The 55397-nt window shown below is 72.2% G+C and carries 57 protein-coding genes, 1 pseudogene and 1 riboswitch (2 of these 59 only partly in view); of the genes and pseudogenes, 28 read left to right on the forward strand and 30 right to left on the reverse strand.

The window, feature by feature from the left end; all coding sequences use genetic code 11:
- The 4 genes from AB0A69_RS14630 to AB0A69_RS14645 all read right to left on the reverse strand — a co-directional run.
- Nucleotides 1–657, reverse strand: partial view of an ABC transporter ATP-binding protein gene (locus tag AB0A69_RS14630; RefSeq protein ID WP_361420375.1) — the 5' end (the start) only. It extends 1149 nt beyond the left edge of the window; only the first 657 of its 1806 coding nucleotides appear in the window; it begins with the start codon at nt 655–657; its stop codon lies off the left edge, out of view.
- A gap of 187 nt (nt 658–844) precedes the next feature.
- Entirely contained in the window at nt 845–973 is a 129-nt protein-coding gene (locus tag AB0A69_RS14635; RefSeq protein WP_058940762.1) for a SapB/AmfS family lanthipeptide, read from the reverse strand.
- Complete coding sequence (gene lanKC / locus AB0A69_RS14640; protein ID WP_361420378.1) at nt 970–3528, reverse strand: class III lanthionine synthetase LanKC; 2559 nt, start codon at nt 3526–3528, stop codon at nt 970–972. Before lanKC ends, AB0A69_RS14635 begins: the two co-directional genes overlap by 4 nt.
- Nucleotides 3529–3635: 107 nt before the next feature.
- Nucleotides 3636–4034, reverse strand: a complete 399-nt coding sequence (locus AB0A69_RS14645; protein ID WP_361420381.1) for a VOC family protein — start codon at nt 4032–4034, stop codon at nt 3636–3638.
- A gap of 128 nt (nt 4035–4162) precedes the next feature.
- Here AB0A69_RS14645 and AB0A69_RS14650 point away from each other — a divergent pair, with 128 nt between their 5' ends.
- Nucleotides 4163–5233, forward strand: coding sequence for a lactonase family protein (locus AB0A69_RS14650; RefSeq protein WP_361420384.1), 1071 nt, complete (start codon nt 4163–4165; stop codon nt 5231–5233).
- Nucleotides 5234–5253: 20 nt separating this feature from the next.
- Here the strand turns inward: AB0A69_RS14650 and AB0A69_RS14655 are convergent, their stop codons facing one another.
- Entirely contained in the window at nt 5254–6432 is a 1179-nt protein-coding gene (locus AB0A69_RS14655; RefSeq protein ID WP_361420387.1) for a PP2C family protein-serine/threonine phosphatase, read from the reverse strand.
- Nucleotides 6433–6615: 183 nt separating this feature from the next.
- Here AB0A69_RS14655 and AB0A69_RS14660 point away from each other — a divergent pair, with 183 nt between their 5' ends.
- Complete coding sequence (locus AB0A69_RS14660) at nt 6616–7017, forward strand: ATP-binding protein (protein WP_361420390.1); 402 nt, start codon at nt 6616–6618, stop codon at nt 7015–7017.
- Nucleotides 7018–7039: 22 nt separating this feature from the next.
- Here the strand turns inward: AB0A69_RS14660 and AB0A69_RS14665 are convergent, their stop codons facing one another.
- Nucleotides 7040–8206 (reverse strand): PP2C family protein-serine/threonine phosphatase, encoded by a 1167-nt coding sequence (locus AB0A69_RS14665; RefSeq protein WP_361420393.1) that lies wholly within the window; start codon nt 8204–8206, stop codon nt 7040–7042.
- Nucleotides 8207–8308: 102 nt separating this feature from the next.
- On the opposite strand from AB0A69_RS14665, the gene AB0A69_RS14670 reads away from it, so the two are divergent.
- The gene (locus AB0A69_RS14670; protein ID WP_361420396.1) at nt 8309–8812 is read left to right on the forward strand and encodes a MarR family transcriptional regulator; all 504 of its coding nucleotides are present in this window, start codon (nt 8309–8311) and stop codon (nt 8810–8812) included.
- Between the two features lie 178 nt (nt 8813–8990).
- Here AB0A69_RS14670 and AB0A69_RS14675 read toward each other — a convergent pair whose 3' ends face one another.
- On the reverse strand, nt 8991–9485 hold the full coding sequence (locus AB0A69_RS14675; protein WP_361420399.1) for a MarR family transcriptional regulator: 495 nt from the start codon (nt 9483–9485) through the stop codon (nt 8991–8993).
- Between the two features lie 218 nt (nt 9486–9703).
- On the opposite strand from AB0A69_RS14675, the gene AB0A69_RS14680 reads away from it, so the two are divergent.
- Complete coding sequence (locus tag AB0A69_RS14680; protein ID WP_361420801.1) at nt 9704–10192, forward strand: anti-sigma regulatory factor; 489 nt, start codon at nt 9704–9706, stop codon at nt 10190–10192.
- A gap of 59 nt (nt 10193–10251) precedes the next feature.
- Here the strand turns inward: AB0A69_RS14680 and AB0A69_RS14685 are convergent, their stop codons facing one another.
- Nucleotides 10252–10683: a DUF4190 domain-containing protein gene (locus AB0A69_RS14685; protein ID WP_361420402.1), complete on the reverse strand. Its 432-nt coding sequence runs from the start codon at nt 10681–10683 to the stop codon at nt 10252–10254.
- A 291-nt stretch (nt 10684–10974) separates the two neighbouring features.
- On the opposite strand from AB0A69_RS14685, the gene AB0A69_RS14690 reads away from it, so the two are divergent.
- The 3 genes from AB0A69_RS14690 to AB0A69_RS14700 all read left to right on the forward strand — a co-directional run bounded on the left by AB0A69_RS14690 (nt 10975) and on the right by AB0A69_RS14700 (nt 18683).
- Nucleotides 10975–15549: a HAMP domain-containing protein gene (locus AB0A69_RS14690; RefSeq protein WP_361420405.1), complete on the forward strand. Its 4575-nt coding sequence runs from the start codon at nt 10975–10977 to the stop codon at nt 15547–15549.
- 130 nt (nt 15550–15679) lie between these two features.
- Nucleotides 15680–18052 carry a SpoIIE family protein phosphatase gene (locus tag AB0A69_RS14695; RefSeq protein ID WP_361420804.1) on the forward strand — a complete coding sequence of 791 codons (2373 nt, stop codon included), beginning with the start codon at nt 15680–15682 and terminating at the stop codon, nt 18050–18052.
- Between the two features lie 121 nt (nt 18053–18173).
- The gene (locus tag AB0A69_RS14700) at nt 18174–18683 is read left to right on the forward strand and encodes a MarR family transcriptional regulator (protein ID WP_361420408.1); all 510 of its coding nucleotides are present in this window, start codon (nt 18174–18176) and stop codon (nt 18681–18683) included.
- Nucleotides 18684–18721: 38 nt separating this feature from the next.
- On the opposite strand, the gene AB0A69_RS14705 is transcribed toward AB0A69_RS14700, so the two are convergent.
- From AB0A69_RS14705 to AB0A69_RS14720, 4 genes are all read right to left on the reverse strand, one after another.
- Nucleotides 18722–19570 (reverse strand): RNA polymerase sigma factor SigF, encoded by an 849-nt coding sequence (locus tag AB0A69_RS14705; RefSeq protein WP_361420411.1) that lies wholly within the window; start codon nt 19568–19570, stop codon nt 18722–18724.
- 118 nt (nt 19571–19688) lie between these two features.
- Nucleotides 19689–20021 (reverse strand): STAS domain-containing protein, encoded by a 333-nt coding sequence (locus tag AB0A69_RS14710; RefSeq protein ID WP_361420414.1) that lies wholly within the window; start codon nt 20019–20021, stop codon nt 19689–19691.
- Nucleotides 20022–20068: 47 nt separating this feature from the next.
- Nucleotides 20069–20464, reverse strand: a complete 396-nt coding sequence (locus tag AB0A69_RS14715) for an ATP-binding protein (protein WP_361420417.1) — start codon at nt 20462–20464, stop codon at nt 20069–20071.
- Between the two features lie 195 nt (nt 20465–20659).
- A complete protein-coding gene (locus tag AB0A69_RS14720) occupies nt 20660–21220 on the reverse strand; it encodes an HdeD family acid-resistance protein (protein WP_361420420.1) in 561 nt (186 codons plus the stop codon).
- A gap of 215 nt (nt 21221–21435) precedes the next feature.
- Here AB0A69_RS14720 and AB0A69_RS14725 point away from each other — a divergent pair, with 215 nt between their 5' ends.
- Nucleotides 21436–22149, forward strand: a complete 714-nt coding sequence (locus tag AB0A69_RS14725; RefSeq protein ID WP_361420423.1) for a lysophospholipid acyltransferase family protein — start codon at nt 21436–21438, stop codon at nt 22147–22149.
- 6 nt (nt 22150–22155) lie between these two features.
- On the opposite strand, the gene AB0A69_RS14730 is transcribed toward AB0A69_RS14725, so the two are convergent.
- The 8 genes from AB0A69_RS14730 to AB0A69_RS14765 all read right to left on the reverse strand — a co-directional run bounded on the left by AB0A69_RS14730 (nt 22156) and on the right by AB0A69_RS14765 (nt 27635).
- Nucleotides 22156–22551, reverse strand: a complete 396-nt coding sequence (locus AB0A69_RS14730; protein ID WP_361420426.1) for a cupin domain-containing protein — start codon at nt 22549–22551, stop codon at nt 22156–22158.
- A gap of 68 nt (nt 22552–22619) precedes the next feature.
- The gene (locus AB0A69_RS14735) at nt 22620–23441 is read right to left on the reverse strand and encodes an urease accessory protein UreD (protein ID WP_361420428.1); all 822 of its coding nucleotides are present in this window, start codon (nt 23439–23441) and stop codon (nt 22620–22622) included.
- Nucleotides 23438–24115, reverse strand: coding sequence for an urease accessory protein UreG (ureG, locus tag AB0A69_RS14740; RefSeq protein ID WP_361420431.1), 678 nt, complete (start codon nt 24113–24115; stop codon nt 23438–23440). The genes AB0A69_RS14735 and ureG overlap by 4 nt, the downstream gene beginning before the upstream one ends.
- 25 nt (nt 24116–24140) lie before the next feature.
- The gene (locus tag AB0A69_RS14745; protein WP_361420434.1) at nt 24141–24803 is read right to left on the reverse strand and encodes an urease accessory UreF family protein; all 663 of its coding nucleotides are present in this window, start codon (nt 24801–24803) and stop codon (nt 24141–24143) included.
- A gap of 11 nt (nt 24804–24814) precedes the next feature.
- Nucleotides 24815–26536 carry an urease subunit alpha gene (locus tag AB0A69_RS14750; RefSeq protein ID WP_361420437.1) on the reverse strand — a complete coding sequence of 574 codons (1722 nt, stop codon included), beginning with the start codon at nt 26534–26536 and terminating at the stop codon, nt 24815–24817.
- Nucleotides 26529–26840: an urease subunit beta gene (locus AB0A69_RS14755; RefSeq protein WP_361420440.1), complete on the reverse strand. Its 312-nt coding sequence runs from the start codon at nt 26838–26840 to the stop codon at nt 26529–26531. Before AB0A69_RS14755 ends, AB0A69_RS14750 begins: the two co-directional genes overlap by 8 nt.
- A gap of 15 nt (nt 26841–26855) precedes the next feature.
- Nucleotides 26856–27158, reverse strand: coding sequence for an urease subunit gamma (locus AB0A69_RS14760; protein ID WP_355368514.1), 303 nt, complete (start codon nt 27156–27158; stop codon nt 26856–26858).
- Nucleotides 27159–27431: 273 nt separating this feature from the next.
- Nucleotides 27432–27635: a hypothetical protein gene (locus tag AB0A69_RS14765; RefSeq protein ID WP_361420443.1), complete on the reverse strand. Its 204-nt coding sequence runs from the start codon at nt 27633–27635 to the stop codon at nt 27432–27434.
- Nucleotides 27636–28275: 640 nt separating this feature from the next.
- Nucleotides 28276–28457: riboswitch (cyclic di-AMP (ydaO/yuaA leader) on the forward strand.
- A 4-nt stretch (nt 28458–28461) separates the two neighbouring features.
- Here AB0A69_RS14765 and AB0A69_RS14770 point away from each other — a divergent pair.
- Nucleotides 28462–28941 carry a C40 family peptidase gene (locus AB0A69_RS14770; protein WP_361420446.1) on the forward strand — a complete coding sequence of 160 codons (480 nt, stop codon included), beginning with the start codon at nt 28462–28464 and terminating at the stop codon, nt 28939–28941.
- 69 nt (nt 28942–29010) lie between these two features.
- On the opposite strand, the gene AB0A69_RS14775 is transcribed toward AB0A69_RS14770, so the two are convergent.
- Nucleotides 29011–29442 (reverse strand): ATP-binding protein, encoded by a 432-nt coding sequence (locus AB0A69_RS14775; protein ID WP_361420449.1) that lies wholly within the window; start codon nt 29440–29442, stop codon nt 29011–29013.
- Between the two features lie 240 nt (nt 29443–29682).
- On the opposite strand from AB0A69_RS14775, the gene AB0A69_RS14780 reads away from it, so the two are divergent.
- Nucleotides 29683–30552: a helix-turn-helix transcriptional regulator gene (locus AB0A69_RS14780; protein ID WP_361420452.1), complete on the forward strand. Its 870-nt coding sequence runs from the start codon at nt 29683–29685 to the stop codon at nt 30550–30552.
- Nucleotides 30553–30611: 59 nt separating this feature from the next.
- Nucleotides 30612–30815: a DUF397 domain-containing protein gene (locus AB0A69_RS14785; RefSeq protein WP_361420455.1), complete on the forward strand. Its 204-nt coding sequence runs from the start codon at nt 30612–30614 to the stop codon at nt 30813–30815.
- On the opposite strand, the gene AB0A69_RS14790 is transcribed toward AB0A69_RS14785, so the two are convergent.
- The gene (locus AB0A69_RS14790) at nt 30790–31968 is read right to left on the reverse strand and encodes an 8-amino-7-oxononanoate synthase (RefSeq protein WP_361420458.1); all 1179 of its coding nucleotides are present in this window, start codon (nt 31966–31968) and stop codon (nt 30790–30792) included. The genes AB0A69_RS14785 and AB0A69_RS14790 overlap by 26 nt on opposite strands.
- Before the next feature lie 144 nt (nt 31969–32112).
- Between AB0A69_RS14790 and bioB the strand changes: the two genes are divergently transcribed.
- The 7 genes from bioB to AB0A69_RS14825 all read left to right on the forward strand — a co-directional run bounded on the left by bioB (nt 32113) and on the right by AB0A69_RS14825 (nt 39304).
- Entirely contained in the window at nt 32113–33303 is a 1191-nt protein-coding gene (gene bioB, locus AB0A69_RS14795; protein ID WP_361420461.1) for a biotin synthase BioB, read from the forward strand.
- Nucleotides 33296–34588 carry an adenosylmethionine--8-amino-7-oxononanoate transaminase gene (locus AB0A69_RS14800; RefSeq protein ID WP_361420464.1) on the forward strand — a complete coding sequence of 431 codons (1293 nt, stop codon included), beginning with the start codon at nt 33296–33298 and terminating at the stop codon, nt 34586–34588. Before bioB ends, AB0A69_RS14800 begins: the two co-directional genes overlap by 8 nt.
- Before the next feature lies 1 nt (nt 34589).
- Nucleotides 34590–35309, forward strand: coding sequence for a dethiobiotin synthase (gene bioD, locus AB0A69_RS14805; RefSeq protein WP_361420467.1), 720 nt, complete (start codon nt 34590–34592; stop codon nt 35307–35309).
- A 74-nt stretch (nt 35310–35383) separates the two neighbouring features.
- Nucleotides 35384–35728, forward strand: a complete 345-nt coding sequence (locus tag AB0A69_RS14810; protein ID WP_361420470.1) for a VOC family protein — start codon at nt 35384–35386, stop codon at nt 35726–35728.
- Between the two features lie 51 nt (nt 35729–35779).
- The gene (locus tag AB0A69_RS14815) at nt 35780–36427 is read left to right on the forward strand and encodes a class I SAM-dependent methyltransferase (RefSeq protein WP_361420473.1); all 648 of its coding nucleotides are present in this window, start codon (nt 35780–35782) and stop codon (nt 36425–36427) included.
- Between the two features lie 15 nt (nt 36428–36442).
- Nucleotides 36443–38737, forward strand: coding sequence for a helix-turn-helix transcriptional regulator (locus AB0A69_RS14820; RefSeq protein ID WP_361420476.1), 2295 nt, complete (start codon nt 36443–36445; stop codon nt 38735–38737).
- Between the two features lie 9 nt (nt 38738–38746).
- The gene (locus tag AB0A69_RS14825) at nt 38747–39304 is read left to right on the forward strand and encodes an XRE family transcriptional regulator (RefSeq protein ID WP_361420479.1); all 558 of its coding nucleotides are present in this window, start codon (nt 38747–38749) and stop codon (nt 39302–39304) included.
- Here the strand turns inward: AB0A69_RS14825 and AB0A69_RS14830 are convergent.
- Nucleotides 39270–39827, reverse strand: a complete 558-nt coding sequence (locus AB0A69_RS14830) for an AAA family ATPase (protein ID WP_361420481.1) — start codon at nt 39825–39827, stop codon at nt 39270–39272. The two genes, AB0A69_RS14825 and AB0A69_RS14830, sit on opposite strands and share 35 nt — an antisense overlap.
- A 237-nt stretch (nt 39828–40064) precedes the next feature.
- Here AB0A69_RS14830 and AB0A69_RS14835 point away from each other — a divergent pair, with 237 nt between their 5' ends.
- Entirely contained in the window at nt 40065–40778 is a 714-nt protein-coding gene (locus AB0A69_RS14835) for an AAA family ATPase (RefSeq protein ID WP_361420484.1), read from the forward strand.
- A gap of 213 nt (nt 40779–40991) precedes the next feature.
- On the forward strand, nt 40992–42461 hold the full coding sequence (rox, locus tag AB0A69_RS14840; protein WP_361420487.1) for a rifampin monooxygenase: 1470 nt from the start codon (nt 40992–40994) through the stop codon (nt 42459–42461).
- A 55-nt stretch (nt 42462–42516) separates the two neighbouring features.
- Here the strand turns inward: rox and AB0A69_RS14845 are convergent, their stop codons facing one another.
- A complete protein-coding gene (locus tag AB0A69_RS14845) occupies nt 42517–42936 on the reverse strand; it encodes a hypothetical protein (RefSeq protein ID WP_361420490.1) in 420 nt (139 codons plus the stop codon).
- A gap of 307 nt (nt 42937–43243) precedes the next feature.
- Between AB0A69_RS14845 and AB0A69_RS14850 the strand changes: the two genes are divergently transcribed.
- Complete coding sequence (locus AB0A69_RS14850) at nt 43244–44221, forward strand: GlxA family transcriptional regulator (protein WP_361420493.1); 978 nt, start codon at nt 43244–43246, stop codon at nt 44219–44221.
- Nucleotides 44222–44226: 5 nt separating this feature from the next.
- Here AB0A69_RS14850 and AB0A69_RS14855 read toward each other — a convergent pair whose 3' ends face one another.
- Both AB0A69_RS14855 and AB0A69_RS14860 read right to left on the reverse strand, forming a co-directional pair.
- Nucleotides 44227–44598, reverse strand: a complete 372-nt coding sequence (locus tag AB0A69_RS14855; RefSeq protein ID WP_361420496.1) for a fic family toxin-antitoxin system, toxin component — start codon at nt 44596–44598, stop codon at nt 44227–44229.
- Nucleotides 44599–44665: 67 nt separating this feature from the next.
- Nucleotides 44666–44941, reverse strand: coding sequence for a toxin-antitoxin system HicB family antitoxin (locus tag AB0A69_RS14860; RefSeq protein ID WP_361420499.1), 276 nt, complete (start codon nt 44939–44941; stop codon nt 44666–44668).
- Nucleotides 44942–45018: 77 nt separating this feature from the next.
- Between AB0A69_RS14860 and AB0A69_RS14865 the strand changes: the two genes are divergently transcribed.
- The 6 genes and pseudogenes from AB0A69_RS14865 (at nt 45019) to mug (ending at nt 51174) form a co-directional block, all read left to right on the forward strand.
- Nucleotides 45019–45474, forward strand: a complete 456-nt coding sequence (locus AB0A69_RS14865; protein ID WP_361420502.1) for a GNAT family N-acetyltransferase — start codon at nt 45019–45021, stop codon at nt 45472–45474.
- 223 nt (nt 45475–45697) lie between these two features.
- A complete protein-coding gene (locus AB0A69_RS14870; protein ID WP_361420504.1) occupies nt 45698–47092 on the forward strand; it encodes a hemolysin family protein in 1395 nt (464 codons plus the stop codon).
- Nucleotides 47089–48108 (forward strand): hemolysin family protein, encoded by a 1020-nt coding sequence (locus AB0A69_RS14875; protein WP_361420507.1) that lies wholly within the window; start codon nt 47089–47091, stop codon nt 48106–48108. Before AB0A69_RS14870 ends, AB0A69_RS14875 begins: the two co-directional genes overlap by 4 nt.
- Before the next feature lie 25 nt (nt 48109–48133).
- A pseudogene (locus AB0A69_RS14880) lies at nt 48134–48898 on the forward strand (SGNH/GDSL hydrolase family protein); the annotation flags it as partial.
- Between the two features lie 258 nt (nt 48899–49156).
- A complete protein-coding gene (gene purB / locus AB0A69_RS14885; RefSeq protein ID WP_361420510.1) occupies nt 49157–50599 on the forward strand; it encodes an adenylosuccinate lyase in 1443 nt (480 codons plus the stop codon).
- Nucleotides 50600–50619: 20 nt separating this feature from the next.
- Complete coding sequence (gene mug, locus AB0A69_RS14890) at nt 50620–51174, forward strand: G/U mismatch-specific DNA glycosylase (RefSeq protein ID WP_361420513.1); 555 nt, start codon at nt 50620–50622, stop codon at nt 51172–51174.
- A 79-nt stretch (nt 51175–51253) separates the two neighbouring features.
- On the opposite strand, the gene AB0A69_RS14895 is transcribed toward mug, so the two are convergent.
- The 3 genes from AB0A69_RS14895 to AB0A69_RS14905 all read right to left on the reverse strand — a co-directional run bounded on the left by AB0A69_RS14895 (nt 51254) and on the right by AB0A69_RS14905 (nt 54137).
- On the reverse strand, nt 51254–51691 hold the full coding sequence (locus tag AB0A69_RS14895) for a hypothetical protein (protein WP_361420516.1): 438 nt from the start codon (nt 51689–51691) through the stop codon (nt 51254–51256).
- Nucleotides 51692–51841: 150 nt separating this feature from the next.
- Nucleotides 51842–53029: an MFS transporter gene (locus AB0A69_RS14900; protein WP_361420519.1), complete on the reverse strand. Its 1188-nt coding sequence runs from the start codon at nt 53027–53029 to the stop codon at nt 51842–51844.
- Complete coding sequence (locus AB0A69_RS14905) at nt 53007–54137, reverse strand: alcohol dehydrogenase catalytic domain-containing protein (protein ID WP_361420522.1); 1131 nt, start codon at nt 54135–54137, stop codon at nt 53007–53009. The genes AB0A69_RS14900 and AB0A69_RS14905 overlap by 23 nt, the downstream gene beginning before the upstream one ends.
- A gap of 223 nt (nt 54138–54360) precedes the next feature.
- On the opposite strand from AB0A69_RS14905, the gene AB0A69_RS14910 reads away from it, so the two are divergent.
- Entirely contained in the window at nt 54361–54603 is a 243-nt protein-coding gene (locus AB0A69_RS14910; protein ID WP_361420525.1) for an XRE family transcriptional regulator, read from the forward strand.
- A gap of 88 nt (nt 54604–54691) precedes the next feature.
- Here AB0A69_RS14910 and AB0A69_RS14915 read toward each other — a convergent pair whose 3' ends face one another.
- Nucleotides 54692–55397, reverse strand: the 3' portion of a protein-coding gene (locus tag AB0A69_RS14915) for a hypothetical protein (protein ID WP_361420528.1). It continues 500 nt past the right edge of the window; 706 of the gene's 1206 nt are visible here — the last part of the coding sequence; its start codon lies off the right edge, out of view; the stop codon is at nt 54692–54694.

Consider the following 55397-nt stretch of genomic DNA (forward strand, 5'->3'; position numbering starts at 1 on the left):
CTCGTACGCGGCGGTCCCGGCGGCGGCGACGGTACGCGCCCCGGCGAGGGCCTCGACGAGGCGGTCCGCGATGCCCGACTGCACGCGCTGGTAACGGGCGACGCTGTCCGAGGAGTGGCGGGCGAACGCGCGCAGCAGCAGCAGGAGCAGGGGTACGCCGGCGAGGAAGGCGGCCGCCGTACGCCAGTCGATGAGGAACAGCGCCACCAGCGCGCCCAGCGGCGGGAGCACCGACGCGGCGGCGCTCGCGGCGGTGGCGGGGACCGTGCCGGCCTCGGTGGCGTTGGCGGTGAGCCGTGTCGCCAGGTCTCCGGGCGGGAAGCGCGCGGTCGCGTGGTGCGGCGCGGTACGCAGCAGCCGGGCGAGGACGTGCGTGCGCAGCCGGGCCGTCGTCCGGGCGTTGGTCACGCCGGTCAGCCACGCCACGGCGGCGTCGAGCACCAGGTCGGCGCCGATGAGCAGGGCGCACAGCGCGACCCAGCGGGGCGCGGCGGGCGCGCCGGCGAGCAGCAGGTCGAGGGTGTGCCCGAGGGCGGCGGGTTCGGCGAGGGTGGCGGCGGCGGAGGCGAGGGAACAGAGGAGGAGCGCCGCGGCGTGGACGGCGCTGGGGCGGGCGGCGCGGAGGAGCGCGGCGTCTGCGGGGGCCGGCCTGGGCATCCGGGACGTGTCCTTCCTCGTCGGTTCCCGGCCCCGGGGCCGTGCCCGGCGGGGCGTGCGGGCGTCGGCATGGGGCCGGGGCACACGGCGCCGCGCGCGACGGAGCCGGCCCCGGCCCGGGCGGGGATTGCCCGCCCGGGCCGGGGCCGGTGGCCGCACGATGTCGGCACCGGGCGGCCGACCCGCGTCAGTTGCAGGTGGTGACGCTCAGGCTGCTGTCACCGCAGAGCAGCAGGCTCGCGCGGCTGCCCGTGGCGACGTCGCCCGTGGCCTCTTCCTTGGGGGTCTCCATCGACTGCAGGTCGAGAAGCGTCATGATCGTTTCCCTTCTGTGGGGACGGTGTGCTTCTTCACGGTCCCGGGTGGGACCGGTCCTTGGGGCCGCCGCAGCGGCGGGAGGAACGGCAGCTGCGCCACGCCGTCGGTGGCGGCGCTGCCGAGGGCGAGCAGGCAGCCGGCGGTCCCCGTGGAGAGGTCCATCGACAGCCGCATCATCTGCTCGCCGGGGAAGGCCAGATGCCCCTGGTACGGCACGGCGTGCCGGGTGAGGGCGTCGATCTGGCGGCGTACGTCGGCGGGCCGGACCCCGGGCGCGGTGGTGCGGCTGAGGTACAGCACCATGCCGGCCGCGCCGCGGAACAGCCCGGGCTGGGCGTAGAAGGTGGCCTGCGCGGCCCGTGCGATCTCGGTCCGGGCCTGTGCGAAGCGCTCGTCGTCGCGGTGGGCGGCGAAGTCGTCGAGCACCATGCCGATGCCGACGCTCCCGGCACCGAGGTACGGCATCGTCCGCCAGCCCTCGTCGACCTGGAGGGTGCCGCCCGCGCCGTGCACGCAGCGGTCGAGGTCGCGGCGGAGGGCGTCGGCGGCGAGGTCGAGGAGCCCGGTGTCGCCGGTGCGTTCGTACAGGCGCAGGTAGAGCAGGGCGGGCCCGGAGGAGCCGTGGAGGAGCCCGGCCCGGGTGGGCAGGGCGCGGGTGGTGAGGTCCGCGCAGCGCAGGGCGGCGTCGTGGAGGCCGAGCGCGTCGAGGGCGAGGCCGAGGCCCGCGAGACCGCTGTGCAGGTCGGGCGCGATGTCGTCCCAGGGGCGGGCGAGGGCGAGTTCGACGAGTTCCAGGGCGCGTTCGGGGTGCCCGAGCCGGTGCAGGGACCAGGCGATGCCGGAGAGGCCGTCGTAGAGGCCGAGCGGACTGCCGGAGGGGGGCTGCTTGGTGTGTTCGAGGAGCCATTCCTCGGCGGCCGTGTGGCGGGGGGCGCCGGTCTCGGCGAGTGCGTACAGGACTCCGGCCGTGCCGTAGCCGAGGCTCATCCCGCCCGCCGCGGTGGCGAACTGGGCGATGTCGCCGGGGAAGAACCGGTCGTCGCGATGGGGCGTGGCGGAGGCGGTGACGGCGCGGACCAGGGAGTCGCGGCTGCGGGGCCAGTCGGCCGGTTCGACGGGTAAGTACGGCGTGGGACCGGGGCCGGGGGCTATCTCGGCGACCGCCTCGTCGAGGAAGGCGCGCGGTACGGGGAAGTGGGCGGCGGCGATGTCGGCCAGGTGCCGTGCCTTGTGCGGGTCGAGCGGGAGGAGGCTGGTGAGCGGGACGAAGAGCGCCAGGCGCAGGCAGGCGAGGGCGTAGCGGTCGACGTCGAATCCGCGCCGGTCGGCGGGGGCGACGAAGGCGGGGTTGGCGACGGTCTGCCGGCGGCCCTCGTCGATGTGCGCGGCGGCCTCGAAGTCGAGGAGGACGACGGACTCCTCGTCCTCGGAGACCATGATGTTGAACAGGTGCAGGTCGTTGAAGACGACACCGCGCGCGTGGACCGCCTCGACGGCCTCCTCCACGAGCCGGTGGATGCGCAGAGCCCACTCGGTGTAGTCGGCGAGGCTCTCGGGGGTGGGGTCGGCCTCGATGAGCGGGTGACGGCGGGCGAAGAAGGTGTTGAGCGGCTTGCCCTCGACGTACTGCAACGCGAGGAAGTGGTGGTCGCCGAGGGTGAAGTGGTCCCGCACCTCGGGAGTGCAGCCCAGGCCGGTGAGCCGCTGGAGCGCCTCGCGTTCGCGGTGGAGGCGGGTGACGGCGTCGGCGCCGTCGGCGGCGAGCCCGGCGTGCGGGCGGGCCTCCTTGAGGACGACCTTCTCGCCGGTGCGGGTGTCATGGGCGACGTACACGCCTCCGCCGTTGGAGAAGTGCAGGGCGCGTTCGACGGTGTACGGCATGGAGGCGACGGTGACGTTCTGCCGGGCGTCCAGGTGCGGCCGGAGGAAGTCGGGCAGCGTGACCCAGGCGGGCGTCTGGAAGGCGGGGCCGCGCAGGTCGGGGACGAGCCGTCCGTCGGGGTCCTCGACGGCGGGACGCAGCTCGCCCTTGTCGTCGTAGCAGTGGCGCTGGGTGAAGCTGCCGTAGCGCAGGTACACCGGGCCCCGGCCCCAGCGCAGGTCGCTGAGGATGTACGGGCCGGCCTCGCCGGCGAGCAGGGCGTCGAGGTCGCTCGCGACGCGGTGGCACTGCTCGTCGTCGGCGGGGTAGACGGTGAGGAACTTCCCGCTGGCGGCGCGGTCGGCGTACTTGGCGTTGCGGTTGTGGAGCAGGTAGCGGCTCGGGATGAACTTGAAGGCGATGCCGTGGGTGAGGCAGTAGTCGGCGGTGCGGGAGAGGATCGTTTCCGCGTTGTCGAGGCACGCCGACACGTGGATCTTCCACCCTTGCGCGGGCAGGGTGTGCCGTACCGGCCGCAGGGCCAGCCAGTCGCCGCTGCGGTGCCGCTGCCAGCCCTCCGGTACGGGCGAGAGCGCCAGTGCGTACGGCCCCTGGCCCTCGAGCGACAGCCGATGCGGCGCGTCGTAGAAGTGGCGGTCCGCGTCGCAGAAGGTGGCGTACCCCTTGTTCACTCCTGCTCCCTCGGTCGGCGACGAGGAAGACAGTGCCACTGGATCGGGGGCGGCCAACAGTCACAACTGTCAGCAAAGAGCCGTGCGGAACGCACGAGTAACGTGCGTCACGCGACGGACGAGCGGCCCTCCCGGGCGGCGAGGACGAAGGAGTGCCCGGCCGGGTCGGAGTACGTCCGCACGTCGCGCGGCCCGGAGTTGTCCCTGGTCTCGACGGGACGGGCGCCCAGGCTGACGGCCTCGCGCTCGGCCTCGTCCATGTCCTCCTGGGCGACCAGGATGTGCAGGTGCGCCTGCTGGGCGTCGTCGGGGCGCGGCCAGCTCGGGGGCGCGTACCCGTGGTCGCGGCGTACGGCCAGGCGTACGCCGTCGTGGTCGAGGACCTCGATGAAGTCGGGGTCGGTCCCCCGCTGGGCGTGGCCGCCCAGTAAGGACGCGTAGAACTCCGCCAGGGCCTCGGGTTCGGCACTGTCCAGAACCAGGACACTTGTCTTCGAAACGGTCATGGAGCCCTTGTGCCCCGCTCCCCCGGACCGACACCCCGGGGAGGCCCCCGGACGGCCCAGTGGGCGGGGCGGGGACGGCCGCGTGCCGCACATCATGGAGGACCGGAGGACGGCGAGAGGAGCACCCGGTGGGCGAGGGCACGGAGCACGCGGACGGGAGCGGTGGACCGCGGGCGTACATCGGCTCGTACACCTCGGGCGGCGGGCGCGGCATCACGGTCGCGGCCGTGGACCCGGCGACGGGGGCGCTGACCCCGGTCGCGGCCGTCGACACCGTCGTGAACCCCTCGTGGCTGGCGCTCGCGCCGGACACCGGGGTGCTGTATGCCGTGAGCGAGACGGAACCGGGCCGGGCCGCGGCCTTCCGGCCGGCCACCGGGGGCCTCACCCCGCTCGGGGCCGCGGCCGAGGTGGGGGGCGCGGGCCCCACGCATCTCAGCGTGGCCGGGCGGCGGCTGCTGACCGCCAACTACGTCTCCGGGAGCGTGAGCAGCCTGCCGCTGGCGGCCGACGGCGGCCTGGGCGGGCCTCCGGCCGTGCTCGCGCACCGGGGCTCGGGCCCGGACCCCGACCGGCAGGAAGGGCCGCACGCCCACCAGGTGCTGCCCGATCCGAGCGGCCGGTGGGTGCTCACCGTGGACCTGGGGACGGACACGGTACGCGTCTGCGCGCTCGACGCGGACACCGGGGAGCCGCGCGTGCGGGCCGAGACGGTGCTGCGCGCCGGGTCGGGGCCGCGGCACCTCGCCTTCCACCCGGACGGCGAGGTCGTCTACGTACTGCACGAGCTGGAGCCGCTGCTCACCGTCTGCCAGTGGGACCCGGCGTCCGGGCGCCTGGAGCCGCTCACGGAGGTCGACGTCGACCCCGATCCCGGTCCGGACGGCGTACGGGCCCACCCGTCGGTCGTCGCGGTCTCCTCCGACGGCCGGTTCGTACGGGCGGCGGTGCGCGGGCGGAACACGATCGTCACCTTCTCGCTCGCCGACGGGGCGGAGAAACCGCGGTTCACGGAGGCCGTGGAGTGCGGTGGCGTCTGGCCGCGCGACCTCGTGCCGGACCCGTCCGGGCGCAGGCTCTACGTGGCCAACGAGTGGTCCGGCGACGTCACCTGGTTCGACGTCGACCCGCAGAGTGGACGGCTGTCCCGCGCGGGCGCCCTGGAGGTACCGGCCGCCGCGTGCGTGGTCTTCGCCTGACGGGCGGTGACGGTCGCGGGTCAGGCAAGAGCGGGAGACGGGCCGTACCAGTCGAGGCACACCACGAGGGCGTCGTCGTCCAGCGGGCTTTCCCCGTGGTGCGCCACGAGGTCACGGAGAACGGCGGCCGGCACCTGGCTCGGGGGCAGCAGCCGGGTGGCGCCGAGCGAACGGGCCAGGGCCCGCTCCCCGTAGGTCTCGCTCGTGGAGGACGGGGCGGTGTAGACCCCGTCGCTGGCGAAGAGCAGTCGGTCACCGGGCTCCACGGTGAAGGACTGCGTGTGGTACGGGGTGTCCTCGAACATGCCCAGCGGCAGCTGAGCCTCGAACCTCAGCGGCTCCACGACGCCCGCGCGCATCCGCCAGGCCCGCGGTGACCCCGCGTCGACCACTTCGACCTTCCCGGTGGCCAGCGTGAAGCGCAGCAGGAGCACGGACACGTAGGTACGTCCGCGGTACTGCGCGTACACCGCTTGATCGGCCAGGGCCGCCTGTCCGGCCAGATCCAGGCCGGCCCGCCGGGCGTTGCGCAGGGCGTTGACCGCCAGATTGGTCAGGAGGGCGGCGTCGATGCCCTGCCCCATGCCGTTGGTGACGGTGAGGGTCAGATCGTCCGCGGAGATGGACCAGTCGTAGTTGTCGCCGAGGATGGCGTATGCGGGCTCCAGGTGCGCCCCCAGCGAGAACTCCGTGCGGGAGCAGGCCCGCCCGGGCAGGAGCTGCCACTGCATCTCCGCCGCCAGGGTGAGGCGCGCCGCGCGGCGGGCGAGGACGTAGAGGTCGGTGTCCCGTTCGGCGACGAGGATCTCGTGGCCGAGCGCCTCGCAGATGTGCCGCATCTCCGGGAGGACGGTGTCGAGGGGGCAGTCGCCGGGAAGCCGGACGGAGAGCACCCCCATCCGGTCGCCACGGATGGTGACGGGGAGGTGCACGTCGGACGCGCCGGTGGCGGTGTCCGCGACCACCACCGGTTCCTGCGATCCGAAGGCCCGCCCCTGGGGGCTGTCGTGGATGCCCACCGGTTCGGTCGTTCGGGGGCCGCGCTCGACCGCCTGGAGCGAGCGGACCGCGTAGTCGGCGAGCCGGAGCTCCACCCGCTCCGCGCCGTATTCCGTCATCAGGGCGGTCGTCACGATCTCCAGGAGCGTGTGGGGCGCGCCGGCCCTCAGGGCCCTGTCGACGGCAATGAGTCTGTCCACGTCGCGCCGTCTTTTCCCTCAGCTCGAAAGGATTCGGTGTTCATTCAGTGTAGATCGACGGGGTGCGGGTGCCCATGGGAGTGAGTAGATCACCCCCATCCGGGCATGCGGACAATTCGCATCAGACGGACAGATGGGAGGCCGAGAATGGTATCGGGGCCGCTCAAGGACGACTGGGATGGAATGCGCGACGAAGTCGGCGAGAGCATCAGCACGCGATTCGAAGGACATCTCGGAGACGTCACGGACGCGCGGGTCGCGGCCGGCCTGTTCCTCGACACGCTCGCGTACGCCGATCCCCCCGCGCAGCCCGACAGCCGGGACGACGTCCTGCTCGTGGTCACGGAGCTGGCGGCGAACGCCGTGCAGTACGCCCCCGGGCCGTTCACGCTGCGGCTCCGGCGCACCTTCGACGGGGTCCACGTCATGGTGGGCGACACCAATCCGCGACCTCCGAAGCCCGTGCCCCGTCGGTCCGCTCGGGTCCCCGGGGGCCTGGGCTGGCACATCGTGCGGGCGCTCGGGGAGGTCGAGGTGGTACGGGACGGGCCGGGGAAGGAGATCCACGTCTTCCTGCCGTGGTAGGCGGAGGCCCGGGCCCGGCGGGTTACGGCCGCCCGTGCCAGTCCAGGCAGACGACCATGGCGTCGTCCTCCGCGTCGATGGGGCCGCGGTGACCGGCGAGTTCCTGCAGCACCGCGCGGGGCACCTGGGAGGGCGGAAGCAGGCGGGTCGCGGTCATCGCGCGGGCGAGCGCCTTGTCGCTGTAGCGCTCCCCGGCCGGTGAGGCGACGTCGTAGACGCCGTCGCTGACGAAGAAGAGACGGTCGCCGCGGAGGACCCGGAAGGGCTGGGCCGTGTAGAGCGTGTCCTCGAACATGCCGAGCGGCAGCTGCGCCTCCAGTTCGATCGGTTCCGGTTTACCGTTCCTCAGCCGCCACATCTTCGGCGATCCGGCGTCCACGATCTCCGCTTCCCCGGTCGCGACGTCGAAGCGCAGGAGGAGAACGGAGAGGTGCGCGGCTCCGTGGTAGTGGCCGTAGATGGCCTGGTCGGCGAGGCAGGCCTGGTCGGAGAGGGAGAGTCCGGCCCGGCGGGCGTTGCGGAGCGCGTTGATGGCCAGGTTCGTCAGGAGCGCGGCCTCGATGCCCTCCCCCATGCCGTTGGTGACGGTGAGGGTGAGGTGGTCGGCGGAGGCGGACCAGTCGAAGTTGTCGCCGTGGATGGCGTAGGCGGGCTCGAGCTGCGCCCCGATCTCGTACTCCGGGCGCGAACAGGCCCGGCCGGGCAGCAGCTGCCACTGCATCTCGGCCGCGAGGGTGAGGCGACTGGCCCGGCGGGCCTGGAGGTACAGGTCGGTGTCGCGTTCGGCCACGACGATCTCGTGCCCGAGGACCTCGGCGATGTTCTGCAGCTCCCGCTCGGTCTCGCGGGTGTAGCCGCCGGCGGGGAAGCGGACGGTGAGGACGCCGATGCGGTCTCCGCGCACGCTGACGGGAAAATGAGCGACCACATCGGTGCCCTGCGGCTGTCTTTCCACATACGGTTGCTGGGACCCGAAAGCGCGTCCCGGCGCGCTGGTGTGTACCGGGACGGGCTCGGCGGTGTACGGGAGGGCGTTGACCGGTTGCAGTATGGTCATCGCGTAGTCGGCCATGAGCAGGTCGACGGAGACGGCCGCGTAGTGGGCAGTGAGCGCGTCCCGCACTGCTTCGAGAAGAGCGTGGGGCGGTGCCCCGCGCAGCGCGCGTTCCACAGCCGAGAATCTGTCCACCGTTCGAGTACCACCTGTTCGAGAGAATTGCGTAAAAGGAGTGGATGGCCTCTTATGTCGCGGAGACTGACAAGGCCGTTGCGAAGTGTCACAGTTGAGGGCATGCATTCCGAGACTTCTCCAGGCGCCGACCGGGATGCTGCCGCACACGCCGCCCGCGAGGTCATCGAGCTGCTCGAGGTGCTGTGGAACAAGGGCCGGGACATGACCTCACCCGCCCCCGTCTCCTCCTCGCAGCTGCGGGTGCTGTACATCCTCGACCGCGACCAGCCCATCAACCTGCGCACCCTCGGAGAGGTCCTGGGCTCCGCACCCTCCTCGGTCAGCAGGATGTGCGACCGCCTCGACGCCCTCGGCTTCATCGAACGCACCCCCAGCGCCGCCAGCCGCCGCGAACTCGAACTCCGCCTCTCCAGCCGCGGCGAGAACTACCTCAAAGACCTCCGCGCCCGCCGCGAAGCGGCACTGGTGGAGGTCATCTCCGCCATGCCGGCCGCCCAGCGCGCGGCCCTCGCCACCGGCCTGAGCGGCTTCCGCCTCGCCCTCGAGGACACCCAGGACACCGAGGAGCCCGACAAGGCCGGTGGCGCAGAGGTGACCGCATGACTTGCCGAGGGTGCCCGGCACGCCGTCCGCTTCACAGTGACCTGCCTTGTTCTTGAGCGTGCGCGCCAGGGTCGCGGCACGCGGAGGGACTCGCACAAGGCAAGAGTGTTTCCTCGGCCATACAGTTGTCAAACGGCAACTGTTTCTCTGGGGTAACCACTGGAGTACGCTCCTTCCTCTACCTCTCCTCCCCCTTCGACATGGCACCCCGCAGACGATCCCGGGCGAGGTCACAGGCCGCCTTGACCGCGAGGAGCCGGGCAGCGGAGCGCGGGAGCGCCGTCGCGAGGGCGTCCGCCCGGCGCGCCCGCCACTCCTCCACCACCTCGACGCCGGCCGGCGTCAGCGCCAGCACCGTCTTGCGCCGGTCGTCGGCGTGGGACCGGCGGACCAGCAGACCCGCACCCTCCAGCCGCACGCACAGTCGACTGGCCGACGCCGTCGTGATGTCCAGCACCTTCCCCAGGTCGCTCAGCCCCAGGGGGGCGGACTCCTCCACCGCCGCCAGGGCCCGCGAGGCGAGGGAGGACACCGGACTGGGGGCGTGCAGATCCGCGAATTCCGAGAGAGCCACCAGGGCGGCGGCCGCCTCTCGGGCGTGGACCTCGCCCCGGCCCGCACGTGTGGGCGTCCGCGCTTGCGCCTCACTCGCCCGTGTGTCGCTGTCGCTCATAGCCGCTCATAGGGGATGTGTGCCGGTTTGCCTTCCTCCTGATGCCCGGCATCGGCCGACACATACCTCTCGAGAGCGCCTTCCGGCACCCGCGCGAGGGGGCTACATTTGCCATACGACAACTGTTGCGGAGGTGGGCAGCTCATGGATCACCCCCCTCGGCGCCCAGGGCGCGAACGCCCTGGGCCGGTACCGGGCTGAAGTGCCCCAGGAAGGGGCTGCGCATGCTCCCCCACGATGACGACGTCAGCGGCACACCCCACCCGACGGCCACCGCTGCGGCGGAGGACGAGCCGGGCATCGCCGCCGTCACCCATCCCCTGCGGAGCGAGGAGGACCTCCTCGCCCTGCGCCACGCGGTACGCACCGCGACCGTGCGGGCCGGCTTCAAGCTGGTGGACCAGACGCGCATCGTCACCGCGGCCAGCGAACTCGCGCGCAACGCCTACGTCCACGGCGGGGGCGGCGCCTGCGAGGTGAGAGTCGTCCAGCAGTCGGGGCGACGGGGGCTGCGGGTGTCGGTGACGGATCAGGGGCCGGGCATCGCCGACCTCGACGGTTCCTTCGTCGACGGATTCTCCACCGACGTCGCCCGCCCAGGCCACGGCCTGGGCGGCGCACGCCGGCTGATGGACGAGTTCCACGTACACACCACACCGGGGCAGGGCACGACCGTCGTCGCCGTACGCTGGACGTCGCACCCATGACGCGGCGGCGACACCGGCCACCCCGGTCACGTCCGTTGCGTCCGTTACCCGCCGCCCGCTCAGTCGCTCAGCTCGCGGCCGAAGTCGTCGGCGCACTCCTGCCGGGCCGACTCGGTCTGCGCCTTGTCCACGCACGCCTGGAAGTCCCGCCCGCTGTCGGAGTTGAGGATGGACACCCCCACCGCGATCAGGATCGCCGTCCCCACCACCGCGAGCGACCCGAGCACGAGACCCGTGATCGCCATACCCTTGCCGGTGGCGCGCCCTTGCCGGGCACGACGCATCGCGATGACACCGAGCACGATGGCCGCGATGGCCAGCGGGACGCCCACGAACCAGAGCCAGAACAGCAGGAGGGACAGGACACCGGTGACGAGCGCGGCGATCGCCATCCCCCGCCCGGGTCGCTCACCACTCACCCCGGCGGAGCCGTGGCCTGGCCCGTACCCCGTGTGGGGGTACTCCGCCTGGGGTCGGGATGCGTCGGACATGACAAGCTCCTTTGCTGCCGAAGTTCTGTTCGTGACACCGGAGTTGCCGACTCATGGAGTCACCGGGCACTGCCGCACTCCGCGTGTGCCCCGCATCCCGCCGCGCAAGCGCCGGGTCGCGCACGTGCGCCCTTAGGGCTGGATTGCCCTCACTGCGCCACTCGGGTTAGGCTGCTACGTATTTGCCGTACGGCAATGGTTAGACAGTCAAAACAACTGAGGCCCGCCCTGCCAGTGGGGCGTGCGTCTGTTCGGTCTTTTCGTCGTGGCATCTGAGGAACGAGGTTGGTCATGGCTGAGACGGTGGTCGAAGGGGCGCGTGCCGTACCGCGTACGCGGCCCGCTCGTGGGGGCGGCAAAGTGGGCGAGCCGGAGCTTCGGCAGTTGCTGGCCGGCCTGACCGCGGTCCGCGACGGAGACTTCGGCACCCGCCTGCCCGATGAGGCGGAGGGGCTGATCGGGGAGATCGCCACCGTCTTCAACGGCATGGTCGATCAGCTGTCGCTGTTCACCTCCGAGGTGACCCGGGTGGCCCGCGAGGTCGGCACCGAGGGCACCCTGGGCGGGCAGGCCGTGGTGCCCGGCGTATCGGGTACCTGGGCCGACCTGACCGACTCGGTGAACGCCATGGCGGGCAATCTGACGACCCAGGTGAGGGACATCGCCCAGGTGGCCACCGCGGTGGCCAAGGGCGACCTGTCCCAGAAGATCGACGTGGACGCGCGCGGCGAGATCCTGGAGCTGAAGGAGACCGTCAACACGATGGTCGACCAGCTCTCGGCCTTCGCCGACGAGGTCACCCGCGTCGCCCGCGAGGTCGGCAGCGAAGGCCAGCTGGGCGGACAGGCCGAGGTGCCGGGTGTCGGTGGCGTGTGGCGCGACCTGACCGACTCGGTGAACTTCATGGCCGGCAACCTGACCGACCAGGTCCGCAACATCGCGCAGGTCACCACCGCGGTGGCCAAGGGCGACCTGTCCCAGAAGATCACCGTCAACGCGCGCGGCGAGATCCTGGAGCTGAAGAACACCATCAACACGATGGTCGACCAGCTCTCCTCGTTCGCGGACGAGGTCACCCGCATGGCGCGCGAGGTCGGCACCGAAGGGATCCTCGGCGGTCAGGCCGACGTCAAGGGCGTCTCGGGTACCTGGCGGGACCTGACGGACTCGGTGAACTTCATGGCCGGGAACCTGACGGCCCAGGTGCGTTCGATCGCCCAGGTGGCCACCGCGGTGGCCAAGGGCGACCTGTCCCAGAAGATCACGGTCACCGCTCGGGGCGAGATCCTGGAGCTGAAGAACACCATCAACACGATGGTCGACCAGCTCTCCGCCTTCGCCGACGAGGTCACCCGCGTCGCCCGGGAAGTCGGCACCGAGGGCCGTCTCGGCGGCCAGGCCGACGTCAAGGGCGTCTCCGGCACGTGGAAGGACCTGACCGAGTCCGTCAACGTGATGGCCGACAACCTGACCGCCCAGGTGCGTTCCATCGCCGAGGTCACCACCGCGGTCGCCCAGGGAGACCTGTCCCAGAAGATCCGGGTCGACGCGCGCGGCGAGATCCTGGAGCTGAAGGAGACCATCAACACGATGGTCGACCAGCTCTCCGCCTTCGCCGACGAGGTCACCCGCGTCGCCCGCGAGGTCGGCACCGAGGGCAACCTCGGTGGTCAGGCGACCGTCCGGGGGGTCTCCGGCACGTGGAAGGACCTGACCGACAACGTCAACGTGATGGCCTCCAACCTGACGGGCCAGGTGCGTTCCATCGCACAGGTGGCCACCGCGGTGGCCAAGGGCGATCTCTCACAGAAGATCACTGTCGAGGCGAAGGGCGAGGTGGCCGCTCTCGCCGGCGTGATCAACACGATGGTCGACACGCTCTCCGCGTTCGCCGACGAGGTCACCCGCGTCGCCCGCGAGGTGGGCACCGAGGGCATGCTCGGCGGTCAGGCCAGGGTCCCCAATGTGGCCGGCACCTGGAAGGACCTGACCGACAACGTCAACTCCATGGCGAACAACCTGACCAACCAGGTCCGCAACATCGCCCTCGTCACCACCGCCGTCGCCAACGGAGACCTCTCGAAGAAGATCGACGTCGACGCCCGCGGCGAGATCCTGGAACTCAAGACGACCATCAACACCATGGTCGACCAGCTGTCCGCGTTCGCCGCCGAGGTGACGCGCGTGGCCCGAGAGGTCGGCAGTGAGGGAAGGCTGGGCGGCCAGGCCGAGGTCGAGGGCGTGTCCGGCACGTGGAAGCGGCTCACCGAGAACGTCAACGAGCTCGCCGGCAACCTCACCCGCCAGGTACGGGCCATCGCCGAGGTCGCGAGCGCGGTGGCCGAGGGTGATCTGACCCGTTCCATCACGGTCGACGCCTCCGGCGAGGTCGCCGAGCTCAAGGACAACATCAACACCATGGTGGAGTCACTGCGCGAGACGACTCTGGCCAACCAGGAGCAGGACTGGCTCAAGTCCAACCTCGCCCGGATCTCCAGCCTCATGCAGGGTCACCGGGACCTGGCGGTGGTCGCGGAGCTGGTGATGGACGAGCTGACACCGCTGGTGTCGGCGCAGTACGGCGCCTTCTACCTGGCCGAGGAGACCCGGGAGGGCACGGAGCTGAGGCTCGTCGGCTCCTACGGGCGCCCGGTCGGCTTCGGTGGGCACTCCCGGTTCAAGCTCGGCGAGTCGCTGGTGGGGCAGGCCGCGCGCAGCCGGCGGACGATCGCCGTCGACAAGTTGCCCGGCGACTACCTCAGCATCTCCTCCGGGCTGGGGCAGTCCACCCCGGTCAGCCTGATCGTGTTGCCGATCGTGGTCGAGGACCAGGTACTCGGTGTCATCGAGCTGGCGTCGTTCGGGCCCTTCACCCCGGTCCACCGGGACTTCCTCGAGCAGCTGATGGAGACGCTGGGCGTCAACGTCAACACCATCGTCGCCAACGCCCGCACGGATGAGCTGCTGGAGGAGTCGCAGCGGCTGACCGCCGAACTGCGCGCGCGCTCCGCCGAACTGCAGGTGCAGCAGGAGGAGCTCCAGCGGTCCAACGCCGAGCTGGAGGAGAAGGCGGCGCTGCTGGTCGCCCAGAACCGCGACATCGAGACCAAGAACCTGGAGATCGAACAGGCCCGGCAGGAACTGGAAACGCGGGCCCAGCAGCTGTCCCTCGCCTCCAAGTACAAGTCGGAGTTCCTGGCCAACATGAGCCATGAGCTGCGCACCCCGCTGAACAGCCTGCTCATCCTCGCCCAGTTGCTGGCCCAGAACCCCACCCGCAACCTGACCCCCAAGCAGGTCGAGTACGCGGGCATCATCCACTCGGCCGGGTCGGACCTGCTCCAGCTCATCAACGACATCCTGGACCTGTCCAAGGTCGAGGCCGGCAAGATGGACATCAACCCGGAAGTGGTGGCACTGCGGCAGCTCCTCGACTACGTCGAGGCGACCTTCCGCCCCATGACCACGCAGAAGAACCTCGAGTTCACCATCAGCACCGCTCCGGGCGCCGCGACCGACCTGCTGACCGACGACTCGCGACTGCGCCAGGTGCTGCGCAACCTGCTCTCCAACGCGGTGAAGTTCACCGAGCGCGGCAGTGTCGAACTGCGCATCGAGATGGCCACGGAGAGCGAGTTGCCGGGCTCGGTGCAGCGTGGTGTGCCGGTGATGGCCTTCCGGGTCAAGGACACCGGAATCGGCATCCCCGAGCAGCACCTGGAGACCATCTTCGGTGCTTTCCAGCAGGCGGACGGCACCACCAGTCGCAAGTACGGCGGTACCGGCCTGGGGCTGTCCATCAGCCGGGAGATCGCGCACCTGCTGGGTGGCGCGCTGACCGCCGACAGTGTTCTGGGCAAGGGCAGTACGTTCACTTTGTACCTGCCGATCGCACGGGCCGGCTGGGAGTCCAGCGCCCTCCCGGGATCCGCGTCGGCCACCGAGCACGCGACCGCCGACCGGGCGGACAGCGGCGTGACGGCCCGCCCCGCGTCGGTGCCGCGCCAGAAGCGGCGGCTGCTGGTGGTCGAGGAGCGCAGCCGCGGTCTGCTCTCCCTGGTCGCCGAGAGCGCGGTGGCCGACCTGTCCGGCAACGGGGACCTTCCCAAGCACACGGCGGAGATCGAGGTCATCACCGCGGTGGGTGCCCAGGAAGCGGCCGAGAGCCTGGCCGCCGGGCCCTTCCACTGCGTCGTCCTGGAGCTCGACATGCCCAAGGGCGCGGCCATGCAGTTCCTGGACGCCATGGACGGTGACGCGGCCGCGATGACCGTGCCCGTCCTGGCGCACAACAGCCGTCGCCTGGAGCGGGCTCAGGAGGACGAGCTGCAGGCCCGTGCCGACGCACGGCCGCTGGAGCTGATCTCCAGCCTCGACGAGCTGCGTGAGCGGATCGCGCTGCACCTGTCGGCGGAGGAGCCGGGGGACGTGCTGCCGCTGGTGCGTACGGAGGAGGCACTCCCCCAGGCGTCCCAGTCCGTCGACGGCGCTCTCGCCGGCCGCACGGTGCTGGTCGTGGACGACGACGCCCGCAACCTGTACGCCATCAGCGGCATCCTGGAGATGCACGGCATCGAGGTGCTGCACGCCGAGAACGGCCGGAGGGGGATCGAGGCGCTGCGCGAGCATCCGGAGATCGATCTCATCCTGATGGACGTGATGATGCCCGAGATGGACGGCTACGCCGCGACGGCCGCCATCAGACGGGATCCCGCCCACGCCCATCTCCCCATCATCGCGGTGACGGCGAAGGCCATGCCCGGTGACCGGGAGAAGAGCCTGGCTTCGGGAGCGAGCGACTACGTCACCAAGCCGGTGGACGCCAACGATCTCATCGCCTGCATCGGGCGCTGGATCCCCGCCTGAGCACCGGCACGGGGCCGCCGGGCCCGCAGCCGCCGGTCCTCGCCCCTATGCCCCCACCGTCCGTACCGATCGAGGAGTCATCAGCGCAGTGAGTACTCCTGAGCATCCCGGACTTCAGGCCGAGGCCGAAGTGCCGCAGGATCCCTCCGACGGTGAGCGGGCCACGGGGGTGGGCAGACTGGCCGCGACGGTGGAACGCCTGCGCGGCGAGATCCGCGCCGCGCAGGCGGCCGCCGACGGCCGGGCCCTGCTCGAACTGGCCAAGGGCGTGCTGATCGAGCGGCTCGGGTGCGGCCCCGCGGTGGCCGCCCAGCAGCTGGCCGCGCTGGCCGAAGAGGCGGGTGTCTCCCAGCTGGAGCTGGCGGCGGAGATCATCAACCAGGCGGCCCGGGACCACGTCACCGACATTGCCACCGAGTTCGCCAGGCGAGCGACCAATGAGGCGATGACCGCCACCGAGGAGCGCGCCTCCATCGGTGTCCGGCTGCGCACGGCCGAAAGCGCCGCGCTGGCGGCGGGAGACACCCAGGCGGTCGCGGAGTCGCTGCTGGACCACGCGTTGACGCCGCTGGGCGCCAGCGCCGTCGCGGTGTGGACGGCGGGCTCCGACGCGTCGCTGACGCTGGCCGGTCACGCCGGGTTCCCGGCGGACGAGGCCGGCCGCTGGCGCTACGTACCCCCGGGCGTGTCCACGCTGGCACGCCAGGCACTGAGCCGGCGGCAGGCGATCCGGGCCGCCTCCCTGCGCGCGGCCGGTCTGCCCTCCATCGGGTGGGCCCTCAACCCCGGCGGCGGGCGCGTCGCCGTCCCCGCGGGAACCGGTGGCCGCATCCACGGGATTCTGGAGATCTGCTGGCCAGGTCCCCTGGAGCCCCACCCGCCGCAGATCGAGCGGCAGATCGAGGCGCTGGCGGAGCTGTGCGCCCACACCCTCGAGGGCCGCCCCGGGGCCCCGGTCGCGCCCTCGGCGGACACCTGGATCACCCCGCCGGACCTGTCCGAGCTCACGCACCTGGCGGAGGGCCTCTACGACCCGGCTCTGGTCCTGACCCCCTTCCTGGGGCCCGAGGGTGAGCTCGTCGACTTCCGCATCCACCACGTCAACGGCCGCTTCGTCGACCCCGCCGGACGCCCCCGCAACGCCGTGGACGGAGCGCTGCTGCTGGAGGCGTACCCCATGGCGGTCGGCGGCAGCGAGCTGTTCGAGAGCATCGAGCGCGTCTATGCCACCGGTGAGCCGTTCCGAGCCCGGCGCATGACCCTGACCGCCCTGGTCGATCAGGTGCCTCTCGCCTCCGTGGCCGACATCAGCGTCAGCCGCCATGGCAGCAGCGTGCTGCTGATCTGGCGCGTCGAGGACGAGGCGGCGCGTCTGGCGAATCTTCTGCAGCACGCCCAGCGCCTGGGCAGGATCGGCGGGTTCGAGGAGAACGTCGCCACCGGCGAGATCACGTGGAACGACCAGCTGTTCGACCTCTACGGCCGTCCCCACAAGTCCCGGCCCGTGCCGCTGGAGGAGCTGGCCGCCCATGCCCACCCGGACGACGCCGAGGCCATCGACCATTTCCTGCGCGCCGTGTTGCACCACCGGCGGCCCGCGTCGGCGGACTTCCGCCTGCTCCGCCCCGACCGGGTCACCCGGCACATCCGGGTCATCGCCGAGCCGGTCCTCGACGCCGCCCACAGGCTGCTGGCGGTGCGCGGCGCCTACCAGGACATTTCCGCACAGCACTGGACCGAGGTCGCTCTGGCGGCCACCCGCGACCAACTCGCCCACACCGAGCAGCAGGCCGCCGAGCGCAACCGCCTGACGCTGCAGTTGCAGCACGCCATCATGCCGCCCACGCAGGCGCCGCTGGACAGCCCGGGACTGCAGATCGCCGTCCGCTACCGGCCGGCGGAGTCGGAGTCCATGGTGGGAGGGGACTGGTACGACGCCGTCGTGCTGCCCTCCAAGCAGGTCATGCTGTGTGTGGGTGACGTGGCCGGGCACGGCATAGAGGCCGCCACCAGCATGGTGGTGCTGCGCAACGCCATGCGCGGTCTGGCGGTCACCGGCGCCGGCCCGGGGCAGCTGCTGTCGTGGCTGAACATCGTGGCCCACCACCTGACCGAGCACGTCACCGCCACAGCGGTGTGCGGACTGTACGACCCGCACAAGGGCACGCTGCGCTGGGCCCGTGCGGGCCACCTCCCGCCCGTGCTGATCCGCGGGGAGAAGGCGACCACCCTGCGAACGGTCAGCGGGGTCCTCCTCGGCGCACTGTCGGAGGCCTCCTACGAGGAGGAGGAGCTGCCGATGTCCCCCGGCGACACCCTGCTGATGTACACCGACGGGTTGGTCGAGCGCCGGGACGAGTCCGTCCAGGACTCCCTGGCCAAGCTGCTGAGCAATGCCCGTATACCGAGCACCTCCCTTGAGCACCGTCTTGACGGTCTGCTCAAGCACAGCAAGTCGGATACCGACGACGACACCTGCCTCATCGGTATCCAGGTGGTGTGACGCGTACCTGATGTACGGAACCGCCGGCCGGGCCTGCGGTGAGGTTGTGGCTCAGGAGTACTGAGGAGGGGTCATGTCGCGGAGGCTGACAAGGCCGATGCGCGATGCCGCAGTTGAGGGCATGCATTCCGAGACTCCCCCGGGCGGCGACCGGGATGCTGCCGCGCTCGCCGCCCGCGAGGTCATCGAGCTGCTCGAGGTGCTGTGGAACAAGGGCCGGGACATGACCTCACCCGCCCCCGTCTCCTCCTCGCAGCTGCGGGTGCTGTACATCCTCGACCGCGACCAGCCCATCAACCTGCGCACCCTCGGAGAGGTCCTGGGCTCCGCACCCTCCTCGGTCAGCAGGATGTGCGACCGCCTCGGCGCCCTCGGCTTCATCGAACGCACCCCCAGCGCCGCCAGCCGCCGCGAACTGGAACTCCGCCTCTCCAGCCGCGGCGAGAACTACCTCAAGAACCTCCGCGCCCGTCGCCAAGCAGCCCTGGCCGCAGTGCTCTCGGCCATGCCGGCCTCCCAGCGAGCGGCCCTCGCCACCGGCCTGAGCGGCTTCCGCCTCGCCCTCGAGGACGACGGGGCGCTGGAAGGCGAAACCGGCGGGGGCCATGAGGCCCCCGCCGAAACCGCCTGAGTCGGCGTGGGGCCCATGGCCCCGTCGAAGCACCCCGCTCAGTGCGGGGTGAGCATCCCCGTACGCAGACGCACCAGGATGCGGGTGAGCAGCCGGGAGACCTGCATCTGGGAGACGCCCAGGTCTTCACCGATCTGGGCCTGGGTGAGTTCCTCGACGAACCGCAGGTGGAGGATGCGGCGCTCGCGGTCGTCGAGCTGGTGGATCAGGGGTGCCAGGGACTGGAAGTTCTCCACCAGTTCCATGCCCGGGTCTTCCGCGCCGATGAAGTCGGCGAGGGCGGTGTCGTCGTCGCCGCCGCTGTTGATCGCCCCGTCGAGGGACGTCGAGTTGTACCCGTTCGAGGCCAGCTGGGCCTCGATGACCTCGTCTTCGGAGAGGTCCATCAGGGCGGCCAGTTCGCTGACCTTGGGGGAACGACCGAGCCGGGTGCCGAGTTCTTCGGTGGCCTTGGCCAGTTCGACGCGTGCTTCCTGCAGGCGGCGCGGCACGTGGACGGCCCACGAGGTGTCGCGGAAGAACCGCTTGATCTCGCCGACGATGTACGGCACGGCGAAGGTGGCGAACTCGACCTCCCTGGAGAGTTCGAAGCGGTCGATCGCCTTGATCAGGCCGATCATGCCGACCTGCACGATGTCTTCCATCTGGTCGCCGCGGCTGCGGAACCTGCCGGCGGCGTACCGGACGAGCGACATGTTCATCTCGATGAGGGTGTTGCGGGCGTACTGGTACTCCGGCGTGCCCTCTTCGAGAACCGTCAGCTTGTCGAAGAACATCTTCGACAGGGCGCGGGCGTCCTTCGGTGCGAGGCTGCCGGGGTCGGTGATCTCGGGCAGCGCCTCGACCCCGGCCGGTGTTTCCGTTCCCCTCGCCACAACAGTCGTCATCGCCCTGTCCCCTCCCACATCACATCAGCACACGTCGTTCGAGCTCTGGCGAGCCGGTGAGCCGCGCCTACCCCCTCTTCGGCATCTCATGCCACCCGGAGTGGGACGCGTTCTCGGCTCAGCTTTCCAGCGCTTCCTCCACGGTGCCGTACAGGGGGATCGCCTGGCCGAGGCCGACGAGCTCGATCACTCTGAGCACGGACGGCTGGGCGCTGGCGAGCCGGAGCCATCCGCCGGTGGAGGTGGTGGCGCGCTGTGCCCGGAGGAAGGCGTTGACCCCCGAGGAGTCCATGAACGTCAGGGGGGACAAGTCCAGGAGCAGATTGCGCAGACCTTGCGCCTGGGCGGACGTGACTGCTTGCTCCAGTACGGCGACTCCGTCGTAGTCGAGCTGGCCGCTGATGGTGACGACACCGACGCCGGCCGGCCGGGGCTCCACTCTTACCTGCACCCCAGAAGGCTCCATTCCCGCTTTCCTCCTCCGAACCGCGCTCTCGGTCACGTCACTCTCAGGCGCGCCCGCACGCGCTTCCCCGAAGGGATCGGCTCCACGTCCACGCTCTCACACAGCGCGAGGACGATCTCCAGTCCATGCTGCCCCACCCTTCCCGGGTCGGGTGCGTGGGCGATCGGGGCCACCGCGTAGGCGTCCGATACGGCGATCTCCAGCATGCCGCGGGCGAGGGCCAGCTCCACGCGGCAGGGCCCCGCCGCGTGGCGTACGACATTGGTGACCAGCTCGCTCACCACCAGCCGGGCGTCCTCCACGGTGCGCGGCCCCATCGGCACCCCCGCGTCCGCCTGCGCCCGCAGGAACGATGCGGTGAAGTCCCTCGCCGCCGCGATGGCACCGCGCGCGTCGGGGAAGGTCCGTGAGGCGGAGGCGGTTTTCACCCGGACCGGTCTGGTGGCCTCGAGGGAGGCCGTGCTGTCCCTACGCATAAGCGCGCCCCCCATAGCTCCTGGTCCTCTCGCCGGCCCTCTTCCTCCCGCGTCTTCCCGCATATGCGCATCCCTAACCAGGTCGTTGCCCTCACCTCCTGGACACGGCGTGCGACGCCGTCTAGGGCCTGTCTTTCGGATCAGGCCCTAAGCGTGCCGGGCATGCCGCGCCGAGTGGGCGGCCGTGGTGGCGCCACGCAGCCGCCGGGCCGCGGCCAGCACCAGTGCGCCGGAGATCAGCGCGTAGACCCCGATGACCTGGGCGAGGGTGATCGCCCCCGCGCCGGGCCAGGCCCAGAGGAGAACCCCGGCGATCACGGAGGCCGCACCGGCGACGTACAGGACCCACTCGTGGTGCAGTTCACGACGGAAGCGCGCCGCTGCCCAGATCTCCGCGACACCGGTGACCACCGCCCACGCGCCGACCAGGACGACCAGTGCCAGCGCGGTGACGCCCGGCCAGATGATGGTGATCACACCCGTGGCGACGCCGAGCGCTCCGCCCACCGCGTGCGCCGCACGGTGTCCCCGGTCGCCCTCCCGGCGGAAGGCACCGACCAGCAGGGTGACGCCGTCGACGAGCGCGTAGAGGCCGAACAGCAGAGCGAGCGCCAGCACCGTCACCCCCGGCCACATCAGCGCCACCAGCCCGAACAGCAGGGCCGCCATCCCTCGTATGACCAGCGTCCACAGCAGCTGCCTTCGCACGTCCTCACCCTTCATCGCCCGGACAGGTCCGTCCCCATGTACCCCGCTCGGCGGGTCCCACCGCCCGGACAGCCGCGGGCACGACCCGAACACGTCGGCGTCGACACGGGTACACGGCAGCACGGGCGAGGATCGGGTATAGGACAGGATGACTTTCCGATCCGTCATCAGGCACAGCTCCGAAGCCGTCCGGCAGAGTAGGGAGCCAACCCACGATGTTCTACTACGTGCTCAAGTACGTACTGCTCGGGCCGGTTCTCCGGTTGCTGTTCAGGCCGAGGACCGAGGGACTGGAGCACATTCCGCAGCACGGCCCGGCGATTGTCGCGGGGAACCACCTGTCGTTCTCGGACCACTTCCTCATGCCGGCCGTGCTGAAGCGGCGCATCACCTTCCTGGCGAAGCGGGAGTACTTCACCGGTCCCGGACTCAAGGGCCGGCTGACCGCGGCCTTCTTCCGCAGCGCGGGGCAGATCCCGGTGGACCGCTCCGGCAAGGAGGCCGGGCAGGCGGCGATCCGCGAGGGGCTGGGCGTGCTGGCCAAGGGCGAGCTGCTCGGGATCTACCCGGAGGGCACGCGCTCGCACGACGGCCGGCTCTACAAGGGCAAGGTCGGGGTCGCGGTGATGGCTCTCAAGGCCGGGGTGCCGGTGATCCCCTGCGCGATGGTCGGGACGTTCGAGATCCAGCCGCCGGGACAGGTCGTACCCAGGATCAAGCGCGTCACGATCCGTTTCGGCGAGCCGCTGGACTTCTCGCGGTTCGCGGGGCTGGAGGACGAGAAGGCGGTACTCCGCGCCGTCACCGACGAGATCATGTACAGCGTCCTCGCCCTGTCGGGACAGGAGTACGTGGACGAGTACGCGGCCACGGTGAAGGCGCGTGAGACCGGGCAACAGGGCCGCAGGCTCCCCAGGTTGCGGCACTGAAATCGGCTAGGCCGGCTCCTCCGTGAGCCGGTACAGCTCGGGTACGGAGACCTTGATCGGTTCCTGGGTGGTCCGGGCGATCACGACGACCGCGGGCTCGTGCGGGTCGGGGTTCTCCTCACGGTGCGGGACGAACGGCGGGACGAGGAAGAAGTCGCCCGGGCCCCCGGCGATCCGCACCTCCCGGGTGCCGTCGTGGTAGACGAAGACGGGGTGACCGCTGACGACGTAGATCCCGGCCTCCGAGTCGCCGTGGTGGTGGTTGTCCGTGGCGCTCAGCGGCGGGTTCACCACCATGCCCATCCAGAGTTTCTTCGACCCGACCGTGGAGCCGCTGATGGCGGCGTGGCCGTCCAGCTCGCCGGCGCGGACGTGGTGGACGCGGTTGTTGGGCGTGGACATGGTGCGGCCTCCTGGTTCTCGACGGCTTCGATGGCCCTGGCGGGCCTCGACGGGGACGAGGCTGCCGCTCAGGCCCCGGGTGCGCCAACTGTTGTTGCCGTTACGGCAACACGCCCGGGTCCCTCCAGGTGGGCCAGCGCCTCGTCCAGGACGCGCCGCAGGCGCAGCGCGTCCGGGGCGACGGCCGTCACCAGGGCCGCGGGCCCGGCGAGCGGGGTGAGAACGGCGGTCCCGCCCAGCGGGCGCGGCTCGACCGGCCGGTCGGCGAACGCGGGGTCCACGACGAGGAGCTGCCCGACGGCGCGGTGCCCGGCGAGGACGGCCGGCCCGTCCCAGCCGCCGGGCACGCCGGGGCCGTACGCCAGCTCCTGGTCCAGCAGGGCGCGCCCGCCTCGGCGCACGGTGAGGCGGGTGGCGAGGGTGCCGGGGGCCTCGCCGTGGCGGCCGAGGACCTGTTCCTCGCGCAGCACCAGCCGTGCGGTGTCGGCGAGTTCGACGGTCGTGCGCATGCGGAGGAGCGAGCCGTGCGCGGAGATCAGCTGCTCCGGCAGCCAGCGCAGCTCCGCGTCCCGGCCGACCGCCAGGCGGACGTCGTAGTGCGCCTCGTCGGCGACGCGGCCGGGCAGGGCGACCGTCGCGGCCGCCGAGTCCACGGTGAGCCGCGCCCCGTCCCGTACGTCCGCCTCGACGGCGAGCCGGTCGCCGCCCAGCGGGGCGGTCATCGCGCCGACGACGGTCACCCGGTGGTACGGGCCGGCGGCCCGGGTGCGGCGCAGGGCGAGCGGCCCGTCGCTCTGGAGGACCGGCAGCCCGGCGGGGGTGGCGACGATCCGGGCGGTGGCGACGACGCGCGGGGTGGCGACGGTCCGAGGGGTTGCGTGGAGGCTCATGCGGTCCAGGCCGCGAGCTGCTCGCGCACCCAGGCGGCGACGGGCGCGACGCCCTGCTCGCCGGTGAGCGAGGTGAAGGCGACGGGGAGGTCGCCGCGCTGCTCCTTGGCGTCGCGGGCCATCCGCTCCAGGTCGGAGCCGACGTACGGGGCGAGGTCGGTCTTGTTGATGACGAGCAGGTCGGCGGTGGAGACGCCGGGGCCGCCCTTGCGGGGGATGTCGTCGCCGCCGGCGACGTCGATGACGAAGATCTGGGCGTCGACGAGGCCCTTGGAGAAGGTGGCGGTGAGGTTGTCGCCGCCGGACTCGACGAGGATCAGATCGAGCGGGCCGACTGTGCCCTCCAGGTCCTCGACGGCTTCGAGGTTCGCGGAGATGTCGTCGCGGATCGCGGTGTGCGGGCAGGCGCCGGTCTCCACGGCCTGGATGCGCTCGGGCGGCAGGACGGCGTTGCGCAGCAGGAACTCCGCGTCCTCGCGGGTGTAGATGTCGTTGGTGACGACCGCGAGGGACAGCTGGTCGCGCAGTTCGCGGCAGAGTGCGGCGACGGTGGCGGTCTTGCCGGAACCGACGGGGCCGCCGAGGCCGATGCGCAGGGCACGGCGGGTGCCGTCGGGGCGGTGGGCGTCGGCGCTGACGGCGGCGGGGCCGTCGTGGGTGTGGTCGAGGTGCACGGGGAGCTCCTTGTGACGAGGCGAGTTACGAGGCGAAGAGGCGTACGGGCCAGGCGGCGTGCTGTTCGGCGGTGATGTCGAGCAGCGGCGCGGAGGCGGCGGGCAGCGCGTCGATGCCCTGCCGGGCGGCGTCCGCGGCGCGGGCGGCCACCTCGTCCATGGCGGGGGCGAGGCGGGCCAGCACGGCGGTGGCGTGGAAGGGATCGAGGCTCAGCAGGCGGACGGCGGCCGTGGCGGGGCCGCTGACCGTCTCGTACGCGACGCAGTGCGCCGCGTCCTCGGGCCCGAGCCCGGCCGCCCGCGCGGCGATCCCCAGCACGACCGGCTGGTGCGCGCCGCGCGGGAACGCCCGGGCGAGCGCGTCGAGTTCGGGTCCCGGCCAGGTGGCGCGGGCGGCCCGCAGCATCTGGCGGCCGAGCTTGCGGGCGGTGGCGCGCAGCGCGGGCGAGGGGGTGCGGGCGTCGGCGGCCTCGTCGAGGGCGGCGGGGTCGAGGCCGAGGGCGGCCGCGGCGGCGAGCGCCGCGGAGGTGAGGCCCGTGGTGTGCAGGCGGCCGCGGCAGAAGGCCTCCAGGTCGCGGGCGTCGCGGAGGCGCCCCGCCTTGACGGCCGGTTCGGCGCCGCCGGAGTGGGCGTGGCCACCGGCGGGGAACCGGCCGTCGGCGAGGACGAGCAGAGCAGCGCGGGACATCGGCGGCGACCTCAGAAGAGGAAGTAACGCTGGGCCATGGGCAGTTCGGCGGCGGGCGCCGGGTCGACCGGCTCTCCGTCGATCGTCACCGTGAAGGTGTCGGCGTCGACCTCGACGCGCGGCAGGGCGTCGTTCTCCCGCATGTCGGCCTTGGTGACGCCCCGGGTGCTCTTGATCGCCGTGAACCCCTTGTGCAGTCCGAGCCGTTCGGGCAGGCCGTCGTCGAGGGCGCTGTGCGTGACGAAGTTGTACGAGCCCGCCGCCGCGGCCCGGCCCAGTGCGCCGAACATGGGGCGGGGCATGACCGGCTGGGGCGTGGGGATGGACGCGTTGGCGTCGCCCATCTGCGCGTACGCGATCTGCCCGCCCTTGATGACGGTCTGCGGCTTCACCCCGAAGAACGCCGGGTCCCAGAGCACCAGGTCGGCGAGCTTGCCGGTCTCGACGGAGCCGATCTCGTGGTCGAGGCCCTGGGCCACGGCCGGGTTGATCGTGTACTTGGCGACGTAGCGGCGTGCGCGGTGGTTGTCGGCGCGGCCGTCGCCGGGCAGGGCGCCGCGGCGGCGCTTCATCACGTGGGCGGTCTGCCAGGTCCGCAGGATCACCTCGCCGACGCGGCCCATCGCCTGGGAGTCGGAGGAGATGATCGAGATGGCGCCCATGTCGTGCAGGATGTCCTCGGCCGCGATGGTCGAGGGCCGGATGCGGGACTCGGCGAACGCCAGGTCCTCGGGGACGGCCGGGTTGAGGTGGTGGCAGACCATCAGCATGTCGAGGTGTTCGTCGAGCGTGTTGACGGTGTGCGGGCGGGTCGGGTTGGTGGAGCTGGGCAGGACGTACGGCTCCGAGACCACGGTGATGATGTCGGGGGCGTGACCGCCGCCCGCGCCCTCGGTGTGGTACGCGTGAATCGTGCGGCCCGCGATGGCGGCGAGGGTGTCGCCGACGAACCCGGCTTCGTTGAGCGTGTCGGTATGGATGGCCAGTTGGGCGCCGGTCTCGTCGCAGACGCCGAGGCAGGCGTCGATGACGGCCGGGGTCGCCCCCCAGTCCTCGTGGATCTTGAACCCGAGGGCGCCGCCGCGCAGCTGGGAGTGCATCGCCTCGCGCGACATCGTGTTGCCCTTGCCGAGCAGGCCGATGTTGACGGGGTACGTCTCCAGCGCCTCGAACATCCGGGCGAGGTGCCAGGGGCCGGGGGTGACGGTGGTGGCCTTGCTGCCCTCGGCGGGGCCGGTGCCGCCGCCGACGAGGGTGGTGATGCCGGAGGTGAGCGCCTGTTCGACGACGGTCGGCGAGATGAAGTGGATGTGCGCGTCGACGGCGCCCGCGGTGAGGATCTTGCCGTTGCCGGCGATGATCTCGGTCTCGGGGCCGATGACGAGGTCCGGGTGGACGCCGTCCATGGTGTCGGGGTTGCCGGCCTTGCCGATGCCGGTGATGCGGCCGTCGCGGATGCCGATGTCCGCCTTGACGACGCCCCAGTGGTCGAGGACGACGGCGCCGGTGATGACGGTGTCCGGGGCGCCCTCGGCGCGGGTGGTGCGGGCCTGGCCCATGGATTCGCGGATGACCTTGCCGCCGCCGAAGACCGCCTCGTCGCCGGAGCGACCGGGGCCGCCGGAGCGGTCCTCCTCGATCTCGACGAGCAGGTCGGTGTCGGCGAGGCGGATCCGGTCGCCGGTGGTGGGGCCGAAGAGGTCGGCGTACTGGGGGCGGGCGAGCTCAGCCATCGAGGGCACCTCCGGTCTGTCCGCGCAGGCCGGGGACGACACGCAGGCCGGCGAGCGGGACGAGTTCCACGTCGACGGGGATGCCGGGCTCGAAGCGCACGGCGGTGCCGGCGGCGATGTTGAGCCGCAGGCCGCGGGCGGCGGGGCGGTCGAACGCGAGGCCCGGGTTGACCTCGGCGAAGTGGTAGTGGGAGCCGACCTGCACGGGGCGGTCGGCGGCGTTGAGCACGGTGAGGCGGGTGACGGGGCGGCCTTCGTTGAGGGGCACGGGCTCGTCGGCGTAGAGGATCTCTCCGGGGATCATCGGTGGCGGGCCCCGTCAGACGATCGGCTCGTGGACGGTGACGAGCTTGGTGCCGTCCGGGAAGGTCGCCTCGACCTGGACGTCGTGGATCATCTCGGGGATGCCCTCCATGACGTCGTCCCGGCTGAGCACCTTGCGCCCGGACGCCATGAGCTCGGCGACGGTCCGGCCGTCCCTGGCCCCCTCCAGGATGTGCGCGGTGATGAGGGCGACGGCCTCGGGGTGGTTGAGCCTCACCCCGCGTGCCCTGCGCTTCTCCGCCACGTCGGCAGCGACATGGATGAGCAGGCGCTCCTGCTCGTGCGGGCTCAGTTGCACGTTTCACCTCACATGTTCCCGCCCGGCACGACCCCGGGCGGCAGCGGGACCCTATCCGGCTTCAACACTCTGTTGACCTGCGGAAACGATTGTGAGGGAGAGATATTTCAATCTCGGGCAGAAGTTTTTCCAGCAGGTTAACTACCGCTTTGCCTGGCCATGGGACACGAGCGGCCACCCGCCGGGCCCGCAGCGCGGGTCGTATACGAGGCGCGGCCGCTCGCCGGGCGGTACGGGTGCGCCCGTGCCGCCCGGCGAGCCGCGGTGCCCGCCTCAGACGGCCAGGCAGCTCGCGCCCGGGACCTCCGAGGGGAGGGCGGGCGCGGCGGGGTCGACGATGGTGGTCAGGTCGGTCGCGCTGGTGGTGACGCAGTCGAGGACGGCGGTGGGGTCCGGCACCGCCACCGCCGAGGCGGTGGTGACGGTGGATCCGAGGAGTGCGATGGTTCCGAGGACGACGGCCGCGATGCGACGCATACGGGTTCCCTCCCTGTGGCGGGGTGACGGGTTCTGACTCGCCGGTTGGCTCGAGTCGGCCCCTGGCTACCCACCCCCACACCCCGGATACGCGCCCGGTCACCCGCACGAGGACGATGAAACGATCCCGCACGCTTCCGACCCCCGGAGTGGGGTCAACCGGGCGCTCGGCGGGCGCACGGCCGCACCGCGGGAGCACTGCGCTCGACGCATGACCACGGGAGGGCGAGGCGCACACCCGGACGCTGGCGCGTGCGCCGTGCGTTCTCGATGGCGAATGTCGGGCTGCGCGGATGACGCCCCCTCAGGAGCCCGCCTGATGAGGGATTTCGGCGTAGCACGGATGGGCGCAGAAGGGCCGATGAGCCACCCTCGTTCGGCGTACGCAAACGAGGGAATTACGCACTGTACGAGTTGCGCCCATGGTGTACGCATCTGGCGGAACATCACCTTCCGCCGCTGGTCCACGGATCATCAATCGGCCGTCGCGTCGCGCCAAAACGCCTCTGTCCACTCGAATGGATCAGTCGTGAGGAGCCTCACAAACTTCCGTTTCGACTCGGAATTTCGCCCTGTCATGGGTCAAGATCCCTTCGACGACAAGCCCCCGCCACCGCGGCGGGGCGGCCCGGGCGGACGCCGAGTCCTGCCGCCGTCCGGACGACTGGTCGACAGGAGTGGATCGGCAGGAGTGGAGGACCCAAGCAGTCCGGGGCGAGCGCACCATGGCCGCCCCTTGGGGTGAAGCCGCGTCAGCGGCCGGGCAACTTCGCCAGCCCGAACCCGACAGGTCATCCTTCACAGGCGGCTGACGAAGGGTTGCGCTATGACCGCGCAGATTCATGTCCCGTCTCTGCTGTCCCGAGCCGGTGCCGTCTCGGCACTGACGCTCGCCGCCGTCGGCGGCACCATGCTGGCGCCGGGCGCCGTCCCCCAGGCCGAGGCCGCCGCCGCGACGCACGCCACGAAGGCGCTGAACGTCGCCGCGTCGAAGAAGGGCTCCCCGTACGCGTACGGGGCAGCGGGCCCGTCCCGGTTCGACTGCTCCGGCCTCACGCTCTACTCGTACAAGAAGGCCGGCAAGACGCTGCCGCGCACCGCGCAGCAGCAGTACAACAAGACCCGCCACATCTCCACGTCGCAGCGGCAGAAGGGTGACCTGGTCTTCTTCCACTCCGGTGGACGCGTCTACCACGTGGGCCTGTACGCCGGGGACAACAAGATCTGGCACTCACCGAAGTCGGGTTCGGTGGTCAAGCTCGACCGCATCTGGTCGAAGTCGGTCTACTACGGGCGCGTGCGCTGACGCGACGGCTCGTACGCCCCGTACCGCACGCCCAGGCGGTACGGGGCCGCCGCCGTACCGGGCGGGCGCTCAGCCCCGGACGGGGACGGACCAGGGCAGGGCGATCCACACCGTCTTGCCGCCCTCACCGGTCGGAGTGACCGTCAGGCGGCCACCGCGTTCGGCGGTGAGCCAGCGGATGATGACCATGCCGCGGCCGTTGTCCTGCTGCACGGCCGCGGGCAGGCGCTGCGGCCAGCGCGGGTGGCTGTCGGTGACACCGATGCGCAGCTGCTCGTCCCGTTCCAGCCGGATGTCCACCGTGAAGGTCGGTGACTGCCCGAAGGTGTGCTGGACGGCGTTGGTGGTGAGCTCGGAGACGATCAGCCGTACCGCGTCCGCCGTGTCGGACTCGGCCGGCAGGCCCCATTCGGTAAGAACGTCCGCCACGTATCTGCGGGCTGCGGAGACCGAGGCTGGATCGCTCGGCAGAGTGACGGATGCTTCCTGGTGGTCTGCCATGGCGACGCTGTCCCTTTCCCACCGGGGCCGGACTCCGACAGGGAGCGGATGTTGTGCGAGGACGGCCTCGGATTGCGCTTCGCGCCAGAGTGCCACTTATGTCGCCCCAGGTGGGGCCGATCCCCCAAGATATGCATATATCTGTCGCTCGAAGCGGTGAACCCTGCTACGCGAGAGCGGTTCCGGCGGGCAGACTGGCGGGTTGGTCCAGCGTTCCGGAGGGCGGGAGGTGGGGCTGTCGTGCGGGGCACGCGGCACGGTCCGGCGGTGCGGCGCCGCAAGCTCGGCGAGGAGTTGCGGCGGCTGCGCCTGAGAGCCGGGCTCACCAGCCGGGACGCGGCCCGGCTCGTCGGCTGGCACCAGTCGAAGGTCAGCCGGATCGAGACGGGTGCCAGCGGGGTGACGGGCGAGGACGTGTCACGGCTGCTCGACGCCTACGGCGTACGTGAACCGCGCCAGCGCGCGCTGGTGGAGGCCCTCTCCGGCGCGGCCGCGGACGGCGGCGGCACGGGGTGGTGGCACGCGTACCGGGGCGTGCTGCCGCCGCAGTACCAGGACTTCATCAGCCTGGAGTCGCAGGCGTGCGCGGCGCGCACACTCGAGACCTCGGTGGTGCCGGGCCTGCTGCAGACGGCCGACTACGCGCGGGCGGTGACACGCGCGGCGCTGGACGGGCTGCCGGTGACGGCGGTCGACTCGCTGGTGGAGGTGCGGCTCGCCCGCCAGGAGGTGCTGTTCGGCGATCCGCCGCTACGCCTGGAGGCGGTACTGGACGAGGCGGTGCTGCGGCGGCAGGTGGGCGGCCCGGGGGTGATGCGGGCGCAGCTGCGGCGGCTGCGGGAGCTGGCGGACCTGCCCCATGTGCGGCTCCAGGTGCTGCCGTTCGCGGTGGGCGGGTACGTCGGCCTCTCCGGGCCTTTCGTTATTTTCTCCTTCGCGAACATGTCTGATCTGGATGTGGTGGTTCTCGACCACTTGACGAGTAGCCTCTATCTCGAACGCACGGAAGACCTCGAGGCGTACAGCGCCGCGTTCCGCACCATGCAGGCGCACGCCCTGACGCCCGAGGAGTCGTCGGAACTCATCGCCGGGATCGGTGACGGCGCGTAGGGGTTCTCGCGCTGATCCCGCCTGATCGGCGAGAGACCCCCCAGGGAGAGGCACCCCACATGTCTGCTTACCTCGCACACCACGATGGCCCGCAGTGGCGGCGCAGCAGCCGCAGCGTGGGCATGAACAACTGCGTCGAGGCGGCCCGTCTCGACGCCGCGCGGCTGGCCGTGCGCGACTCGAAGGACACCGCCAGGCCGCCGCTGCGGTTCTCCCCGGCGGCCTGGACGTCCTTCGTCAGCTCCCTGAAGCAGGCGGGCTGACCGGCGCCGGGTCCGGCGCCGTTCGGAGGATCGTGGCCACGGCCGTCTCGATCTGAACCTCTGTCAGATCGGCGCGGGCGGTGAGCCGCAGGCGCGAGATCCCGTCGGGCACCGACGGCGGCCGGAAGCAGCCCACCGCCAGCCCCTCGGCGCGGCAGTCCGCGGCCCACCGCACGGCCTGCTCCGGCGACGGGGCGCGTACGGAGACGACGGCGGCGTCCGGCCGCACGGCGGTCAGGCCCGCCGCCGTCAGCCGCCCGTGCAAGGTGGCCGCGACCGTACGCGCCCGGCCGGCCAGGCCCGGCTCGGCGCGCAGCAGACGCAGGCTCGCGAGCGCGGCGCCCGCCGCGGCCGGGGCCAGGCCCGTGTCGAAGATGAAGGTCCGCGCGGCGTTGACCAGGTGGTCGATCACGCGCGCCGGGCCGAGGACCGCTCCACCCTGGCTGCCCAGGGACTTGGACAGCGTGAGCGTGGCGACGACGTCCGCGTCGCCCGCGAGCCCCGCCGCGTGCAGCGCCCCGCGCCCGCCGTCGCCCAGCACGCCGAGGCCGTGCGCGTCGTCGACGACCAGCGCGGCGCCGTGCGCGCGGCAGGCGGCTGCGAGTTCCGCCAGCGGCGCCGCGTCGCCGTCGACCGAGAAGACCGAGTCGGTCACGGCGAGGGCGCGGCGGCCGGGGTGGGTGCCGAGGGTCTTGTTCACGGCGTCGGGGTCGGCGTGCGGAACGACGGCGGTCTCGGCGCGCGAGAGGCGGCAGCCGTCGACGATCGAGGCGTGGTTGCCCGCGTCCGAGACGATGAGGGAACCGCGGGCGCTGAGCGCGGTGAGGGCGGCCAGGTTGGCCGCGTACCCGGAGGAGAAGACCAGGGCGGCCTCGAAGCCGCAGAAGTCCGCCAGTTCGCGCTCCAGCTCGGTGTGGAGCTCGGTGGTGCCGGTGACCAGGCGCGAACCGGTGGCGCCGGCGCCCCAGCGGCGGGCGGCCTCGGCGGCCGCCTCCGTGATGGCGGGGTGGCGGGTGAGGCCGAGGTAGTCGTTGCTCGCCAGGTCGAGCAGCTCCGGCTCGGCGGGCCGGGGGCGGAGCACGCGTACCAGACCGGCGTCCGTGCGGCGGCGCGCCTCGGCGTCGGTCCAGTCGAAGGGGTCTTCCTGCGGCATGGGTCGGGTCCCTTTTGTAGGCAGCGCACAGACCCTAGCCCGGGACAGCGGGGGGCACAGTGTGGTCATACACACACCGCTCAGCCGCTCTCTTGTCCGGTTCCTCCTTGGCCAGGGGGTGTGCCGTAGGACAGGATCGGCGCCATGGACCTGTTGAACACGCTGGTGGACAAGGGGCTTCGGCGCGAGCTGCCGACCCGCGAAGAAGCGCTCGCCGTGCTGGCGACCTCCGACGACGAGCTGCTCGATGTGGTGGCCGCGGCCGGCAAGGTGCGGCGCAAGTGGTTCGGGCGCCGGGTGAAGCTCAACTACCTGGTCAATCTGAAGTCGGGCCTGTGCCCGGAGGACTGCTCGTACTGTTCCCAGCGGCTCGGGTCCAAGGCCGAGATCCTCAAGTACACCTGGCTGAAGCCGGAGGAGGCCTCGAAGGCGGCCGCCGCGGGCGTCGCGGGCGGTGCCAAGCGGGTGTGCCTGGTCGCCAGTGGCCGCGGGCCGACGGACCGGGACGTGGACCGCGTCTCGCAGACCATCGCGGCGATCAAGGAAGAGAACGAGGGCGTCGAGGTCTGCGCCTGCCTGGGCCTGCTCTCCGACGGCCAGGCGGAGCGGCTGCGCTCGGCGGGCGCCGACGCGTACAACCACAACCTGAACACGTCCGAGGGGACGTACGGGGACATCACGACCACCCACACCTACGCGGACCGCGTCGATACGGTGCAAAAGGCGCACGCCGCGGGCCTGTCCGCCTGCTCCGGGCTCATCGCGGGCATGGGCGAGAGCGACGAGGACCTGGTGGACGTGGTCTTCGCGCTGCGCGAACTGGACCCGGACTCGGTGCCGGTGAACTTCCTCATCCCCTTCGAGGGCACGCCGCTCGCCAAGGAGTGGAACCTCACCCCGCAGCGGGCGCTGCGCATCCTGGCGATGGTCCGGTTCGTCTGCCCGGACGTCGAGGTCCGGCTCGCGGGCGGGCGCGAGGTGCACCTGCGCACGCTCCAGCCGCTGGCGCTGCACCTCGCGAACTCGATCTTCCTGGGCGACTACCTCACCAGCGAGGGCCAGGCCGGCAAGGCGGACCTGGAGATGATCGCGGACGCCGGTTTCGAGGTGGAGGGCACGGACACGACGACGCTGCCGGAGCACCGCTCGGACGCCGCGTCCTGTGGCTCCTCGGGCGGCGGCTGCGGCTCCGGCTCGGTGTGCGGGTCGGACGCGGAGGCTCCGGCGGAGGTTCCGGCGGTGGCACCGGCGGTGGCCGAGCCGCAGACGGCCCGCCCCGACCTCGTCGCGGTGCGCCGTCGTGGCGCCGGTACGGACCTGGCGCCCAATGCCTGAGCCGCTCCCCCACCGCGAACTGGTCGCGTTGGACCGGGCCCACGTGTGGCACCCGTACAGCCCGATGCCGGGCCGTACCGACCCGCTGGTCGTCGAGTCCGCCTCCGGCGTACGGCTGCGGCTCACGGAACCGGCGTACGGGCGGCACGAGTTGGTCGACGGCATGTCGTCCTGGTGGTCCGCGATCCACGGCTACAACCACCCGGTGCTCAACGAGGCCGCGAGCGGGCAGCTCGGCCGGATGAGCCACGTCATGTTCGGCGGACTCACCCATGAGCCCGCCGTGCGGCTGGCCACCCGGCTGGTCGAGATCACGCCGGAGCCGCTGCGCCACGTGTTCCTGTGCGACTCGGGCTCGGTGGCGGTCGAGGTCGCCGTCAAGATGTGCCTGCAGTACTGGCGCTCGATCGGCCGCCCGCCCAAGCAGCGGCTGCTGACCTGGCGCGGTGGCTACCACGGCGACACCTGGCAGCCGATGTCGGTCTGCGACCCCGAGGGCGGCATGCACGGGCTGTGGTCCGGGGTGCTCCCCCGGCAGCTCTTCGCGGGGCCGCCGCCGGCCGCGTACGACGAGACGTACGCGGACGAGCTCAGGGAGCTGATCGCGCGCCACGCGGACGAGCTGGCCGCGGTGATCGTGGAGCCGGTGGTGCAGGGCGCGGGCGGGATGCGCTTCCACGACCCGGCGTACCTGCGGGTGCTGCGGGAGGCGTGCGACGCGCACGACGTCCTGCTCGTCTTCGACGAGATCGCGACCGGCTTCGGGCGGACGGGCACGCTGTTCGCGGCCGAGCAGGCGGGCGTGGCGCCCGACGTCATGTGTCTGGGCAAGGCGCTGACCGGCGGCTACCTGTCGCTGGCGGCGACGCTGTGCACGCCGCGCGTGGCGGACGGCATCTCGCAGGGCGAGGTGCCGGTCCTGGCGCACGGGCCGACGTTCATGGGCAACCCGCTCGCCACGGCCGTCGCCTCCGCCTCCATCGACCTGCTCCTGGAGCAGGACTGGGCGCGGGAGGTCAAGCGGATCGAGGCGGGCCTGCTGGACGGGCTCGCGGAGGCGCGCGAGCTGCCGGGCGTGCACGAGGTGCGGGTGCTCGGCGCCATCGGCGTCGTACAGCTGGACCATCCGGTGGACATGGCGGCCGCGACGGCGGCGGCGGTGCGCGAGGGCGTATGGCTGCGGCCGTTCCGGGACCTGGTGTACGTGATGCCGCCGTACATCACCGGGGCGGAGGACCTGGCACGGATCTGCCGCGGGGTGTGCGCGGCGGCACGGGAGGGCTGAGATGACGGTACTGGTGGTCAGTGGGACGGGCACGGAGATCGGCAAGACCGTCGTCACGGCGGCCGTCGCCGCGGTGGCGCGGGCGGCGGGCCGGTCGGTGGCCGTGCTGAAGCCCGCGCAGACGGGCGTCGGCCCCGGCGAGCTCGGCGACGCGGACGAGGTCGTACGCCTCGCCGGCGAGGGTGTCACGCCCGTCGAACTGGTCCGCTTCCCCGAGCCCCTGGCCCCGGCGACGGCCGCGCGGCGCGCCGGGATGGCGCCGGTGGCGCCGGACGAGGTGGCGCGGGCCGCGCGGAAGCTGGCCGAGGAGTACGACCTGGTCCTGGTCGAGGGCGCCGGCGGTCTCCTCGTACGGTACGACGCCGAGGGCGGCACCCTCGCGGACGCGGCGCGCCTGCTGGACGCGCCGGTCCTGGTCGTGGCGCCCGCCGGGCTCGGCACGCTCAACATGGCGACGCTGACGGGCGAGGCGCTGCGGGCGCGCGGCCTGGCCCAGCTGGGCGTGGTCATCGGCAGCTGGCCGGACGAGCCCGGCCTGGCCGAGCGCTGCAACGTCACGGACCTGCCCGAGTCTGCCGGGGCGCCGCTGCTGGGCGCGGTGCCCGCGGGCGCGGGGGCACTGCCGGTGGACGCCTTCCGGGAGCGGGCGGCGACGTGGCTGGCCCCGGCGCTCGGGGGTGTCTGGGACGCGGATGCGTTCGCCGCGGCCGTGGGCGGCTGAGCGGTCGTACGCGGCTGAGCAGTCGTACGCTGCTGGGGAGTCGTACGCTGCTGGGGAGTCGTAGGCTGCCGAGCATGCGTGCTCGAGTGAACGAGATCGTGTTCGACTGCGCCGACCCGGCCGCGCTGGTCCGCTTCTGGGCCGCGCTGCTGGGCGGCGAGCCGGTGGACCGCAGTCCCGGCTGGTCGTACGTGGAGCCGCCGGGGTTCGTACGCATCGCCTTCCAGCGCGTGCCGGAGGGCAAGGCGGCGAAGAACCGGCTCCACCTCGACCTGGAGGGCGGCGACGTGGGGGCGGCGGCCGACGAGGCGGTACGGCTCGGCGCGGTGCGGGTCGACGAGATCGTGACGGACGACCACGGCCGCTTCCAGGTGCTGCGGGACCCCGAGGGCAACGAGTTCTGCTTCGTCGGCGGCTGACGGGGGGAAACTGACGGTGTCCGCCCACCCCCTCTCGCCGGGAGGTCCGCGATGCGGGACACCGTCCACCACCCCCTCTTCGCCCGCTTCTACGCGCGCATGAGCGTCGCGATGGACACGAAGGGCGGGGTGGCCGCGTACCGCGACGAGCTGCTGGCCGGGCTCTCCGGCCGCGTCATCGAGATCGGCGCCGGGAACGGCCTGAACTTCGCCCACTACCCGGGAGCCGTCTCCGAGGTCGTCGCCATCGAACCGGAACGGCGGCTGCGGCAGTTGGCGGTCAGTGCGGCACTGCGCTCCGACGTACCGGTGGACGTGGTGCCGGGCGTTGCGGAGGCGCTGCCGGTCAAGAGCGAGGCCTTCGACGCGGCGGTGGCGTCGCTGGTGCTGTGTACGGTACGGGACCTGCCGCGCGCCCTCGCGGAGCTGCGGCGGGTCCTGCGGCCGGGCGGTGAGCTGCGCTTCTTCGAACACGGGCGGGCGGAGGGACGGGCCCTGGCCACGGCGCAGCGGGCCCTGGACCGCACGGTGTGGCCGGCGCTCTTCGGCGGGTGCCACACGGCGCGTGACCCGCTGGCGGCGCTCGGGGCGGCGGGGTTCGAGGTCGTCTCGTACCGCCGGTTCCGCCTCCCGGAGAAGGGGCCGCAGCTGCCGTCGTCACCGTGCGTGCTGGGGGTGGCCCGGCGCCCGGGCGGCTGACGTTAGGGTGACCGTGTGTCTGATGAGCAGGAGCAGCTGTTCGCAGCGGTCGACGCGCTGCTGGAGCAGGTGGCGGCCCTCCCCGCCCCGGCCGAGCGCCGCCGCCTGCGCGAGGCGGCGGGGCTGAGCCGGGACCAGATCGCCCAGGCGCTCTCCGTCCGCCGCGAGACCATCACGTCCTGGGAAACCGGCCGCTCGGACCCGCGCCCGCCGAAGCGGGCGGCGTACGCGCGGCTGCTGTCGGGGCTGGCGGAACGGCACCCGGAGGCCGCGGCGCCGGAACCGGCGGAGCAGGCTCCGACGGAGGAGGCTCCGGCACCGGTCGCGGGGGCTCCGGCTCCGGCGGAGGAGGTTCCGGTGCGGGCGGAGGCTTCCGCTCCCGCAGGGGGTCCGGCCGCGGCTCCGGCTCCGGCGGAGGCTCCCGCTCCGGCGGAAAGTCCGGCCACGTCTCCGGTTCCGGCTCCGTACGGCGCCGGCGGCAGCGGCAGCGGCAACGGAAACGGAAACGGCCCCGCCGGGCGGGTGCCCGCGCCGCAGGGGCGGCGCGCGCCCGGCGGGGCTGGGCCCGGGACGGTGACCGGTCGCGTCCGTACACCGGCGGCGCGGAGCGAGGACCCCGCCCGAGAGGCGGTCGACGAGCGCTTCGCGCACGGCCCGGTGGCCGTGCTGGACGGGGACGGCAGCGCGTACTGCGCCGCGGGGCTCGTCCTCGACTGCCCGGCCACCGACATCCCCTCGCTCGTCGAGTGGGCCTTGGGCGAGGCACGGCTGGGCGCGCCCCGGCTGCACCGCAACGGGCAGGACGCCGACCCGCTCGTGGTGCTGACGGAGTCGGCGGCCGTACGGCTCGGGCTGCCGGCCGAGCTGGCGGACCGGCGCGGGCTGCGGCTCCCCGACGACCACGAGGTCGTACGGCGGCTCAGGAAGGCCGACTGGCTGCTGACGCGCCGCGGGTTCGGGCCCTGGGCCTGGGTGTACCGCCCGGCGCAGGGCAGTCGCCGCCGGTGCGTGCAGTTCGCCGTCCTGCCGTGGGGGGCGCTGGACGGCCGTACGTGGGGCGGGGCCGCCGGACTGCCCCCGGCCGAGCTGGCCGACACGCTCGCGACGTACGCCGCCCGGGTCATCACGCCGCGCGGGACCACCGCCGTCTGCGGTCTGCAGCTGATGACCGCGCTGCGCCCGCCGACGCGCGCGGTGAAGGACGAGGCCACCGGCTCATGGGTGTCCGCGCCCAGCCCCGGCACCCTCACCGAGGCCGTCGACCCGGCGCCGCCGGAGGCTCCGGACGAGCACCCGGTCGTCGCGGCGCTGTACCCGCGCGGGCACCAGCGCACGCCCGACCAGGTGCTCGACGAGGAGGCGTACGACTGGATCCGCGATCCGGAGCTGCTCACCGACGCGGAGTGCGCCCGGCCGTACGCCGTCGGCATCGACGTGAACATGGCGTTCGCGGCGGCCGCGAACCGCCTCACTGTCGGGCTGGGCGCCCCGGTCCACGTCACGTCGCCGGTCTTCGACAAGAAGGTGCCCGGCTCCTGGCTGGTGGACCTGTCGTCGGTCGAGGTGGACCCGCGGCTGCCGAACCCGTTCACGCCGCACGGCGCACGGCCGGAGGGGCCGGCGTGGTACGCCACCCCGACCGTCGCGTACGCCGTCGAGCTGGGCCACGCGGTCGCGCCCGTCGAGGCGTACGTACGCCCGGAGAACGGCGCTTACTTGGACGCCTGGTACACGCGGCTGCGCGACGCCTATCTGGCGACGATGGAGGAGTTCGGCGTGCGCGCGGGGATGCCGGAGGCGGAGTTCCTCGCGGCGATGGAGGCGGCCGAGGGATACAAGGCGAAGGAACCGGGCCGGGCGGCCGTCCTGTCGGCCGTCAAGGCGACGGTCAAGGGCGGCATCGGCAAGCTCCGGGAGCGTCCGCAGGGCACCGGATACCGCCCCGGCGAGCGGTGGCCCGCGCTGGAACGCCCCACCTGGCGCCCGGACATCCGGGCGGCCGTGATCGCGGCCGCCCGGGTCAACATGCACCGCAAGATGCTGCGGCTCGCGGAGGGGGCGGGGCTGTTCCCGATCGCGGTGCTGTCCGACTGCGCCGTGTACCTGTCCGACGGCCCCAGCCCGCTGGACTTCCTGCCGCGCACCCCGGACGGCAAGCCGCTGCCGGGCGGCTTCCGGCTCGGCGTATCGCCGGGCATGGTCAAGCACGAGGGCACGCAGTCCCTGATGTGGGCGGTGCGCCTGCTGGACGAGGGCCACAATCCGGCCCGGCACATCAAGGGCACGGACGCCGTGGCGGACGGGGAGTAGGACCGAGCGATGGGCATCCTGGGCGACAGCCTCGAACGGGCCGCGGAGCACACCTTCACGCGCCCCCTCCCCAAGTCGGCTCCGGCGCAGGTGCGGTTCCTCGTCCGCAGCGAGAAGGGCTCCACGCGCGCGGTGGCGCGACGCCTGGGCGTCTCGCAGCGCACGGTGGAGCGGTACGTCAAGGGCCAGATCAAGCACCCGCGGCCGGAGCTGGCGGCGCGGCTGCTCGCCGAGGTCCGCAAGTCCTGGCAGCCGCGCGTCCGGCAGCGGGCCCGCGAGGCGGCCGCGACGACCGGCGGCATCGTGATCGAGACGCGCGCCCGCTTCGGCTTCACGGCCGCCCCCGGCTCGACCGACGACAGCCGCCTGCGCCTGATCACCCAGCACCTTCCCCCCGCCTACGCGGCCCGCCTCTTCGACGCCCAGGCGGCGGGCGCGGCCGAACAGGAACTGCGCGCCATCGCCGCCGAGGCCCTTCAGGAGCAGTACTTCAAGGACCGCGGGCGGCGGGCGGCGGGCCTCCAGGTGGAGTTCACGGACATCGACTACGTGGAGCTCGACTACTGAGACTCCTGACGGCCTCTGCGATCTGCCGGGCGGCCTGTGCGGGGGTGAGGTGCGTGGTGTCGACGACCTCGGCCTCGGCATGCAGCCACGTGCGGGCCGCCTCGGCGTAGGGCTCGAGGTACTGGAGACGGAACGGGGAGTTGGGGCCGAGATCGATGTCGCCCGCGATGCGCGCGCGGAGGGTGTCCTGGTCGGCATGGAGGACGAAGTGCCGGACCGGAATGCCATGCTGGGCAAGGCCCGAGCTGATCTCGCGCCAGTACTGCTCGACCAGGACGGTCATGGGCATCACCAGGGTTCCGCCGGTGTAGTCGAGGATGCGTCGGGCGGTTTCGACCACGAGGGGCCGCCATGGCGGCCAGTGCTGGAAGTTGTCCGTCGCAGGCAGTCCTGGCGTGATGTCCATGAGTGTCTCGCCGACCTTCTCGGCGTCGAACACCCGTGAGTCCGGGATCAGCTGCTGGACGAGCGCGCTGGTCGTCGTCTTGCCTGCGCCGTGGGTGCCGTTGAGCCATACGATCACGAAGTTGACGCTAGCGTCGTGCGGGCCATCGTGCAGCGAGCGTGACGCATCGGACCGCTGGGCAGTAGCCACCTTTTTGTGGGTACGTGGCGGCGCGCGGCGGCCGGGAGAGCCTGGTGGAGCGCGGCCGGAGGGCCGTCTGAGCCGGGTGGGACGGGGCTGTGGGAAACATCGCGAGGACCGGCGGGCTCCGCCGCCTCGGCGGGGCGTTTCCGGAGCCGGAGGGACACTGGGCGCGTGATTGTCGAACGCGCTTATGTCCATCTCTCCTCGTACGACGAGAGCGCCTGGCCCTGGTCGGTGCCCTGCGTCCGCCAGCTGGTCGACGAAGGACTGAGCTTCACCGCACCGGTGACCTTCCTGGTCGGTGAGAACGGCTCGGGGAAGTCGACCCTGGTCGAGGCGCTGGCCGAGGGCTTCGGTCTGGACTCCTACGGCGGGTCCCACGACTGGCGTTACTCCTCCCCGCGCAGCAAGTCGACGCTCGGCGAGCGGATGAGGTTCGACGGGGCATCGGGGCGCGGGCGCCGTATGGCCACCAGCTGGTCGGCCCGCAAGGGCTTCTTCCTGCGGGCCGAGACCGCGCTGGACGCCCTGGACAGGGAGGGTTTCTCGCCCGGCTCCGTCAGCCACGGCGAGGGCTTCCTCGCGGCGTTCCGCGGGAAGTTCCTCCACGCCGGGCTCTACATTCTGGACGAGCCGGAGGCGGCGCTCTCCTTCTCCTCCTGCCTGGAACTGATCGGGCACATCGACCGCTTGGCCAAGGAGGGCGGCCAGGTCATCTGTGCCACGCACTCGCCGTTGCTCACCGCCCTGCCGGGCGCGGACATCCTGGAGGTCGGCGAGCACGGCATACGGCGGGTCGCGTGGCGCGAACTCGGCGTCGTGGACCACTGGCGCCGCTACCTCGCCGACCCGCACGCCTATCTCCGGCACATTCTCGAACCGTAAAGCCGCGCGCAAAAAGCAAAGGCAAGGAGGTTACCCACTCCTTGCCACTCTCAACGTATAGCGCACTGGGGGCCTTGCGGCAAGGCCCCCGTAGTGCTGCAGAATCCCCCACCTGAGCCGGAACCTGCGGAAATCAGGGATTCGCGAAGTACGGGTGCTTTGCCGGTCTGCGCAGGTCAGCTAGCTCGTCTCGCTGAATGGGGGATTCATTTCATGATCGATGTGATCATCGCCGGGGGCGGACCGACCGGTCTCATGCTGGCCGGCGAACTGCGGCTGCACGGTGTCCACGTGGTGGTGCTGGACAGGCTGACGGAGCCGAGCAGGCAGGCCCGCGCGCTCGGCCTCCACGTGCGCAGCATCGAGGTGCTGGACCAGCGGGGCCTGCTGGAGCGGTTCCTCCCGCTCGGCCGGAAGTACGAGACCGGCGGGTTCTTCGCGGGCATCGGCACCTCGTGGCCCGCCGGGCTGGACACGGCGCATTCGTACGTCCTCGGCATCCCGCAGAGCACCACCGAGCGGTTGCTGGCCGAGCGCGCCACCGAGCTCGGCGCCGACGTCCGGCGCGGCTGCGAGCTGGTGGGGCTGAGCCAGGACGAAGACGGGGTGACCGTCGAGCTGGCCGGTGGGGGCGCCCCCGGCGAGGGGGGCGTGGCCGCCGGGGGGCGCACGCGGCTGCGCGCGCGGTACCTCGTCGGCTGCGACGGCGGCCGCAGCACCGTGCGCAAGTTGCTCGGCGTGGGCTTCCCCGGAGAGCCCGCCAGGGTCGAGACGCTGCTCGGGGAGATGGCAGTGGCCATGGGCCCCGAGGAGCTCGCGGCCGTGGTGGCGGAGGTCCGCAAGACCGAATGGCGGTTCGGCACCATGCCCCTGGAAGGCGGGACCTACCGCGTGATCGTGCCCGCCGACGGCGTAGCGGAGGATCGCACGGTCCCGCCGACCTTCCAGGAGTTCAAGCGGCGGCTGCGGGACTTCGCCGGGACCGACTTCGGCGTGCACTCGCCCCGCTGGCTGTCCCGGTTCGGTGACGCCACCAGGCTGGCGGACCGTTACCGCGTCGGCCGGGTGCTGCTGGCCGGTGACGCGGCGCACGTTCACCCGCCGACCGGCGGGCAGGGGCTCAACCTCGGTATCCAGGACGCGTTCAACCTCGGCTGGAAGCTGGCCGCCGAGGTGCGCGGCTGGGCGCCGGAGGGGCTGCTGGACAGTTACCAGACGGAGCGGCGCCCGGTGGCCGCCGACGTACTCGACAACACCCGCGCGCAGACCGAGCTGCTGTCCTCCGAGCCGGGCGCCCGGGCCGTGCGCCGGCTGATGGGCGAACTGATGGAGTTCGAGGAGGTGAACCGCTACCTGATCGAGAAGATCACCGCGATCGCGGTCCGCTACGACCTCGGCGAGGGGCACGAACTCGTCGGCCGGCGGCTGCGGGACCTGAAGCTGAAGCGGGGGCGCCTCTACGACCGGATGCGCGGCGGCCGGGGGCTGCTGCTGGACCAGACTGGCCGGCTGTCGGCAGCGGGCTGGGCGGACCGGGTCGACCACGTCGTGGAGGTCAGCGAGGAACTGGACGTTCCCGCGGCGCTGCTGCGCCCGGACGGTCACGTGGCCTGGGTCGGGGACGATCAGCAGGGTCTGCTCGGTCACCTGCCCAGGTGGTTCGGCGACGCCGCTGCCGGCTGAGCGGCGACGCCGGGGCCTGACGGGCAGGGTCCTCCCGTCGCGCCCGTCCCGTCCGTCAGGCCGCGAGGAGGATCGCCGCCGCGCCGAGGAGGTCCACCACGCAGCACCACTCCGACCAGGCACGGGGGGCCACCCGGTCGGCGCGGTGGTGGGCGAAGTCCCAGACCGCGTGGGCGAACCAGCCGGCCGCCAGCAGGTAGTGCGCGGTCGTCCGGTCGGCCGTCAGCGCCACCAGCGCGACCGCGGCGAAGAGCAACAGCCCGGCGATTTGGAGGGCGAGGACACGGGGGCCGCGCAGGTGGCCGCGCAGCGCGCCGAAGGCCAGGTAGAAGAGCGGCATCAGGGCGAGGAGGGCCGCCAGGCGTGCCACGGGCGGGGTTCCGTCGAGGAACGTCGCGGCCACCACGGCGAGTGCGAGCCAGGTGGGCCAGCGGTGCCCGAGGAGGCGCAGGACTCCGGAGAGCCGGGAAGACAAGGTAGGCGGGGAGGAGGACGGGGAAGACGGGGTAGGCGGCGAATGCCGGGAGAGCCGGGCGGGCTGGACGGGCTGAGCGGGGCCTACGGGCGCGGACGCGCTCGGTGTCGCATCGGCCCCGGTTCCGGCTCCGGTTCCGGTTTCGGTTCCGCGGGCGGCGTCAGTGGTCATGAGGTCTCTCCCGGAGCGGCGAGGGGGCGGTCGTGGACGAGTCCACTCTCCGGCCCGCCGGCCCCCGTCCGCGTACGGTCCGCGCGGTCATGTCCCGAACCTTGGGGTACCGGTCCTTCCGGCATAGGGTCCTCGCATGACGGATCGGCGAGTGGCCGTGGTCGGCTTCGACACGGCCGAGCTGCTGGACATCGCGTGCGTGACCACCACCCTCGTCATGGCGAACCACCTCGGCTCCCTGGCCCGCCAGTACGACGTGGTCCTGGTGGCGCCGGGCGGCGGGCCGATCGTCTGCGGCTCGGGGTTCACGCTGCTCAGCCAGCAGTCCCTGGAGCGGCTCGTCGGCCCGCTCGACACGCTCGTCGTCTCGGGCGGCCTGGAGGTTGAGCGGGCGGCCGCCGACCCGCGGCTCGTGGGGCATGTCCGCCGCCTGGCCAAGGAGAGCCGGCGCGTGGCCTCCGTGTGCACCGGGGCCGCGATCCTGGCCGCCACCGGGCTGCTGGACGGCCACCGCGCCACCACGCACTGGCAGTTCGCGGCCCGGCTGGCCGCCCGTCACCCCGAGGTCACCGTGGACCCGAGCCCCATCTACATCCGCGAGGGCAACATCTCCACGGCGGCGGGCATCACGAGCGCACTCGACCTCACCCTCGCCTTCATCGAGGAGGACCACGGCGCCGAGCTGGCCCGGCAGGTCGCCCGTCACCTGGTCACCTACCTGCAACGCCCGGGCAACCAGGCCCAGATGAGCCTCTTCACGGCCGCTCCCCCGCCCCGCGACGACCTGGTACGGCGGCTCGTCGACCACATCACCGGCCACCTGGACGGCGATCTGAGCACGGTGGCGCTGGCCGCGCTCGCGGGCGTGACCCCGCGCCACCTCACCCGGCTGTTCCTGGAGCACCTCGGTCAGACGCCGGGCCGGTTCGTACGCCAGGCCCGTACCGAGGCCGCCGCGCACCTCCTCGCGTCCACCACGCTACCGCTGGCGAGCGTGGCCGCCCGGTGCGGCTTCGGGTCGGCCGAGACCCTTCGCCAGGCCTTCACCAGCCGCTACGGCATCCCGCCCTCGCGCTACCGGGAGGCGCATGCGACGCGGCGCCCCGTCCCCTAGGAGGTTCACAGGCTCCACTGCCGCAGCTCCGCCGCGATGGCGCGGACGTCCGCCTCGCCCGCCTTGACCAGGCGCGCGAGGTCCCGCACCTGCTCGGGCGAGGTCACCACCTTGAGGCCGCAGGCGACGAGGTAGCCGTACGCGACGGCGGACGCGAACATCGCGTTGGAGTGCTCCAGGGCCGGGACGTGCAGCAGCAGTTGGAGCAGCGCGGCGGCGCGCGCGGGCGGGTCCGCGTAGACGGCCGTACCGAAGATCTCGGCGTCGTGCCGCGCGACGGCCGCGACGAGCGCGCCCCAGTCGATGACCTGGGGGTCGCCGGGGGTCTTGTGCTCGGCGACCATGAGGAGCCAGGCGAGGTCGATGGAGAGGCTCATCCGGAGACGGCGCCCGCCCTCTGCACCGCCGGACGCCCCCGGCCGGACGCCGCTCGACGCGGATCACTCACCGCTTGCCCTTGGCGCGCTTGCCGCCGCCCTTCGCCGGATGGTCCTCCGGCGGCCGGTGCTCCGCGGCGCCGAACTCCTCCGCGAAGACGGCTTCGTACTGCTTCATGAAGTCGGCCGCCGCCTCGACGAAGGTGCGTCCCACTTCCCCGGCGTCCTGCTGGACGAGTTCCTCGATGTAGCGGTTCACGCTGACACCCCGCTGCTGCGCCCGGCGGCGGGCGGCTTCGGCGGTGGATTCGTCCACGCGAACGTTCAGCTGGGTCTTGGCCACACTTCACGCTAGCGCGGCCGCGCTAGCAGCGACAAGGGACGTGTACCGGCCGCGGGGCGTCGTGGAGGATGGAGCGCATGAACGATCTTCGGATACGGGCCGCCCGACCGGCCGACCTCGACGCCGTCCTCGCCTTCTGGAAGATCGCCGCCGAGGGCACCAGCATCAGCGACGACCGCGACGGCGTCGAGCGCCTGGTCGCCCGCGACCCGGAAGCGCTCCTCCTCGCCGAGCGGAACGGCGAGCTCGCGGGCACGGTGATCGCCGGCTTCGACGGCTGGCGCTGCCACCTGTACCGGCTGGCCGTCCATCCGGACCATCGCCGCCAGGGCGTCGGTGGGGCGCTGCTCGCGGCCGCCGAGGAACGTTTCGTACGCCTCGGGGGGCGGCGCGGTGACGCCATGGTCCTCGACCGGAACACGTCGGCGCACCACGCGTGGCGGGCCGCCGGCTACACCCGGGAGTCGCACTGGAGCAGCTGGATCAAGCCCTTGGGCGGCGAGTCGTCGGCGAGTGGACCCCTGGAGGTCTGAGCGCTTTACCGTCCTTTTACCATTGGTGGGCATCCGCCGGAGAAGACTCCGACCGACCCACTCGACCCGACCGACCCGACCGACACACCGACCCGACTGACCGACCGACCCGACCGACCGAATCGACCGAAAGGTGTGAGCGTCCGCCCATGGGCGAGCCCCCCGGTACGCGACATCGCGCATTCCTCCGCTCCCTGTCCGACCATGGGACGGAGGTGAAGCGATGACCGAAGTCCTTCTGCTCGTCGTGGCGCTGCTGCTCTGCGTGGCGTGCGGCGGGTTCGTCGCGGCCGAGTTCTCCCTCACCACCATCGAGCGGAGCGAGCTCGAACGGGCGGTCGAGCGGGGTGAGCGCGGCGCGCCCGGCGCCCTCAAGGCCGTACGCTCCCTCACCTTCCAGCTCTCCGGGGCGCAGCTCGGCATCACCGTCACCAATCTGATCGTGGGCATGCTCTCCGAGCCGTCGATCGCCAAGCTGATCCGGGGACCGATCCAGGACATGGGGCTGTCGGCGTCGGTCGCGTCGTCGATCGCGCTCGTCATCGGCACGGGTCTGTCGACGGTGGTCCTAATGGTCGTCGGCGAGCTGGTCCCCAAGAACTGGGCGATCTCCTCCCCGCTGGGCGTCGCCAAGGTCGTCGCCACTCCGCAGCGGATCTTCAGCGCCGCCTTCAGGCCGCTGATCGGCCACCTCAACAACACCGCGAACCGCCTGGTGCGCCGGCTCGGCCTGGAGCCGGCCGAGGAGCTGGCCTCCGCGCGCAGCCCGCAGGAGCTGGTGGCCCTGGCACGCCACTCCGCCAAGCAGGGCGCCCTGGAGGCGGACACGGCGGAGCTGTTCGTCCGCACCCTGAACCTCGCCGAGCTGACCGCCGAGAACGTCATGACCCCGCGCGTGCAGGTGACCGCCCTGGAGGCGCAGGCCACCGCGGAGGACGTCGCCAACGCCACACGCGCCACCGGCCTGTCGCGGTTCCCGGTGTACCGGGGCGGCCTCGACACGGTGATCGGCACCGCGCACATCAAGGACGTCCTGGCCATCCCGGCCGAGCGGCGGCCGCGGACGCCGGTCACCGAGATCCTGCGGGAGCCGCTGCTCGTACCGGAGTCGCTCACGGTGGACCGGCTGCTCGACCGGCTCTCCGGCAAGCGGACGATGGCGGTCATCATCGACGAGTACGGCGGCACGGCCGGTGTCGTGACGCTGGAGGACATCGTCGAGGAGGTGGTCGGGGAGGTGCGCGACGAGCACGACCCGCACGAGACACCGGACCTCGCGCGGGTGGGCGAGGACGCCGACGGCCGGCTGCTGTGGTCGGCGGACGGCGCCGCGCGGACCGACCAGCTGGAGACGATCGGGCTGCGCGTGCCGGAGGGGCCGTACGAGACGCTCGCCGGGCTCATCGCGACGGAGCTGGGCCGCATACCGGTCGTCGGCGACCGGATCGAGCTCGCGGGGTGGCGGCTCGACGTGGTGGACGCCTCCGGGCGCCGGGCCGCGCGGGTGCTGCTGCATGCGCCCAGGGAGCCCCTGGGCGGGGCGCATGACGACCACGGGTCACCTGACCACAAGGACGGCGGCCGCCGCGCCGGTGGCTCCGGGGAGGCCGGCCGATGACCGCGATCCAGCTCCTGATCGGTTTCCTGACGCTCGTCGTCAACGCCTTCTTCGTCGGCGCCGAGTTCGCCCTGATCTCGGTGCGCCGCAGCCAGATCGAGCCGTACGCCGAGGCCGGGGACCGGCGGGCGCGCAGCGTCATCTGGGGCCTGGAGCACGTCTCCGCGCTGCTCGCGGCGGCTCAGCTGGGCATCACGCTCTCCACGCTGGTGCTCGGTGTGGTCGCCGAGCCGGCGATCGCCCACCTGCTGGAGCCGGTCTTCGACGCGGTGGGCGTACCGCACGGGCTGGTGCACCCGATCTCGTTCGTGATCGCGCTGTCGGTGGCCACGTACCTGCACATGCTGCTGGGCGAGATGGTGCCGAAGAACGTCGCGCTGGCCGAGCCGACGCGGCTCGCGCTGCTCCTCGGGCCGCCGCTGGTGGCGCTGACCCGGGCGCTGCGTCCGGTGATCTTCACGATCAACGCGTTCGCCAACGCGCTGCTGAGGCTGCTCCGCGTGGAGGTGCGGGACGAGGTCTCGGCGACGTTCTCGGACGACGAGCTGGCGCGGATGGTGACGGACGCGGCGCATGCGGGACTGCTGGACGACCGGGCGACGGAGCGGCTGCACGACGCGCTGGAGCTGGGTCGCCGGCCGGTGCGCGACGTGGTGATGCCGGTGGAGCGGGTGGTGTACGCGCGGGTCGGGACGACGCCCGCCGAGCTGGAGGAGCTGTCGGCGCGGTCCGGGTTCTCGCGCTTCCCGGTGGTGGACGCCACCCGGGGCATCCTCGGCTACCTCCATGTGAAGGACGCGCTGGACGTGTTCCCGCGCGACCTGCCGTTCCCGGTGTCGGCGATGCGGCCGATCGCCCGGGTGCGGGCGGCCACGCCGCTGGACGACGTCCTGACGGCGATGCGCCGCAGCCGCACGCACCTGGCGGCCGTCCTGGACGACAACGGCAAACTGGCCGGGCTCGTCACGATGGAGGACGTGCTGCGGGAGCTGGTGGGCCGCCCTCGGGCGGGTTAGGGCCTGGCGATACGATCACCCCGCCATGGAGATGAATGCCACCTACACCAGTTTCGTCGCGGTGGGCGACAGTTTCACCGAGGGCATGTCGGACCTCCTCCCCGACGGCTCCTACCGGGGCTGGGCCGACGTCCTGGCGGGCCGCCTCGCCGCCCGTGCGCCCGGGTTCCGGTACGCGAACCTCGCCGTGCGCGGCAAGCTGATCGGCCAGATCGTCGAGGAGCAGGTGGGCCTCGCGGCGGCCATGAAGGCGGACGTCGTCACGTTGGTCGGCGGGCTCAACGACACGCTGCGCCCGAAGTGCGACATGGGGCGGGTGCGCGGCCTGCTGGAGGAGGCGGTGGAGCGCCTCGCCCCGTCGTGCGGCCGGCTGGTGCTCATGCGCAGCCCCGGCCGCAACGGCCCGGTGATGGAGCGCTTCCGGCCCCGCATGGAGGAGCTCTTCGCGTACATCGACGAGCTCGCGGCCCGGCACGGCGCGCTGGTGGTCGACCTCTACGGCGCCGAGGTGCTGGGCGACCAGCGGCTGTGGGACGTGGACCGGCTGCACCTGACGGCGGAGGGGCACCGGCGGGTGGCGGAGGCCGTGTGGCAGGCGCTGGGGCTGGAGGCCGAGGAGGACTGGCGGGCGCCGCTGCCCCCTGCCGTACGGCCGGGCTGGGCGGCCCGGCGGCTGAGCGACGCCCGGTTCGCGCGGCAGCACCTCGGGCCGTGGATCGGGCGGCGGCTGACGGGCCGCTCGTCGGGCGACGGCCGCCCGGCGAAGCGGCCGGAGCTGCTGCCGTACGAGGTGCTGACCGGCGTGCGGCGCGAGCCGCCGGCCGAGACGCCGACGGAGGCCCCGACCGAGGCACCGTCCGAGGTGCGGTCACCGGCGTCGCGCGGGGCGCGGTCCGGGGTACGGTCCGAGGCGTCGGGCACCAGGCACTCGCCGGAGCTGCCGGCTCCGGGGAGCGACTCCGTTCCGCGGGGCAACGCCGCCTCGTAGCATCCGACGAACCGGACCGTGGCGCTGGCCTGCACAAACCGCCAGCTAGAATCTGGTCACGTGACTGCTGCGTCTGCGAAGCCTCGCATCCCCAATGTCCTCGCCGGCCGCTACGCCTCCGCGGAGCTCGCCGTCCTCTGGTCCCCCGAACAGAAGGTGAAGCTGGAGCGCCGGCTGTGGCTCGCCGTGCTGCGCGCACAGAAGGACCTCGGGATCGAGGTGCCGGACGCCGCCCTCGCCGACTACGAGCGGGTGCTCGACCAGGTCGACCTGGCGTCGATCGCCGAGCGCGAGAAGGTCACGCGCCACGACGTGAAGGCGCGGATCGAGGAGTTCAACGCGCTGGCGGGCCACGAGCAGGTCCACAAGGGCATGACCTCCCGCGACCTCACGGAGAACGTCGAGCAGCTGCAGATCCGGCTCTCGCTGGAGCTGATGCGCGACCGCACGGTGGCGGTGCTCGCCCGGCTGGGCAAGCTGGCGGGCGAGTACGGCGAGCTGGTCATGGCGGGGCGCTCGCACAACGTCGCCGCGCAGGCCACGACCCTCGGCAAGCGCTTCGCGACCGCGGCCGACGAGCTGCTGGTGGCGTACGCCCGGGTGGAGGAGCTGCTGGGCCGCTACCCGCTGCGCGGCATCAAGGGCCCGGTGGGCACCGCGCAGGACATGCTGGACCTGCTGGGCGGCGACGCCGAGAAGCTGGCGGAGCTGGAGCGGCGGATCGCCCATCACCTGGGCTTCGGGCACGCCTTCACCTCGGTGGGCCAGGTCTACCCGCGCTCGCTCGACTACGAGGTCGTCACGGCGCTCGTCCAGCTGGCCGCCGCGCCGTCGTCGCTGGCGAAGACGATCCGGCTGATGGCCGGGCACGAGCTGGTCACCGAGGGCTTCAAGCCCGGCCAGGTCGGCTCGTCGGCGATGCCGCACAAGATGAACACCCGCTCCTGCGAGCGTGTCAACGGCCTGATGGTCATCCTGCGCGGTTACGCCTCGATGACCGGCGAGCTCGCCGGGGACCAGTGGAACGAAGGTGACGTCTCCTGCTCGGTGGTGCGCCGCGTGGCGCTGCCCGACGCGTTCTTCGCGCTGGACGGCCTGCTGGAGACCTTCCTGACGGTGCTCGACGAGTTCGGCGCCTTCCCGGCGGTCGTCGCCCGCGAGCTGGACCGCTACCTGCCGTTCCTGGCGACCACCAAGGTGCTGATGGCGTCGGTGCGCGCCGGGGTGGGCCGCGAGGTCGCGCACGAGGCCATCAAGGAGAACGCCGTCGCCTCCGCGCTGGCCATGCGGGAGCAGGGCGCCGAGCGCAACGAGCTGCTGGACAAGCTCGCGGCCGACGACCGCATCCCGCTGGACCGGGCGCAGCTGGACGCGGCGATGGCGGACAAGCTGTCGTTCACGGGCGCGGCGGCCGACCAGGTCGGTGCCGTGGTGGCCCGGATCGAGGAGATCGCCAAGCAGCACCCGGACGCCGCCGGGTACGCGCCCGGTGCGATCCTCTGACCTCGGGGCACACGACCCGTATGACACCTGAGGAACTGGAAGCCGCTCGCGACCGCATCGTGCCCGATGTGATCGCGGGCGGCTTGTCCGTGCTGTTCTGCGGCATCAACCCCGGCCTGATGTCGGCCGCCACGGGCCACCACTTCGCCCGGCCCGGCAACCGCTTCTGGCCGGTGCTGCACCGGTCGGGCTTCACGCCCCGCCGCTTGAAGCCGGCGGAGCAGCACGAACTCCTCTCGTACGGCCTCGGCATCACCAACGTGGTCGCCCGGGCGAGCGCGCGCGCCGACGAGCTGAGCGAGGAGGAGTTCCGCGAGGGCGGCCGGCTGCTGGCGCTGAAGGTGGCGCGGCTGCGCCCGCGCTGGCTGGCGGTGGCCGGTGTCACCGCGTACCGCACGGCCTTCCACGACCGCAAGGCCCGGATAGGCCCGCAGGAGCGGACGATCGGCGACACCCGGATCTGGGTGCTGCCCAACCCCAGCGGCCTCAACGCCCACTGGACGCTGGAGACGATGGCGGAGGAGTTCGCCCGGCTGCGGGAAGCGGCGCAGGAGAGCCCCGGCCAGGACGGCTAGGGCGCCTCTCTTTCGGATCAGGCGGGGTCAGGGAGCGGTGCCAGGCCGCGCGAGCCCGGCAAGATCGGCGAGACACCCCCTAGGGCGGGTCCGTCTCCGTGACGACGGCGAGCAGCTGGAACGGCAGCTCCTTGTCCCAGTGCGAGACCCCCAGGGCTATCCAGAGCCCGTCCACGCGCCAGAGGTGGACGTCGGGCACGGAGCTGCTGAGGATGTCCCAGGGGTCCGGTATCTCCTCGCCCGCCATGCCCCGGTCGAAGACCGACCACAGGCTGAAGCTCTGCGGCTCGGCCCAGCGCGCGGTCAACAGCACCGCCAGCGCGTCGCGCTCCGCCTCGTACTGCTCCTCGACGAGCGCGCGCCGCGTGCCGTCGTCGTCCCAGAACTCCTCGCTCGTGGCGAGCTCGGCGATGTGGTAGCCGGGGCCGCTGTCGCCCGCGTCCGATCTGCCGCGCTGCCCGGGGAAGGGGCGGGAGCGCAGCCGATCGATGGTCGCCAGGTGCCGAGCGGTGGTCATGGGTCCAGTAAAGCCGCAGCCACTGACAATTGGCGTTCCGTCAGGCCTCCCTGGCCGGGGGCAGAGCCACCCGGCCAGGGAGGACCGCCGCCGCCCACCCGGCCGTCACGCCGCGTGGGGCGCTTGATCACGGTGCCCTCACGAGCCGGCTCACCGATGTGCGGACGGGGCGGTGGCGAGTGCCCGGTGTGCCAGAGGGATGATCAGGGCCGAGCAGACCGCCACAAGGACCAGTGCCAGGCGAAGTGACGTCATCTCGGCCAGCCCCCCGATGGCCGGTGGGCCGATGAGAAAGCCGAGATACCCGATGGTGGACACGGCTGCGATGGCCGTGTCCGGTGAGGGGGAGCCGGCTCCGGCGGCGCTGAGCACCTGGGGATACACGACCGAGAGACCCAGACCCATCAGGCCGAAACCCGGTATGGCGACCAGCGGTTCAGGCATGAGCACCACGGCGGAGATGCCCGCGGTGCCGATCAGTCCGCCCAGGGTGACCAGTCGGCGGGGTCCCGCGGCTTCGGCCAAGCGGTCGCCGGCCAGTCGGCCTGCGGCCATGGCTCCGGCGAAGGCCGCGTACCCGATGCCCGCCAGCGCCGGCGAGGAAAGGTCGGTCTTGAGGTAGACCGCACTCCAGTCGCTGACCGCTCCTTCCCCGAACAGGACGCAGAAGGCCACCACTCCCCCCGTGAGCACCACCTTGTCGGGCAGGGCGAAGACCGGGGCGCGTCCCTCCCGGTTGGCGGGGGCCGGCAGGAGCCAGGGGGCCGCCGCGAAGGTGAGGCACAACAGGGTGAGGGCGGTCGCGGAGAGATGGAGCTGCGGGGTGACGCCCGCGGAGGAGAGGGCGCCCCCCGCCAACGAGCCCGTCAGCCCGCCGATGCTGAACACGCCGTGCAGGGACGACATGATGGGGCGCTGTACGGTGCGTTCGACGAGGGAGCCCTGGACGTTCATGGCCACGCCGAGTGCCCCGTTCCCGAGTCCCAGGACGACCAGGGCGGCGGCCAGGCTCCACCACCCGGTTGCGTACGGCGGAAGGGCTACCGACAGTGCCAGGACCGCGCCGGACAACCGGAGCACCCAGGCTCCGTCCAGCCTGGTGCCGAGCCAGCCGGCGAGCGGCATACCGATCAGAGACCCCACCGTGACGGCCAGCAGGGCGGCACCCAGGGAGCCCTTGCTGAGGCCGATGTCCTGCTGGACGTCCGGAATCCGTACGACCCACGATCCGAATCCCGCGCCCAGCACGAAGAAGAAGACGCTGACCGCCGCACGTGCCGCGCCGGCAGGGCGCACGTCGGCATCCACACCGGTCTTACCCGCGGTCGGCTGCTGCACGAGGGCCCTCCTGCCTGCTTCCGTCCCATGCGGCGGTGAAACTGATGGAGGTCTTCAGCGACCCCCCGACCCCGTAGTGGCGAAAAACGTTCCGCACAGCGGTGTCGTCGTCGGCATCGACGGTCGCGGTGAGCAGGGGGGCCACGTCGACTACACCTTGCCGGAGCAGACCTACGGCTGTACGGAGCACATGGGCCGTACGGCGCATGGGGAACATGCGGACGTCGAAAGGCGCGGCCTGAACCTTGAGCCCCTTGGCCAGGATGAGCCACGTCTTCAGGCTCTGCGGCAGCGAAGTGGCACCGTAGACGACGTAGTTGCGTCCGGGCCACAGCAGCATCATCGCCAGCTCGCGGACGTCGTATCCATGAGCGTCGAACTCCACGTGCGGCAACGCGTCGAAGACGTAGTCGGCGAAGTGGTCCTGGTGCTCGGCGACGAACGCCTCCAGTTCGTCGGCCTGCCGCACCGGGTTGAACACCTCGGCGGCGCCCAGGCGGACGGCGGCGTCGAGCCGGTCCTGGTTGTGGTCGATGGCCACCACATGGCCCGCGCCCATGCAGCGCGTGAGGACCTGCAGGGCGAGCAGCGCGCTCGGGCCGCAGCCCAGCAGGACGACGTTGTCTCCGGGTTGCGGCGGATTGACCAGCAGGGACCGCATGACCGATGTCAGCGGTTCCGCGAGCGTGGCCAGGCTCGCGGACAGGTCGTGCGGGACGCGTACGGCCGCGGCCTGGGCCGCGTCGTAGAAGTTCCGGCCGGTATGCCAGACGCGCTCCCGTTCAGGGGCGTCGCGAGGGAACAGCGGCCGTAACGCCCGGTACTCGGCCATGCCGCCGAAGTCCGTCTGCCCCCAGTAGGTCAGCCGCTCGCCCTCGCCGACCAGCCCGTGTAACTCCTTACCGACCTCCACCACCCGCCCGACGTACTCGTGCCCTGGAACGATCGGCCAGACCTCCGGTATGAGATGACCCCGGTAGTACGAGATGTCGGTGGAGCACACCGACACCGCTTCCGTCCGCAGAACGACTTCGTCGGGAGCGCAGACCGGGTCGTCCAGCCGTTCCCTCGCTATGGCACCCGGCCCGGTCATCACGTACGCGAACAAGGTTGAGCCTCCCCGTTTCGATCACGTGTGTGCCCGAAGCGAATACCCCGAGACCCGCGAGCCAGAAGTGACCTTCAGCACATATGCCGGTGTCTCGTGAGTCCGGCGGCCCTCCCGCGGGTCCGGCCGCAGCGACATGACAGTGGGCGGCCTGGTTGCTCACGACGTTTCGGGGCAGGCGGGTGGGTAACGTTCCGTGCAAACCCCCTCCCGGAGGTGGGAGATGCCCGACCTCGCACAGCTGCTGCGTGACACCATGCGCCGCCGCCATCTGAACGCCCAGGCGCTCGCGGAACTGACCGGTATCCGCACCCCACGTATCCGGGTGTTCGCCGTTGACGGCGCCACCGGCCCGATCCGCCCCACCGAGCAGGAGCTGCACGAGCTGGCTCACGCGCTCTCCCTGCCCGCGTCCACCGTGCTCGATGCCGCAGGTCTTCTGCCGGTGGGCACGCCAGGCTCGTGACGCCCGGCCCGGACGCGAGGGCGAGCAGACCCGCCCGCTCCCGGGGCCGGTGGGGCGGGCCCGGCACACCGTGTCGGCGTCGCCGTGCTCAGTGGCCGCCGACTTCGGCCCCCGGCTCGTAGTTGGTCAGTACACAGCCCTCGACGTTCGCCTTCTCCACGCGGTAGCCGGCCGGGGCGGAGAAGCCGGGCCGGCAGTTCAGGGAGAGGAACTGCAGCTGGTACAGGCCGTTGCGGACGGCCACGTCGTTGGTCTCCACCGCGATGTTCTGGCCGACGAGCAGCCTGCTCGCGGTGGCCTTCAAGCGGTTGTCGTCCTTCAGGTCCTCCTGCTGGGCGGCCTTCGCGCGGGTCTGCAGGAGCTCCATGTCGCTCACCATGTCCAGCCAGGTGAGGTGGTGCGCGCGCTGCGCTCCACCGGTCTCGCCGCAGATCGCCCGCTCCTTCACGCCCCAGTCGCGGGGGGCGCCGGTGATCACGGGCTGGTAGTCGATCGACTCGATGGCGACGGTGGCGGGGTCGGTCGAGTAGCCGGTGCAGTCGACGGTGTGCGGGTGCACCAGCTGCTTCAGCTCGGTCAGACTCCCCGCTCGCGGCAGGCCCGGGCTTCCCGCCCGGGGCTGGTCCGGCTGCGGGGCCTCACCTTCCGTGGCCGGGTCCTTCGGGGTCTCCAGGTTGGGACTGCCGTCCCCGTCCTCGCTCGCCACGAAGTCGCTCAGGACGCAGCCGTCGACCGGGCCCTTCTGCTGCTGGTAACCCTCGGGCACGCGGGCTGTCGGGTTGCAGGTCAGGACG

The organism is Streptomyces sp. NPDC045431 (assembly GCF_040646655.1).
Lineage (GTDB): Bacteria > Actinomycetota > Actinomycetes > Streptomycetales > Streptomycetaceae > Streptomyces.

Excerpts from the sequence above, each read along its gene's own strand:
- AB0A69_RS14635 (WP_058940762.1), bottom strand. The coding sequence starts at position 973 with ATGACGCTTCTCGACCTGCAGTCGATGGAGACCCCCAAGGAAGAGGCC.
- AB0A69_RS14645 (WP_361420381.1), bottom strand. The coding sequence starts at position 4,034 with ATGACCGTTTCGAAGACAAGTGTCCTGGTTCTGGACAGTGCCGAACCC.
- AB0A69_RS14660 (WP_361420390.1), top strand. The coding sequence starts at position 6,616 with ATGCGCGACGAAGTCGGCGAGAGCATCAGCACGCGATTCGAAGGACAT.
- AB0A69_RS14670 (WP_361420396.1), top strand. The coding sequence starts at position 8,309 with ATGCATTCCGAGACTTCTCCAGGCGCCGACCGGGATGCTGCCGCACAC.
- AB0A69_RS14675 (WP_361420399.1), bottom strand. The coding sequence starts at position 9,485 with ATGAGCGACAGCGACACACGGGCGAGTGAGGCGCAAGCGCGGACGCCC.
- AB0A69_RS14685 (WP_361420402.1), bottom strand. The coding sequence starts at position 10,683 with ATGTCCGACGCATCCCGACCCCAGGCGGAGTACCCCCACACGGGGTAC.
- AB0A69_RS14690 (WP_361420405.1), top strand. The coding sequence starts at position 10,975 with ATGGCTGAGACGGTGGTCGAAGGGGCGCGTGCCGTACCGCGTACGCGG.
- AB0A69_RS14700 (WP_361420408.1), top strand. The coding sequence starts at position 18,174 with ATGCATTCCGAGACTCCCCCGGGCGGCGACCGGGATGCTGCCGCGCTC.
- AB0A69_RS14705 (WP_361420411.1), bottom strand. The coding sequence starts at position 19,570 with ATGACGACTGTTGTGGCGAGGGGAACGGAAACACCGGCCGGGGTCGAG.
- AB0A69_RS14725 (WP_361420423.1), top strand. The coding sequence starts at position 21,436 with ATGTTCTACTACGTGCTCAAGTACGTACTGCTCGGGCCGGTTCTCCGG.
- AB0A69_RS14730 (WP_361420426.1), bottom strand. The coding sequence starts at position 22,551 with ATGTCCACGCCCAACAACCGCGTCCACCACGTCCGCGCCGGCGAGCTG.
- AB0A69_RS14735 (WP_361420428.1), bottom strand. The coding sequence starts at position 23,441 with ATGAGCCTCCACGCAACCCCTCGGACCGTCGCCACCCCGCGCGTCGTC.
- AB0A69_RS14745 (WP_361420434.1), bottom strand. The coding sequence starts at position 24,803 with ATGTCCCGCGCTGCTCTGCTCGTCCTCGCCGACGGCCGGTTCCCCGCC.
- AB0A69_RS14750 (WP_361420437.1), bottom strand. The coding sequence starts at position 26,536 with ATGGCTGAGCTCGCCCGCCCCCAGTACGCCGACCTCTTCGGCCCCACC.
- AB0A69_RS14755 (WP_361420440.1), bottom strand. The coding sequence starts at position 26,840 with ATGATCCCCGGAGAGATCCTCTACGCCGACGAGCCCGTGCCCCTCAAC.
- AB0A69_RS14765 (WP_361420443.1), bottom strand. The coding sequence starts at position 27,635 with ATGCGTCGCATCGCGGCCGTCGTCCTCGGAACCATCGCACTCCTCGGA.
- AB0A69_RS14770 (WP_361420446.1), top strand. The coding sequence starts at position 28,462 with ATGACCGCGCAGATTCATGTCCCGTCTCTGCTGTCCCGAGCCGGTGCC.
- AB0A69_RS14775 (WP_361420449.1), bottom strand. The coding sequence starts at position 29,442 with ATGGCAGACCACCAGGAAGCATCCGTCACTCTGCCGAGCGATCCAGCC.
- AB0A69_RS14785 (WP_361420455.1), top strand. The coding sequence starts at position 30,612 with ATGTCTGCTTACCTCGCACACCACGATGGCCCGCAGTGGCGGCGCAGC.
- AB0A69_RS14790 (WP_361420458.1), bottom strand. The coding sequence starts at position 31,968 with ATGCCGCAGGAAGACCCCTTCGACTGGACCGACGCCGAGGCGCGCCGC.
- bioB (WP_361420461.1), top strand. The coding sequence starts at position 32,113 with ATGGACCTGTTGAACACGCTGGTGGACAAGGGGCTTCGGCGCGAGCTG.
- AB0A69_RS14800 (WP_361420464.1), top strand. The coding sequence starts at position 33,296 with ATGCCTGAGCCGCTCCCCCACCGCGAACTGGTCGCGTTGGACCGGGCC.
- bioD (WP_361420467.1), top strand. The coding sequence starts at position 34,590 with ATGACGGTACTGGTGGTCAGTGGGACGGGCACGGAGATCGGCAAGACC.
- AB0A69_RS14810 (WP_361420470.1), top strand. The coding sequence starts at position 35,384 with ATGCGTGCTCGAGTGAACGAGATCGTGTTCGACTGCGCCGACCCGGCC.
- AB0A69_RS14815 (WP_361420473.1), top strand. The coding sequence starts at position 35,780 with ATGCGGGACACCGTCCACCACCCCCTCTTCGCCCGCTTCTACGCGCGC.
- AB0A69_RS14825 (WP_361420479.1), top strand. The coding sequence starts at position 38,747 with ATGGGCATCCTGGGCGACAGCCTCGAACGGGCCGCGGAGCACACCTTC.
- rox (WP_361420487.1), top strand. The coding sequence starts at position 40,992 with ATGATCGATGTGATCATCGCCGGGGGCGGACCGACCGGTCTCATGCTG.
- AB0A69_RS14850 (WP_361420493.1), top strand. The coding sequence starts at position 43,244 with ATGACGGATCGGCGAGTGGCCGTGGTCGGCTTCGACACGGCCGAGCTG.
- AB0A69_RS14855 (WP_361420496.1), bottom strand. The coding sequence starts at position 44,598 with ATGAGCCTCTCCATCGACCTCGCCTGGCTCCTCATGGTCGCCGAGCAC.
- AB0A69_RS14865 (WP_361420502.1), top strand. The coding sequence starts at position 45,019 with ATGAACGATCTTCGGATACGGGCCGCCCGACCGGCCGACCTCGACGCC.
- AB0A69_RS14870 (WP_361420504.1), top strand. The coding sequence starts at position 45,698 with ATGACCGAAGTCCTTCTGCTCGTCGTGGCGCTGCTGCTCTGCGTGGCG.
- AB0A69_RS14875 (WP_361420507.1), top strand. The coding sequence starts at position 47,089 with ATGACCGCGATCCAGCTCCTGATCGGTTTCCTGACGCTCGTCGTCAAC.
- mug (WP_361420513.1), top strand. The coding sequence starts at position 50,620 with ATGACACCTGAGGAACTGGAAGCCGCTCGCGACCGCATCGTGCCCGAT.
- AB0A69_RS14895 (WP_361420516.1), bottom strand. The coding sequence starts at position 51,691 with ATGACCACCGCTCGGCACCTGGCGACCATCGATCGGCTGCGCTCCCGC.
- AB0A69_RS14910 (WP_361420525.1), top strand. The coding sequence starts at position 54,361 with ATGCCCGACCTCGCACAGCTGCTGCGTGACACCATGCGCCGCCGCCAT.